This is a genomic window from Halopseudomonas laoshanensis (assembly GCF_008365385.1).
Taxonomy (GTDB): domain Bacteria; phylum Pseudomonadota; class Gammaproteobacteria; order Pseudomonadales; family Pseudomonadaceae; genus Halopseudomonas; species Halopseudomonas laoshanensis.
On the sequence record NZ_QOVF01000001.1, the window covers coordinates 687,231 to 743,462 of the forward strand.

A 56,232-nucleotide genomic window follows, 5' to 3' on the forward strand; every position below is an offset into this window, starting at 1 on the left:
GATGAGCGCCGTGGCAATCTGATCCAGCCGTTCGGCCAGGCGTTCGCTGCGTTCGGCAAAAGTGGTGGTATCCCAGCGGGCATCGGGGAAGGCCTGCTCCAGCTCGTTCAGCCAAACAGTCAGATCGCGGTCGGTTTGTACACGGTATTCATAGTCGACGCGGCTGCCAGGTTGTATCAGTTGAGCCGCTTGCAAGGCCTCTTCAGAAATCATGATCGGCAGGCCGCGCCAGTTGGCATTCAGGCTGCGATCCGGCTGCGCTTGTATAAGACCGCTGATGCGAAAGGTTGCGGCGCCGATTTGTACCTGATCGCCGACGGTTTGCCCCAGACGTTCCGCCAGCAGGGGATCAATGATCGCGCCCCAGAGCCCGTCCTGCTGGGCAGTGAGTTCGGCGCGCGGTAGATCTGGTGTCAGCTGCAGTTCGCCATACAGCGGGTAGGCGTCATCCGGAATCAGGATCTCGGCGCTGAAAAAGTTCTCGCCATTGGCATCACTGACCATGGTGTCGAGCTCACGCACCAGCGAGATAGTGCCGCTGGCGCGAATCCATTCAAGCGCCTCATCGGGTATTGGCTCGTTGGTGTCCAACTCAACATCGCCACCCAGCAGCGCGCGGGTATCTTCCAGCAGGCTCTGCTCGATTACCCGGTAAAGGCTGGCCGTGGCTGCGACCAGCGTGACGCCGAGGATCAGGCAGGCGAGAAACACTTTGAGTACGGAGATTCGTGAGCGCAGATCGGTGATGGCGAATCTCAGTAGCCACAGCGCTCTGGCAGACCAGGGTAGCCTGGCGGATGTGTCAGAGCGCATGCAGGCGTCCCGCATCCATTCGCACGCGGTGCTGGCAGCGCTCGGCGACGCGCTCGTCGTGGGTTACCAGCACCAGCGTGGACTTGCTTTCCTTGTGCAGGTCGAACAGCAGCGTGAGTATCTTCTCGCCGGTTTTATGGTCCAGGTTGCCGGTGGGTTCATCACCCAATAGCAGGCTTGGTTGATGTACCAGCGCCCGGGCAATCGCCACACGCTGCTGCTCGCCACCGGAAAGCTGAGTGGGGTAGTGCCGCAACCGATGACTTAGCCCGACGGCTTCCAGCATGGCAATCGAGCGCTCGCGTGCGTGCGCCTGCCCGGCGATTTCCAGTGGCAGGCTGACATTACCCAGCGCGCTGAGGCCGGGTAACAGATGGAAGGATTGGAAGATGATGCCTAGGTGTTCGCTGCGCCAGTCGGCTAGTGCATTGGAGTCCATATCACCCAGGCGCTGGCTGCCGACCAGTATCTCGCCCTGGTCCGGGCGTTCGAGGCCGGAGAGCAACAGCAGGAGTGAGGTCTTGCCGCTGCCGGAGGGGCCAGTGATTGCCAGTGTCTCGCCCGGTGGAATCGTCAGCGACGCGTTGTTGAGGACTGCGACGGTTCCTGATTCTGTGGGGTAGCTGAGGTGGATGTCGCTCATTTGCACGCTGGTGGACACAGGGCTTCCTTTGGCTAGGCGGGATCAACCGGCACTATGCCACGCCTGCAGCAGCCCCGGCGACGCGCAGACACCATTGGCAACACTCTCCTGTGGCTTGGCGAGACACAGGATCTCTAGCGAAGGTTGGCGATCATTTCGCTTCCGCTGGACCTTCAGCAGAGGGCGGTGCCCCGACGCTAGGTTCACCGACCGCCAGCTCCTTGGGAAAACGGCGGATCAGCAGCGTCAAGCCGAAGCCCACCGAAAGCACCAGAACGGTGAAGCTGAAAGCGACGGTAAAGCCGCCGGTGGTTTCGATCAGCCAGCCAGCGATGGCTGGGCCGAGGAATTGGCCGAAAGCAAAGAACAGTGTGGCAAAGCTGAATGCGATGGGGATATAGCGGGGTGCGACCTGATCCGTGGCGCTGGTCTGAATCATCGCAAACACGCCGTTGATCGAGGCGCCCATCACCAGGAAGTGGAAAAAGAAGTAGGGCAGGCTCTGCTCTATAAGCGGCAATGTCATGGCCATGATGACCAGAAAGATGCACGTCGCCAGGGCATTCCCGCGGCCCCAGAAGTCAGATATCCAGCCCCATAGCGGGCCGGCAGCGATGGACATTAACCCCATCATCGCCATGTAGCTCCCTGCCGTGGCCGCGCTGTGCCCGCTCTCCACCATGAAGCTGACCATGAACACCGTCTGAACGATGTAGCTCATGCCAATGATGCCGTAGGTCGTGGCTACGATCAGTACCCGGGGATTGCGGTAAATCAGCCATTTCTTATCCGCCGGCAGGTGCCCAGCCTCGCTGGCTGTCGCCTTGGGCGGATTACGCACGAAGAGCGCGATCATCACCGCCACAAATAGCGCCGCGCCGGCAAACACCCCCCAACTGACCCGCCAACCCTGCTCGCCGAACGCGGCGAATAAAAAGGGCACGAGTACGCCGGATACCAGAACGCCGAGACCCACTCCGCTGGTCATGCAACCGATCACCAGGCCACGCTTATCGGGAAACCAGGTGGCCAGCAAGGCGACCATGGGGGCAAACGCGAAGGCGGTACCAAAACCCAGCACGCCCATCAGGGTCATGATGAGCCAGAAGTTCGCAGCAAAAGCCAAGCCGACAAAGCCCGCCGCGACGGTGAGCATGCCGAACATGATCGAAGCCTTCGCGCCCCAGCGGGCAGCCGCCAGGCCACCGGCCAGGACGAAGCAGACATAACACAGGGCGGTAACGGTGCTGAGAATCCCCGCCTGCTGGTAGGACAGTCCCAGATCAGCACGCATCGCTGGCAGGATGACGCCGTAAGCAAGCCGGGCAAAGCCAATCACCACCAGGGACGTAAGGGTACCGCACAGCACGGTAATCACCATGTTCGGGCGCATCGCACTCTGGGACATCGGGGCTCTCTTATGCTCTGACTTGGTAGCCGCTAAGGTTACCAGTTATCCGAAAAGCGTGCCCCGCGCTTACACCATCTCCAGCGACTGTTTGCGCGTGGGCGGCGGATAGGCGGCATCAATCTGAGCCAGGTCGTCTCCGTCGAGCTTCAGCTTGTCAGCACCTGCGTTCTGTTTGAGGTGATCCAGATTGACTGCCTTGGGAATGGCGATCAAGCCGGGATGGCGCAGGACCCAGGCCAGCGCTACCTGCGCGGGCGTAGCGGAGTGTTTGTCGGCTATGCGTTGGAGCGTCGCGTCTTGTAGCAGGGCTCCGCCTTGGCCAATCGGGCAGTAGGCCATAAGCGCCATGCCGTGTTGCGCTTGCCAGGCCAGCAGGTCGTATTCGATGCCGCGAGATTCGGGGTTGTAGAGCACCTGATTGGTCGCGCAATCCGGATTATCGAGTTCCTGCAGATCGGCCACGTCAAAGTTCGACACGCCCCAGCGAAGGATCTTGCCCTGCTCGCACAAAAGCTCGAAGGCAGCGACTGTCTCGCTCAGCGGATATTGCCCGCGCCAGTGCAGCAGGTAGAGGTCAATGGTCTCAGTGCCCAGGCGTTGCAGGCTGCGCTCGCAGGCGGCCTTGACGCCCTTGGCGCTGGCGTTGTGCGGATAGACCTTGCTGACCAGATACACCTCATCCCGCCGGCCCTGAATCGCTTCGCCGACGATCTCCTCCGCACCGCCTTCGGCATACATCTCCGCCGTGTCGATCAAGGTCATGCCCAGATCCACGCCCTCACGCAACGCTCTAACCTCTGCCTGCCGGTGCCCGGCATCCTCGCCCATGCGCCAGGTGCCCTGGCCTATACGCGGTACGCTTACTCCGCCCAAATTGATAGTCTGCATGCTAAGGGGCTCCTGTTGAATGATAGCTGCGGGACAGGCTATCGGCTGCGGGCCTTGACCAGCTCTTTCTGCAAGGCGGTGACGTCCTTGCTTGCCTGGAATACCGACAACGCTGGCTCGGCTTTACCGGTGCGGCCGAGACGATCTATCTGCGCGTAGTACCAGTATTGCACGGCGAAGGTGGCCATGACCTTCAGCGCATTGATCTTGCCGAGGAACGCCAGCCACCCTGGGAACAAGGCCAGTTGTTGTTCGTAGCGCGGCAGCTCCTCAAGCCCCGCGAGTAATTGCGCCGGGGCATCCGTCATTACGCACATGGGGCGGCCCAGCCCGATCACATCAGCCGCGCCGCTGCTCAGTGCCTGCTGCATCGCCTGCTTCTGGCGGAAGCCGCCGGTGACCATCAGGGGCACCGATACCTTGTCACGCATGGCCAGGGCAAAGTCGACAAAATAGGCTTCGCGCTGTTGGGTGGATTGGGCTACTGCTTGCGGCTCTTCCGCTTCAAGGCCCTGGACGCCAAGCAGCTTGGGTTGCTCGTAGGTGCCCCCGGAGATCTCGATCAGATCAACCCCGGCCTGTTCCAGCCACTCGACTACCTGCAGGCTGTCGGCGAAATCGAATCCGCCTTTCTGGAAGTCGGCGCTGTTCAGCTTTACTGAAACCGGAAACTCGCGGCCGACAGCCGTGCGTATTGCTGCGACGGTATCCATCAATAGCCGCGCGCGATTCTCCAGGGAACCACCGTACTCATCGCTGCGCTGGTTGCTGCGCGGGCTGAGGAACTGTGACAGCAGATAGCCGTGGGCGGCGTGCACCTGTACGCCGGTAAAGCCAGCGGCCTGGACCGCTACAGCGCATTGGGCGAAGCGCCGTACGATCTCGACGATCTCGTCCTTCTCCAGCGCGACCGGCTCGCCGAACTGGCCGCCGGGCAGGCCCAGCTTCAGCGGCGAGGGCGCCTTGGGATGCGGGTTGATCATCTTCATGGTCTGCCGGCCAGCATGGCTGATCTGCGCCCAGAAATGATTGCCGTTGCGCGTGGCAACTTTCGCCCAACTACTCAAGGCGGCATGCATGGCAGCGTCCGGCTGACCGTCAATGACGACGTTGCCGGGGCGTTCGAGGTGGTCTCGGTCGATCTGGATATTCCCCGAGAGCAACATGCCCGCACCGCCATCGCTCCAAAGCCCATAGAGCCGCTCCAGTTCAGGGGTGGGTAACCCTGCGGGCGTGGCCAGACCTTCGGTCATTGCTGCTTTGGCCAAGCGATTCGGGATGATGGCGCCGCAGGGCAGGGTAATTGGGTCGGACAGGGATAAGGTCATGGTGATTTCTTTTTTTGTTTTTAGGGTAAGTAGGAGTGTATCCGGTTTTTTGCGGAGTGTTTTGGGGACCTTTAAGTTAGCAATCGTTTGGGGCCTGACACATCTTGTGAATCAAATTTCCATTTCCGTTGTCACACGCCCACGGCACGTCACTGCCTCCATACTTGTTAAAAAAGGAGATTTCGTTAAGGCCATGATCGACTGGATTGAAGCAAACCAGGCGGTACTAAGTGTATGCGTCAGCCTCGCCACTCTGCTTGTCTGGGTGATATACGCCCAGTTGCTGTATTCCGGATTTAGGCGGCAACGCACGCCCCGGGTGATCATCAATCGCGGCAGGAAAAGAGACCTGGATGCGCTGTGCATCATCAGCAATATGAGTCAGGAAGCGATTTATGTGGAATACATTATTGCTACGCTGAAGACCTCGCTCGGCACTGTGACGATGGACGTCACGGATTTTGAGCGTGACCCTACCGAGGAGCGCGAGGACGAAGAGGGCGATCGCCAGACCGTAGCGGTAACGCCGGAGGACATTCGTGAGAATACCCGGCAAGGCCCGCTGCTCTCGGGCGAATTCATGCATATCGGGACCTTTAACGATCTGGTCCGGCGCATGGCCCGCCAAGCTGAAATCCCGATGCAGGGGCATCGCCCGGAGGGTGATATTCAACTGGAAAGTCTGACCATTGAGGTTGTCGCGCTATATGGTCCGGAGCCCAAGCCGGTGAGCGCCAGCCGGGACTTCAGCATTGATAGCAACAAGTCTGGCGGGACCTTGACTCCCACCTCCTGGCGCACCCGCCAGGGTATTTCATTTTTGCAGCGCCGCCGGCTGTGCAAGATGGTGGACAAAATGAATGAGACTAATTTTTTTATGACCTCAACCGTTCGCCTGGACAAGCGTTAGCCGCTCGCTTCCATCACAGGCCGGCATCAGGATTGACCAGTTGCTCAATAGCCGGGCTGATCGAGGCCTGTTTGGTGAGCTGATCAAACAGGCCTCCGGCCGCCTCGCCCTGGATCAGGCCCAGCAATACGCCTAATACCGACCCCCGGTGCACATTGTCTCCACCCACTTCAGCATTGACCTGCAAGGCCTGCAGCGGATCCTGCTGGTGCTTGCAGGCCAGATACAACACCGCGGGCCATGCGTCACTGATGTAACAGGCGGGGGACAGGACATTGCCGATCACCTCCCGCTCCGCGCGCCTGCCTTCCACCAGCTTGGTCAGGTCTCGACGTGAGATTCCACGGGCCGCGTTCAGCAACAACTCCTGCACTTGGGTATCGTCCTGGCGAAACAGCAAGCCATCAATCAACTGGACATAGGCATCGCATACCTCGGCCAGAAAAGCGTCCGGATGGGTCAATGCCAGGTGCTCACGGCACAGCTGACGGGTATCCGCCAACGAAGTGCCGCGCAATCGTTCGGCGATCACGAGTGGGGCGATGGTCACCAGCCCGCCTATCGATGGCGTATCGTGAGTAACTGCAGCGCACTGATCTGGCGGGGACCCTTTAGCGAGATTGGCGAAAAAGCCGCGGTGATAGGATTCTGCGTAGGTATCCGGGTGGGCCGAGTCGTCTGCCATCATCAGCTGAATATAGGCCCGCAGAAATCCATCGCGATCATAATGCCCGCCGGCGGCGTTCATCACCTCTATCAGCGTCAGGGCGCAATGGGCGTTGAGGGTGTTGTCCCCGGCGCGCATACCCTGATGGTAATGCACGTTTGGGCGGTCCCAGTACTGGGCTTTGCCCTTGAGAATCACGTCGCCGACTATACTGATCTGGTTCTGCCCTGAGGCTCCCTTGCGGCCGCCGCCGCTGGTTGAATGCAGGGACATTATCGAAGACGGGTGGAAGGTGGGCGGCGCTTCAAAAGTCTTGATCCCGTTCGGGAACGCCTCATCGATGTCACTGACGCGGTAGTACCAATGTACCGGCATGGCCAGTGCATCGCCGATAAACAGATTGTGCAGGGCGGCAGTCGCCCTGGAATTGATTACCGCGTCCATCATGCTTGCCCCTCGGTTGAATTATCCGAGCTTAACGCAGTGCCGGCGGGCTGCTGGCTCTCAGGTGTTTCAAAGAAATTCGATGGCTTTTTGCGCCCATGCATCATTCATTCGCGAGCGCTTTACATAAAGCCGGGATATGATTCGCGCCCCAGCTATCAGCACCAGACCATCATGCTCAGCAATGCTATTTATACTGACCTTTCGGGTTACTACGATTTGATGTGCGCGGATATCGATTACCGCGCCCAGAGCCACTGTATTCACCGGCTGCAGCAGCTACTCGGGAATGGAGGCAATCGGCATCTGGATCTGGCCTGCGGGACCGGTCCGCATGTGCGGCATCTGCTTGATGCAGGCTACCAGAGCAGTGGTCTGGACATTAATCAGCCAATGCTGGACCTGGCGCTGGTGCGCTGTCCTGAAGCAAGTTTTTCATTGCAGGATATGTGCGGTTTTAGCCTCAGTCAGCCGGTGGATCTGATTACCTGCTTCCTCTATTCCATTCATTACAGCGCAAATATCGAGCGGCTGCGCGCCTGCATTGCCAGTGTGCATGACGCCCTGGCAACAGGCGGTCTGTTCTGTTTTAACGCGGTCGACAAGAACAGAATCGACAACGGCGCCTGGGTTTCGCATAACGTCGGGAATGCCGAAGGCGACTTCAGCTTCAGCTCTGGCTGGCATTATTCGGGGGCTGGAGAGCAGCAGTCGCTGAAATTGCGCATCGAACGAACGGCCGCAGAGGGTCGAACGGCGTGGCTTGATGAACATGCCATGGTGGCGGTTAGCTTCAGCGAACTGGTCGAGCTTTTGCAGCCGTATTTCGAAGTGCAGCTACTCGAACATGATTATCAGACGATCGTTCCATGGGATCGGGCTTCCGGAAACGCGCTATTTGTCTGCGTAAAAATGTAGTCTTGCTGGTGCGCCTGGCCCGTTGCGAACAGCTAGTTGCATGCAATGCTACTCTGCTAATATCGCTGCACCTCATTACATAGGAAGCACTAACCTCCGTGGACCACATATCGTTCGTCAGTAGCCCTGCCGTTATCCCTGCGCAGGTAATGACATCATGATCGAACCCCTTCTTTTATTACTTCTTGGCATCCTCGTAATTCTGGCGATCATCGCTGCAAACGGCTATTTCGTTGCGCAGGAATTTGCCTATATGTCGGTCGACCGCGCTCGGCTGGCGGCACGGGCTGCCGAAGGCGATGTACCCGCTCAGCGCGCTTTCAAGGTCACGCAACGTACCAGCTTCATGCTTTCCGGCGCGCAGCTGGGCATTACCGTTACCGGTTTGCTCGTGGGTTTTGTTGCCGAGCCGCTGGTCGGGCAGTCGCTGGGTGTGCTGCTGGGTGGTGTGGGCGTGCCCGCCGGAGTTGGCGTCACCGTGGGCACGGTACTGGCTCTGGGGTCGGCGACGCTGATTCAGATGATCTTTGGCGAGCTTTTCCCCAAGAACCTCGCGATCGCCAATCCCGAGCCGCTGTCACGCGGGCTGGCCAGTTCGACTCTGATTTACCTTACGGTCTTCGGTTGGCTGATCGGCTTCTTTGATAAATCAGCCAATCTGTTTTTGCGCGCCCTGCGCATCGAACCTATTCATGATCTGGACGTAAGCGCCTCAGCCGAGGATCTGCCGCGCATCATCGCCGATTCGCGTGATAGCGGCGACCTGCCACTTGAGCTGTCGCTGATGCTGGACCGCATTCTGGATTTTCCCCAGCGTGATGTAGAACACGCGATGATTCCGAGAGCCCGGGTAGATTGGGTGCAACCGGAAACTACCCTGGCGGAATTGCGCGAAATGATGGCGCGAGATCACACGCGTTATCCGGTTATCAATGATGAGGACGACAACGTCGTGGGCGTGGTCCATCTGGTTGACGTACTGCCGCGCCTTGAGCAGGGCGGTGCTGATGAACTGGTGGCCAGCGTGATGCGGCCGGCGACTGTTGTGCCTACATTGATGTCGCTACCCGACGCACTCCAGCAGTTGATTGACACCAATAACGAGCTTGCCTGCGTGATCGATGAGTATGGCGGGTTCGCTGGCATACTGACGCTTGAAGATCTGGCTGAAGAGGTAGTGGGCGAAATTACCGACGAGCACGATACCCAGTCCAATACACCGGTTGTAGCCGGTGGCGAGGGCGTCTGGCTGATCAATGGCGATGTGCACCTGGACGAGGTTGAACGGGCCATCGGCTTTGAATTGCCGCGCGGCGATTTTGAAACCATGGCCGGTATGCTGATTGCCGAACTTGGCGCACTGCCGGTCGAGGGGCAATCTGTGCTGATTGATCTGCCGGTTGATCCGGCCGAACTGGCTTCGGATGAGCCGGTACGGCATCGGTTGGAGGTTGATGTGTTGCGCATCGAGCGGCACGTCCCCACCGAGTTGCGCGTGCGATTGGTCGAGATCACCGGTTCGGAGGAAGAACTGTGAACGACGTATTGATCGTCACTCTGGTGACCATAGCGCTGATTGCCCTGAGCGCGATTTTTGTCGTAATCGAATTCGCCTTGCTCGGTGCGCGACGTCAGCGACTTGAACAGCTCGCGGTTACCAGTCGCTCTGCCAGAGCGGCGCTACGCGGCATGAACGATCTGACGCTGATGCTTGCTGGCGCGCAACTGGGTATCACCGTTTGTACCTTTGCGCTTGGTGCGGTTACCAAGCCTGCGGTCGATGCCTGGCTCAGTCCGATGTTTGCCGTCCTGGGTCTGCCGGAATGGGCAGCAGATGGCGCGGCTTTTGCGCTTGCGCTGTTTGTTGTGACCTTTCTGCACCTGGTAGTCGGCGAGATGGCACCCAAGTCATGGGCTATTGCGCATCCGGAGACGTCCGCGTTGTCGATAGGCATTATCGCCCGCGCTTACATATGGCCGTTACGTCCACTTCTGAACTGGGTAAACAGCATTGCCAACCGGCTGGTGAAAGCCACGGGTGTGGAACCAGTGGAGAGCGCCGCCGTTGGCGGGCAGGATATTGCGACCATCCGGCAACTGGTAGAACACTCGGCCAATGTCGGTATGCTTGAGCCGCAGATGCAGCAGCAGATATCAGGCTTGATTGATCTGGGCACCCTGTCGATCGACGCGCTGACCTCGCAGGAGGTGAAACCGACCTATGTCTCTCGCCAGGCGACTGTCGCGGATGTCCGGGCGGCCGCGTTTGCATCCAAGCATATGCGTATCCTGATGCTTGGTCAGGATGGGGGAGCTCCTTCGGTTGTGCATGTGCGCGACACCTTGCTGTTGCCGGATACCCAGTTGGCCATCAATAGCGCACGGCCGGCCTTTATTCTCGCCGCGAGCACGCCGGTGTACGAAGCATTGGCGCGTATGCGCGAATCGAGTGCGCACCTGGCGGTGTTGATGGCGGGGGATGAAGTACGCGGCATTGTTTCGCTTGCCGACATTCTGCGCAGGGTGTTGCCGGCAGGGGTGCCGGCAAAGAAGGACTTTGGCAAAGCACAAATAGCTTGATGGGTATTTGCGCAAGCCGTTTAGATTGAAGTTCGCTGTAATGGTATCGGGGCGCGGTAGCGCCGCGCCCCGTCCGATTAGTCCCAGGTGAGCGCGCCGCCAGTCTGATACTCGATCACCCGCGTTTCAAAGAAATTCTTCTCCTTCTTCAAGTCCATGATCTCGCTCATCCACGGGAAGGGGTTGACCGTGCCTGGGTATTCTTCTTTCAGACCGATCTGCGTCAGGCGGCGGTTGGCGATGAACTTGAGGTAGTCCTCCATCATCGCAGCGTTCATGCCGAGTACACCGCGGGGCATGGTGTCGCGGGCGTATTCGATTTCCAGCTGAGTGCCTTGCAGGATCATCTGCGTGGCTTCATCTTTCATGCCGGCATCCCACAGGTGCGGGTTTTCGATCTTGATCTGGTTGATCACGTCGATGCCGAAGTTCAGGTGCATGGACTCGTCACGCAGGATGTACTGGAACTGCTCGGCGACGCCGGTCATCTTGTTGCGGCGGCCCATGGACAGGATCTGGGTGAAGCCGCAGTAGAAGAAAATGCCTTCCAGTACGCAGTAATAGGCGATCAGGTTGCGCAGCAGTTCCTTGTCGGTTTCGACGGTGCCGGTGTTGAAGGTCGGGTCAGAAATCGAGCGGGTGTACTTGAGGCCCCAAGCCGCTTTTTTCGCGACGCTGGGAATTTCGTGGTACATGTTGAAGATCTCGCCTTCATCCATGCCCAGCGACTCGATGCAGTACTGGTAGGCGTGGGTGTGGATTGCCTCTTCGAAGGCCTGGCGCAGGATGTACTGGCGGCATTCGGGGTTGGTGATCAGACGGTAGACGGCCAGCACCAGATTGTTGGCGACCAGCGAGTCGGCGGTCGAGAAGAAGCCGAGGTTGCGTTTGACGATGCGGCGCTCGTCATCGGTCAGGCCTTCGGGGTTTTTCCACAGGGCGATGTCGGCGGTCATGTTGACCTCCTGCGGCATCCAGTGATTGGCGCAGCCGTCCTGGTACTTCTGCCAGGCCCATTCGTATTTGAAGGGCACCAGTTGGTTAAGGTCTGCGCGGCAGTTGATCATCTGCTTGGCATCGACGTTGACCCGGGCGGCGGAGCCCTCGAGTTCGTCGAGGCCTTCCTGGATGTCCAGTTGGTCGAGTGCAGCCTTGGCGCGAGCGACGGCGTCGGAGTCGTCATTGCCGACGTGGCGGGCACTGTCGACCGCCGCGACGGCCTGTTGGTCAAGTTGTGTGTCGGCGTTACTGGCCTGTGTTGCGGCGGCATCCGACGCTGCCCGGTGGACCGGGGTGGCGGTTTCTGGTGTGTCTAGTTCGTCCCAGCTGAGCATGGTAGGCTCCCTTTGGTCGCAGCTTCAAGCGGCAGGCTTCAAGCTTCAAGTTGTTTGTGTAGCGGCTCGGGCGGTTGGTCTGGTTCGCCCGATGCGGCTATGATGTTCGTTGTCCTGCTCCGGTTTTGGCCGGTAGTCCGCTTGGATTCCCGCCTTCGCGGGAATGACGATCCTAGTAGTGCGTGCCTCTCGCTCCGCCATCCTCGCGAAAGCGGGGGTCCATTCGGGGGTGGCTTTTACGCAGTGCGTAGTACCGAGACCCCAAGGTCAAAATGGATTCCCGCGTTCGCGAGAATGACGATTCTGGTGGCGCGTGCCTCTCGCTCCGTCATTCCCGCGCAGGCGGGAATCCATGCGAAGTGGCCGTAAGCACTAGGCCTACAGCTCAACCCATCAGTTCAGATGGATCACCGTCTTCGCGCCGACGCCGTTGCGCCCCCCGGGCGAGCCCCGCACTACTTGTCGCTTGCAGCTTGAAACTTGCCACTACCCTACTGACACGCCTCACAATCCGGCTCATCAATCGCACAGGCCTTTGGCACCGGAGCCGGGCCGGCGGCGGTTAAGCCGGCGGGGGCGCCGCTGGAGACGGCGTTGAGTTTGCCGGTATCCACAGTGGATTTCTCGGTGCTGGTGGCGGCCAGGGCACGTAGGTAGTAGGTGGTTTTCAAGCCACGGTACCAGGCCATGCGATAGGTCACGTCCAGGGCTTTGCCGGAGGCGCCGGCGATGTACAGGTTGAGTGACTGCGCCTGGTCGATCCACTTCTGGCGGCGGCTGGCGGCTTCGACTATCCACTTGGTTTCCACTTCAAAGGCAGTGGCGTACAGGGATTTCAGATCGGCCGGGACGCGGTCGATTTGCTGTACCGAGCCGTCATAGAACTTCAGATCGTTGACCATGACTGGGTCCCACAGGCCGCGTGCCTTGAGGTCGCGGACCAGGTATGGGTTGATCACGGTGAACTCGCCGGAGAGGTTCGATTTGACGTAGAGGTTCTGGTAGGTCGGCTCGATCGACTGGGATACGCCGGTGATGTTGGCGATGGTTGCGGTCGGGGCGATGGCCATGATGTTGGAGTTGCGGATGCCTTTCTGCGCGCGCTGGCGCAGGGGTTCCCAATCCAGGGTCTGGCTGCGATCGACTTCAATGTATTTGGCGCCGCGCTGCTCGGTGAGAATGTCCAGCGAGTCCAGCGGTAGAATGCCCTGATTCCACAGCGAGCCTTCAAAAGTGGCGTAGCTGCCGCGCTCTTCGGCCAGATCGCAGGAGGCCTGGATGGCGTAATAGCTGACGGCTTCCATGGACTGATCGGCGAAGCTGACTGCGGCATCAGAACCGTAGGCGATGTGCTGCAGGTAGAGTGCATCCTGAAAGCCCATGATGCCCAGGCCCACCGGGCGGTGCTTGAGGTTGGAGTTTCTGGCTTGCGGCACCGAGTAGTAGTTGATGTCGATAACGTTATCCAGCATGCGTACGGCGGTCTTGATGGTGGCCGCGAGCTTGGCGGTGTCCAGCTTGCCGTCAACGATATGGTTGGGCAGGTTGACCGAGCCCAGATTGCACACGGCGATTTCATCGGCCGAGGTGTTCAGGGTGATCTCGGTACAGAGGTTGGAGCTATGCACCACGCCAACGTGCTGCTGCGGGCTGCGCAGGTTGCAGGCGTCTTTGAAGGTGATCCACGGGTGGCCGGTTTCGAACAGCATGCTGAGCATCTTGCGCCACAGGTCGCGGGCCTGGATGGTCTTGTGCAGCTTGAGCTTGCCGTACTCGATCAGTGCCTCGTAATACTCGTAACGCTCTTCAAAGGTCTTGCCGGTCAGGTCATGCAGGTCCGGCGTATCGGACGGGGAGAAGAGCGTCCATTTGCCGTCTTCGAACACGCGCTTCATGAACAGGTCCGGGATCCAGTTGGCGGTGTTCATATCGTGGGTGCGGCGACGGTCGTCGCCGGTGTTCTTGCGCAGCTCGAGAAACTCTTCGATATCCAGGTGCCAGGTTTCCAGATAGGCACAGACCGCGCCCTTGCGCTTGCCGCCTTGGTTTACCGCCACGGCGGTGTCGTTGACCACCTTGAGGAAGGGCACGACGCCCTGGGATTTGCCGTTGGTGCCTTTGATGTAGGAGCCCAGTGCACGCACGTTGGTCCAGTCGTTGCCTAGGCCGCCAGCGAATTTGGACAGCATGGCGTTGTCGTGGATCGCATGGTAAATGCCGGACAGCTCATCCGGCACGGTGGTCAGGTAGCAGCTGGAGAGTTGCGGACGCAGGGTGCCAGCGTTGAACAGGGTTGGCGTGGAGGCCATATAGTCGAAGCTGGAGAGCAGCTTGTAGAACTCGATGGCGCGGGCGTTGCGATCGGCCTCTTCAATCGCCAGACCCATGGCCACGCGCATAAAGAAAATCTGCGGCAGCTCGAAGCGTACGCCGTCTTTGTGGATGAAGTAACGGTCGTACAGAGTCTGCAGGCCCAGGTAGGAGAACTGCTGATCGCGAGTGTGATCCAGCGCGGCGCCCAGTGCCTGCAGATCGAACTCCTTCAAGCGTGAGTCCACCAGCTCCAGCTCGGCGCCCTTGTTGATATAAGCGGGCAGGGCCTTGGCGTACAGCTCGGCCATCTCATGATGGGTGGCACTGTCGGCCACGCCAAGAAAGCCCAGGGCTTCGGCGCGCAGGGTGTCCATCAACAGGCGCGCGGTCACGTGGCTGTAATTCGGCTCGCGCTCGACCAGGGTGCGTGCAGTCATCACCAAGGCGGTGTTGACGTCGTGCTGGGTAACGCCGTCGTAGAGGTTTTTCAGGGTTTCGCGTTCGATCAGTTTGGCATCCACTTCGGCTAGACCTTCGCAGGCCTCGTCGATAATGGTGTGCATGCGGCCCATGTCCAGCGGCACGCGGCTGCCGTCGGCCTGGGTAACGTTCAGCGTGGGATGCGCTTCCACTGGCTGACGCGCCTGACGTTGACGGGAGTGCTCTTCACGATAGAGCACGTAGCTGCGCGCCACTTTCTGTTCACCGGCGCGCATCAGCGCCAGTTCAACCTGGTCCTGAATCTCTTCGATATGCAGGGTGCCGCCAGAGGGCATGCGCCGTTTGAAGATATTGGTGATGGTTTCGGTGAGCTGGTTCACGGTCTGGTGAATGCGGCTTGAGGCAGCGGCCTGGCCACCCTCTACAGCCAAAAACGCCTTGGTGATGGCGACCTTGATCTTGTCATCGGTGTATCCAACCAGAGTGCCATTGCGCTTGATCACTCGAATCTGACCGGGGGCGGTCAGGTTCAGATCCTGCTCGTGCTGCTCACCTTGCGGCGCGCGAGATCCAATGGTCTCGGTGGGGTTGGGGGTGGGCTGCATGGGCAATCTCCTTGGCCGGGCCTGCGTACTATATATGGTGGTTCTGCGCTACAGGCTTGGCACTGTTGCGGAGACCGTTGCGATTAAAACAACATCTAGTGATTAAAATGCCGTGAGGCACAAGATAGTGTGTATCATGCTGTTGCGCAAGCCCGCGACTTAAACTTTCTGTGCTGGCGATCTACTGGCAGCAGTACAGAAGATGCCGCTCTAAACCGCTTATCTCAGGCTTCTTGGCGAGTTATCAACAGGCGGAGGTCGACGAAAAATAAACACAATATATTGTGTTATCAGGTTGGCCCCTCCCTAGCGGTAACCGTGGGTAGGTGTTTTGCTTTGCGGTTGCTACAATCGCCGATCTTACTCGCGGCAAATCGGGGTTGGTGTTGTGTCAAATGTGGAAGGTGGGCGAATACTGATTGTTGAGGATGACCTCAAACTCGCGGCCTTGATCGAGGCGTTTCTGATCTCCCAGGGCTTGGACGTTGAGCTATTGACGCACGGCAGCGGTGCGGTAGAGCACATTCTCGCCAGCAATCCCGATCTGGTGGTGTTGGACCTGATGCTGCCCGGCGAAGACGGGTTGTCTATCTGCAAACGGCTGCGTGCCGCCAGTTATGCGCGGCCGATCTTGATGCTGACCGCGCGCAGTGACGATGAGGATCATATTCAGGGGCTGGAACTGGGCGCGGATGATTACGTCAACAAACCGGTACGGCCACAGGTGCTGTTGGCACGCATTCGCGCGTTACTGCGCCGCAGTTCGGATATGGACTCGGCTAATGAACGCGAGACCACCCGGCTGACGTTCGGACCGCTGGTGGTCGACCATGCGCGTCGCGAGGCCTGGCTGCATGAAGAGTTGATTGATCTGACCGGTGCCGAGTTCGATCTGCTCTGGCTACTCTCCAGCAACGCCGGGCGGGTGCTCAGCCGTGAGGAGATTTTCAATTCATTGCGTGGCATCGAATACGACGGTCAGGATCGCTCGATTGATGTGCGCATTTCGCGGATCCGCCCGAAAATTGGTGACGACCCCGAGTTGCCTCGCATCATCAAGACCGTGCGCAGCAAAGGCTACCTGTTTGTCGCCGTGCAACCCTGAATGAACTCCATTTTCCTGCGCATTTATGGCGGCATGCTGCTGATTCTGATCACGGTGTCGCTATTGGCATTATTGAGTATTCGCCTGATTAACGATGTGCGCGCCGAGGATTACCGCGAGCGTATCGCCAGTGGCACTTTCCGGCTGATGGCCGACAACCTCGAACCCATGGACGACGCCGAGCGCTTGCGCGCGTTGGCGGCCTGGACCCGCCTGATTGGCGTGCCGCTGCAGCTGAACGAGCTGGATGATCTGGATCTGGATTCCAGCAGCTGGTCGCGACTGATCCGTGGGCAGGTGCTGGTCAAGCAGAACGGCGTGGAGGACGTGCGGGTCTATAGCCTGGTGGAGTTACAAAGCCAGATGGTGCTGACCACCACTATTGAGCGCATTACCGAACAGCTCGGCCGGGCCACGCTGTTTCTGATCGCCGATGAGCTGGTGCGAGCCCCCGAGGCGGATATGCCATCGCGCCTGCAGCAACTGCGCCGCGAAAAAGGTTTCGGTTACCCTTTGGTACTGACTCGTATGAACGAGGCGGATCTGGACGCCGACCAGCGTCGGCGACTGGAAGAACTGGATACCTTGATGACCTTGGGGCCGGACGGCGATTCGATCGTCTTGTATATGAAGGTGCCGGATACCGAATGGGTACTCAGTCTGGGGCCGCTGTACCAGATGAAGGAGTTTCCAGCGCCGATGTTGTTGATAGTCGGGGTGCTGGTTTTGACCCTGTCCGGTTTGCTGATTTATCTGCTGGTGCGGCAACTGGAACAGCGCTTGATGGTTCTTGAGGCCGCCGCCACCCAACTGACCCGCGGTAATCTGGATGTCCGTGTGGACGCGTTGGGACCGGACTCGGTGGGTCGCCTGGCCAAGGCGTTCAACGATATGGCCAGCCACTTGCAAAGGCTAATGGCGATTCAGCGCGAGATGATCGGCGCGGTTTCCCACGAGCTGCGTACACCGATCGCGCGTTTGCGCTTTGGCTTGGAAATGGTCGAAACCGCGGATAACGAGGCGGACCTCAATCGCTATATGCAAGGTATGGATGGCGATCTCAGCGAACTGGACAAACTGGTAGACGAGATTCTCACCTATGCACGCCTGGAGCAGGGCGCCCCGGCATTGAACATGGTCGGGGTGGACGTGCCGGCGATGGTCGCCCAGGTGGTCAGCGAGCTGGGGCCGTTACAACAGAACATCAATCTGCAAGCGCGCGATCTGTCGCTGGGCCGCGCTACCCGCATCGATGCCGAGCCACGCTACCTGCACCGCGCGATCACTAACCTGGTAAGTAATGCCCAGCGTCACGCCAGCAGCCAGGTCAGAATCAGCACACGTGTGGTCTATGGGCGTTGCGTGATCAACGTCGAGGATGACGGGCCGGGGATTGCCGAGGAATGGCGCGAGCGTATTTTCACACCGTTTCTAAGGCTGGATGACAGTCGCACACGCTCTTCTGGGGGGTACGGTCTGGGGTTGTCGATTGTGCGCAGGGTGATTTATTGGCATAACGGTCGCACCCGAGTCGGGCGTTCGGAAGCCTTGGGTGGTGCGGATTTCAGCCTGGACTGGCCGGTACAGCGCCGCTAGGGCGTCAGTACCGGCGGAACATAACAAGGGTTAACGGCTGTGGCCGTTGACCAGCAAACGGAAGGCCTGGCTGGCAGGGCCGGGTTCCGGGGTGCGGCCGCAGATCAGATCGCAGTAAATTGCACCTTCACCGATGCGAATAATGAAATAGGCGAGGCTTTCGGCGTCCATTTCCGGGTTGATTTTACCGGCCTTGATCTGCCCATCGAACAGCTCGCGCCAGGTCTCGATCAAGCGACTCTGCAAGCCGGAGATGTTTGAGGTAAGCAACTGCAAACCCCATTGCGGCTCTGCCAGCAGAAAATCATGCATCGGCTTGGCGTTGATCAGCGCGATGTTGATATCGGTGTAAATCTGCACCAGGTAATCGATCCCTTGCAGCTCGGGCGTCTCATTCGCGCGCTCTATCGCCTGGTCATAGATGAACTTGTACTGTGACCAGAGAATCTCGCCCATCAGCAGATCCTTGTTCCCCACCCAGCGCATGAGCGTGGCGCGGCCGATGTTGAGCTCCTCCGCCAGCAGCGACAGGTTCAGCCGGCGACCCTCGAGCCACCAGCGGCGCGCCATACGAAAAGCAGTGATGGGCGTGGCGCGTTCATCGGATTTGCGCTGCGACAGCGCCATGGATAGCGGGGTATTCTGACTGCTCATATTCACTGCCTGTGTGACTTTATGTATTGACTCTCTCGCGTCCTATAGTAGCAAGGACGATACCAAGATGAGAAGTGTCCCGATGATGAATCATTGCTTGAATCCTATTTTGATAGCATCCTTTAGTCGCATTTGTCATGAAGAAGGCGGTTTCAGCCGCCTAACCACGACCGACAAAGGGCATTTTTGTGGCCATGATGGTCATGAACTGAATATTGCTTTCCAGCGGTAGATTGGCCATCTGCACCACCGCCTGAGCAACGTGCTCTACATCCATCATTGCCTCTTGCGCTATTTCCCCATTTGCCTGCGGGACGCCATGCTTCATGCGTTCGGTCATCTCAGTGGCGGCATTGCCTATGTCGATCTGACCGCAGGCGATGTTGTAGCGCCGGCCGTCCAGCGAAGTGGATTTGGTCAGGCCAGTTATCGCGTGTTTGGTGGCGGTGTAAGGCGCTGAGTTTGGTCGTGGCGCGTGGGCGGAAATCGAACCGTTGTTGATGATGCGACCGCCCATGGGTTGCTGGCTTTTCATGATCTTGAAGGCTTGCTGGGTGCAGAGAAAGGCGCCGGTCAGGTTGGTTTCCACCGTGGCCTGCCAGTGCTCAAAGCTGATGTCTTCCAATGGTACGGGCGGTGCTCCGGTACCGGCGTTGTTAAACAGCAGATCAAGGCGACCGAAGCGCTCAAGCGTACGATCAAACAGGGCGGTCACCGACGCGGGTTGGCGCACATCGGTCACTACCATCAGACTGTGCTCGGCGAGGTTTGCGGCAGCCGCGACAGTGGCTTCGAGTGGTTCGGCACGGCGGCCGGCCAGCACCACGCGGTAACCAGCGCGCAGTAGCGCCAGCGCGGTGGCGCGGCCAATACCGCTGCCGGCGCCGGTGACCAGGGCGACGGGGGAGGTGGTTGTTGTCATGATTGGGCTCCAGGGCTAGGTTCAGCCCCGCAGCATAGCCGATTACAAAAAAGCCGGTCACCCGAAGGCAGCCGGCTGCATCACGTTAAGGGATACGCGGGCAATCAGTTGATGCCCTTGCGCTCGACTTCCCAATCGCGGTCGGTGCAGAGCTCGCAGTTGCTGCCGTAGAAAGTACTCTCGGCGTTGTTGTCATCCATCAGGTGATAGCGATACCAGGCAGTAGAAGGCCCGCGGAAATCGCCAGCGTCACCCACGGGTTCGAAGTGCCCAGCGCCGTCCAGATTGCCCCAGAAGACCGGCACGTTGGCGTTGTTGAACACCGGGCGGCCGTTCAATACCGGGCCAGCGAGGGTGTCGGAGCTGCCGGTCATCAGGAACATCGGGCCATTTTGCTGGCCCTGTGAAGAGCTGACATGACCCAGACCCAGCACATAAGGCTGGAATGGCGCAGTGGCGGTGATACGACTATCGCGGCCGGCCATGATCGAGCCACCACCGCCCTGCGAGTGGCCTGAAGATCCTACCCGGTTAACGTCCAGGCGGCCGGCATAGGTGCCGCTGCTGCGACCGTTCTGTTGTACCAGGTAATCCAGGCAGTCGATCATTTCCTCGCCTGAGCCCGCGTCGGAGGTGCGTGCGGCAGCGACGACGAAGCCATGGCTGGCCCAATGCTCAAGCAAGTCACCGTAGGTGCCAGGCGTCCCACCGGTGCCATTGCCCCAGAGGATGATCGGGTGACGCCGACCTTCTTCACCGAGAGTGCGCGGGCGGTAGATGGTGCAGCTAGGGCCTTCATTGCCATCAGTGGTGGCGAAGGGGCCGGAGCGGCTGAAGTCTGATACCGGTGGAAAGCTACCATCGCCTGGGTCGGTCGGTGGCGGCGGAGTGGGGTTGCTGGCCAGAACGGAGGTGGATACCAATAGAGCAGCCGCAAGGCCGGATAGGGCGAATTTGGATGTTTTCATAATAATCTCTTGAAGGGGAATATTGTTGTTGTATGCAACCGCTGAGCCTCTGGCCAACCACCGACGGTCAGACTCATTGCGATACAGACAATACGGTGTGAGATTGTGTGCGGCACTCGCCTATACGGGTGAAAAAACGATACAAAACTATAAAATGTATCGTTGCGCACAAAAAAAGACCGGCGCTGGGCCGGTCCTCCTTGCTGCTGACTAACGTTTAGTTGATGCCTTTACGCTCGACGTCCCAGCGGAAGTCGGTGCACAGCTCACAGTTGCCGCCGTAGAAGGTGCTCTCGGCGTTGCCGTCGTCCATCAGGTGGTAGCGGAACCAGGCGGTGGAAGGCCCGCGATAATCGCCACCGTCACCCACAGGTTCAAAGTGACTGGCGGTGGTGCGCTCCCCCCAGAAGACCGGCACGTTGGCGCGGCTGAATACAGGTGCTGCGTTCAAGGTCGGTGAGGCGATAGTGTCACGCCCACCAGTCATCAGGAACATCGGCCCGTTCTGCTGGCTCTGTGATGATGAGCGATGACCCAGGCCGATCGTGTAAGGCTGGAACGGCGCCGTGGCGGTGATACGGCTATCCCGACCGGCCATGATGGAACCTCCGCCACCCTGCGAATGCCCGGCGGAGCCCACATTGTTGACATCCAGAGTGCCGGCATAAGTACCGGTGCTACGACCGTTCTGTTGCACCAGGTAATCCAGGCAATCGATCATGTCCTCACCGCTACCGGCGTTGGAGGTCCGTGCTGCAGCGACCACGAAACCGTGGCTGGCCCAATGATCAAGCAGGCTGCTGTAGGTAGTGGGCGAGCTTCCGGTGCCGTTGCCCCAGATGATGATCGGATGACGCAGGCCGTTATCACCTAGGGTACGGGGACGGTAGATGCGGCAGCTCGGACCTTCGTTACCACTGGTGGTCGCGAAAGGACCGTCATCACTAAAGCTGGAAACCGGTGGGAAGGAGCCATCGCCGCCACCGCCGGGAGGCGGATCAGTCGGCGGGTTGTAAGCCATAACACTGGTAGACAGCAGCAAGCTGCTGGCGAAAGCGCTCAGTTTGAACTGGATAGAAGTCATTTGTTGATCTCTCTTGGTGTTGTTTTTGTGTCATTTGAGACCACTGAACATACCAACAGCAGGCTCAGTACGAGACAAACCTTAACGCCGAAGGGAAATCCCCACATTCGCCTATTTGGGTTAAATTTGAGACAGAATCGAAAGCAGGTTGTATTGCGCAGCTTCGCGCGAGCTAGTAGACAGTACTAAAACGGGGCCGGATGGCCCCGTTCTGGCTGCTAAGGAAGGATTACGGGGTAGAGTAGTTGGGTGATTGACCGAAGAAGGCGGGCAAGGTGCCTATCTCCAAGGGGCTCAATCCTGCATTGGTCAGTGCGGTGGTCCAGGCCGCATTGACCCCGGCCAGCGTCAGCTCCTCGGCGGACATGCGCACGTCGGCCTCCTCGTTGGTCGCGTCAAACACAATCACCTTGTTCTGGCCGACAGCGGACGTCCAGGCTGACCACTCGGGTTGCGCTTCACTGGCAGTGCCGTTGGGATCACCATCACGGGCGAAGTCGGCAAGATAGCTCATCATGGATTCCTGCAACGCGACGCGACCGGCCTCATTTTCATCGGTGAAGGGAAGCTCAAACAGGCCTTCACCCGCACCAAAGAAAAATGAAATATCCGCTGCATGCCCGGCGCCGTAAATAAAGTTGAATGGAGCAGGCCCGGACTGGGTGCCCCAGCGGAAATCGTAGGCGTAAGTGGCGGGCTGGTGCTGACTGATCAGGCGCGCCAGCTCATCCACATATTTCGCCCGCCAGGCGCGGCCGCCGTGGTAGCCGGTGATTTCGTACGTGTCTTTATCCTGTTGGGTAGGCAGCACCTCGTCCAGGGTCTGGCTGCCTTCAAAGGCGACATCCAGCAGATCGAGCCAGGTCTTGTCCGGTGGAGAGGGTATGTCGGGCAGGGCGCCTTTTACTGCGGCACCGTACAAGGGCATGAATGACTTCTGCTCGTACTCGTTGGCACCGAGGATCACCGGTACATTGTTGAAATTGCCGCTGGTAAAGCGCGGGATCCAGCCGCCGGTGGGAATCACCGTGCCGTCTTCGATCGCACCATAAGCGCTGAGCGAGCTGTAGTTGAAGACCGCCTGATAGAGGTCTCGACCTTCGGCTGCGCGCAGGTACTCATTCAGCGTACCGGCGGCTTCCATATCCTCTCGCATCTGGGTGGCCTGGCCCGCGCTGATTGGCGTGCCGGGGGTTTTCCGATCCTCTTGCAGGCGGATCAGCCACTCAATGTGACTGTTGGCTGAGGCGCGGGCAGTGGTGGGGCTGCGGGTATTCATCGAACCGCTTTGCGACATGGCGCGGTGGAACAGCCCGCCGCCCGCCTCTGGCGACACCATCAGGTTGAGTACGTTATGCGCGCCTGCGGATTCGCCGGTGATGGTCACGTTATCCGGGTCTCCGCCAAAGTCACTGATATTGGCCTTGACCCATTCCAGCGCGCGGATGGTGTCCAAAGTGCCAAAGTTGCCGGAGTCCGACAGTGTATCTGCACCTGCAGTCTGTACGTCCGGGTGGAAAAACCAACCCAGTGGGCCAAGGCGATACTGAACGACCACGACAACCACGTCGGATTGATTGGCCAGAGCGCGGCCATCGTACTGTTTGGCGGTACCGAAGTTGTTTGAGCCGCCGTGAATCCAGACGTAAACAGGTAAGGTTTCATCCGTAAAGTCGCTGCGGTTGGGGCGGTAAATATCAACGATCAGGCAATCCTCATCGCCGACCATATTGGAAGTGCGTTGCCACTGGGTGGTGGTTTCCGCCTGCACACATTCCGGAGCGCGCTCAGTAGCGTCCAGCGTACCGCTCCAGTTTTGCGGTGGCAGTGGTGCACGCCAGCGCAGGTCGCCAACCGGCGGCTGCGCATAGGGCAGGCCGTGCCAGATCAGAGTATCGTCTTCGGCAATCCCGGCGACGGTGCCGTTCGCCAGGGTTAACTGGGCGCGATTGTCAGAATCATCTGAATCACTTCCGCCACCACCACCCAGGCAGCCGGCAAGCATTAAGGATCCGGTCGCCAAAGCGACGGCGGTTATCAAAGATCGTTTGGAAGAGATACGGCGTGTGACTTTCTTGGGTGCGCAACAATGCATTGAGCTTCTCCTGAATCTTGTTTTTATTGAAGGACAACAGTAGAACAGTCGCAAAGTTGCACCGCACTAGCTCGCTGATTTACCCAAAAATGGATCCCCGCGTGCGCGAGGATGACGTTTACCGAGAAGTGCAGAGACTTTCCTTGAGCGAAGCGGCCCTGAGTTAAGCGGGAGCCAACATTCACGGACTACCGCTTACCGCGCTTTTTATTTACGCGCTCCGCTTCCCTGCCATCATCCCCTCGGATGGGCTTACCAGCAGCTCGTTTGGTGCATGCTCAATTCAAACTAGATGCGAATGATCGTTCATGTCGAGACATAAGTCAGGAATATATCTCTACTGGTCATCTGCTTATTTTGGCGCTGACGCCGTCCAAAGTGGCGAAAGACGTATCCTTGGCGGTGAGGAGAAAGTCCTGCAGGTAGGACATCTCTAGCATGTCCTCGCGCACCGCGGCATAGAGGGTGCCAAACAATCCTTCAGCGCCCAGCGGACGCGCGCTGACATAGCCGCGCTGCAAGTACTCGGCAATTGCCCAGTTGGGCAGGCAACAGACGCCGCGACCAGAGGCGACCAGTTGCATCATCATCACCGTCAGCTCGGCGTTGCGTACGGCTAGCGGCTCTATGCCTGCGGGATCGAGAAACTGCTTGAAGATGTCCAGACGCTCCCGATCCACCGGGTAGCTGATCAGCGTTTCCTCAGCCAGATCGGCCGGTTCTATATGGCTGCGGTTGACCAGTGGATGCTGGTTGCTGATCGCCAGTACCGCTTCGTAGGTAAACAACGGCACATAGCTGATGCCGTTGATTTCCTGCGGGTCAGACGTGACCACCAGGTCCAGCTCGCCACGGGCCAGTGCCGGCAGGGGCGCGAAGAAGAAACCAGAGGCAAAATCGACTTCCACCTCAGGCCAGGCGTTACGGAACTGGTCAATAGTTGGCATCAGCCACTGAAAGCAGCTGTGGCACTCAATGGCCATATGCAGGCGGCCGGCCTGGCCGCCGGCGAGACGTTGCAGATCGCGCTCGGCCTGGCGTACTTGCGGCAGCACGTTATCCGCAAGCCGCAGCAGGCGCAGCCCGGCGCTGGTAAAACGTACCGGTTTGCTCTTGCGCACAAATAGCGGCAGACCCAGACGCTCTTCCAGATCTTTCAATTGATGGGATAACGCTGATTGCGTCAGATGCAAACGTTCGGCGGCTTCCACCAGGCTTTCGGCTTCACGCAGAGTGGCAAGGGTGCGCAGGTGGCGGAGCTCGAGCATGGCTAAAATCCCAACATGAATGAAATCGAAGTTTAGCATTAAAATGATGAGTTTGATTCAGTAACAGCACAAGCAGACCATAACGCCACGACATCAATTAGTTTAAATATTGTGGAGAACGTTATGGCTTTGGCTCACTCGCTGGGATTTCCTCGCATCGGCCGCGACCGCGAATTGAAAAAGGCCCTTGAGGCCTATTGGGCGGGCAAGCTTGATCAGCCAGCCCTGCTGCAGGTGGGGCGCGAACTGCGCGCTCGCCATTGGCAGGTACAGGCAGACGCCGGGCTGGATCTATTGCCGGTCGGCGACTTCGCCTGGTACGACCAGGTGCTCACGCATAGTCTGACCGTCGGCGCTGTTCCGCCGCGTTTTGCCACGGATGCGGTGCCGACACTGGATACGTTGTTTCAGATGGCTCGCGGCGTCAGCCGGGGCGGCAAGCAAACCTTCGCCTGTGAGATGACCAAGTGGTTTGATACCAACTACCACTACCTGGTGCCCGAGTTCAGTCGCGATCAAGGCTTCAGCCTGCAATGGACGCAATTGTTCGATGAGGTAGCAGAAGCGCAAGCGCTGGGGCATGCGGTCAAACCAGTGGTGCTAGGCCCCCTCAGCTATCTTTGGCTGGGTAAGGTCAAGGGCGAGGGGTTCGACAAGCTGGAGCTGTTGGAAAGACTGCTCCCGGTGTATGTGCAGATCTTCAATCGCCTGGCGGAGCAGGGCGTAGAGTGGGTACAAATCGACGAGCCGGCGCTGGTGCTGGATCTGCCGGCCGACTGGAAAGCAGCTTTTGAAAGCGCCTATAACCTGCTTCAGCGCGCGCCGCTGAAAAAGCTCGTCGCCACATTTTTTGGCGGACTCGAGGACAACCTGGGCTTGGCCTGCAATCTGCCGGTGGAGGGGCTGCACGTGGATCTGGTGCGCGCCCCCGAGCAACTGCCGCTGATCCTGGATCGACTGCCAACCTATAAGGTGCTGTCGCTCGGCGTCGTCAATGGTCGCAATATCTGGCGCTGTGATCTGAGCGCGGCCCTGGCGCAGCTAAGTCAGGCCAAGGAGCGTTGGGGTGAGCGACTCTGGGTCGCGCCCAGTTGCTCTTTACTGCATAGCCCGGTAGACCTGCAACGGGAGGATCAACTGGATGATGAACTGCTCGGTTGGCTGGCATTTGCCACGCAGAAAGTCGATGAGGTCAGTCTGCTCGCCCGAACGCTGAATACCCCTGATGATGCGACGGTGCGCGAGGCTATTGCGGCGTCGGATGCGATTCAGGTGGCGCGTCGACAATCCAAACGCATCCACGACCCGGCAGTCGCCGCGCGCCTGACCGCGGTGAAAGCGCACGACGCCAAGCGTAATGCGGCCTATCCCGAGCGCGAGTGGCTGCAACAGCAGGCGCTCAAACTGCCTGCCTGGCCGACCACCACCATCGGCTCCTTCCCGCAGACAACAGAGATTCGCGCCAGCCGCCAGGCCTTCAAACAGGGTCGCCTGGCGGAGGCTGAATATATCGACGCCATGCGCGCCGAGATCGAGCTGGTAGTGCGCGAGCAGGAAGCACTGGGTCTGGATGTGCTGGTGCACGGTGAGGCCGAGCGCAATGACATGGTCGAGTATTTCGGCGAGCAACTGAGTGGTTATGCGTTCTCGCGCTTTGGCTGGGTGCAGAGCTACGGTTCACGCTGCGTCAAGCCGCCGATCATCTACGGCGACATCAGCCGCCCAGCACCGATGACGGTCGAATGGACGCGTTATGCGCAGAGTCTGACCAGCAAGCCGATGAAGGGCATGCTCACCGGCCCGGTGACCATGTTGATGTGGTCATTCTCGCGGGAGGACGTCAGCCGCGAGCTGAGCGCGCGGCAATTGGCGTTGACGATCCGCGATGAAGTGGTGGATCTGGAGGCGGCGGGCATCGGTATTATTCAGATCGACGAACCGGCCTTCCGTGAGGGTTTGCCCCTGCGTGCGGCGGCCCAACCGGCTTATCTGGAGTGGGCGGCGGCAGCCTTCCGTTTGAGCGCCAGTGGCGTGAAGGACACGACCCAGATCCACACGCATATGTGCTACAGCGAGTTCAATCATATTCTCGACTCGATTGCGGCAATGGATGCGGATGTGATCACTATCGAGACCTCGCGCTCGGATATGCAGTTGCTCGAAGCTTTTTCGGATTTCGCCTATCCGAACGCCATCGGGCCGGGAGTGTATGACATTCATTCGCCGCGCGTGCCGCAGGTGGCGGAGATGGTGCGCTTGCTGCGCAAGGCCGCCCGAGTAGTGCCGGCGAAACGTCTGTGGGTGAACCCGGATTGCGGTCTGAAGACCCGCGGCTGGCCGGAAACCCGTGCAGCACTGGCCGCCATGGTCGAGGCAACGCAGCTATTGCGCGCAGAGACAGCCGGTGCCCCGTCGCATTCTGCTTCTACCCGGAGGGCGCAGCCTGTAGAGTAGCGGCCGGTAAATCATGCTGGAGCTAGACCATGCAGGAATTGTTGTTGCACTGCCGTCCCGGATTTGAGGGCGAAGCGGCTGCTGAAATGCAGGAGCTGTCCGCCATCAAGGGCTTTGCCGGCTATGCCGTGACCAAGGAAGGTTCGGCGCTGGTGCGCTTTGTTTGCCCCGGGGAGGGCGACGCCGAACGGCTGATGCACAAGCTGGACTTTCGTCAGCTGATTTTTGTGCGCCAATGGGCGTTGGGCAACTGGCTGGAAGTGCCGGTGGAAGATCGCATTGCGCCGATCATCACCGCCTGCTCCAAAGGCCCGATCGCTTCCTGCATGTGGCTGGAAACCGCTGACACCAATGACGGCAAAGCCATGGCTGCGCTGACCAAGAAGCTCAGCAAGCCATTGGAATCAGCGCTGACCAAGACCCGCTTCGTGCGTCCGACAAAAACCGAGATGCCGCGCCTGCACCTGTGTTTTGAAAGCGGCACGCGGGTGTTTGTAGGTTGGTCGTGGGCACATAACGCCGCGCCTTGGCCTATGGGTATTCCGCGCCTCAAAGTGCCGCGCGATGCACCCAGCCGTTCGACCTTGAAACTGGAAGAAGCCTGGCACCATTTCATCCCGCGGGATGACTGGGATGCGCGCCTGGCACCGGGCATGACCGCCGTTGATCTGGGCGCTGCACCGGGCGGCTGGACCTGGCAGATGGTCAATCGGCATATGAAAGTCATAGCCATAGACAACGGCCCCATGGCGCAAAGCCTGATGGACAGCGGCCAGGTTGAGCATATTCAGGCCGACGGCTATCTCTACAAGCCGAATAAGACCGTGCACTGGATGGTCTGCGATATCGTCGACAAGCCGGCCCGCTCCAGCTCGCTGCTGGCGCGCTGGGTGGGTCGCGGCTGGTGCCGCGAAGCGATCGTCAACTTCAAACTGCCGATGAAGCGCCGCTATCAGGAGGTTATCCAGTGCATGGAACACGTGCAGGATGCGCTGGACGAGGCGGGCATCAAGGCCACTGTATCCTGCAAGCAGCTATACAGTGACCGGGAAGAAGTGACCTGTCATGTGCGGATCCTGCACGCCGGCAGCTTCAAGATTCAGACCCTTAGTTAAGGGCTGGGAACTGCCAGCGCGCTAGACGATAGTTACAGCGGCTCAAGCAGCGTCACGCGTTCTTCTTCCTGCAGCATCGGGGCGAAAGCACCAATGCTGTCGAAACGCGCTTGGGAGTTCTCCCAGCGTTCCCAGGAGTGGCGGTTCTGCCAGGTGACCATGACGATCCGGTGATTGGGTCTTTCCAGATCGCGAAAGGATTCCCCGGAGATAAAACCGGGTGACTGGATGGCCTGCTGGATGACCTTGCGAGCCGCTTCTTCGTAAGGTTGTTCAAGGCCTTCGGCAATAACGCGTTCGATCAGTACTTTGATCATCAATAAATCCTTACTTACCAGTGATGTATGGCGCCTTGATTGGCGCTTCTGTCATACAGTGTCGGCTCTGCTGGCGCGGCTGGCAAGTGCCTGTGCTTTTGCGGATAATGCGTCCTCGCCACTTCGATATGCCACCTCCAGGACAAATGCCCGTGACGGCCAACCAACCAGACAAACAACTTGATGCCCAGGGGCTGATGTGCCCGGAACCGGTGATGCTGCTGCACAATGCGGTGCGCGATATGCAGCCGGGCGAGTTGCTTGAGGTGCTGGCCACCGATCCCTCGACCGAACGTGATATTCCGCGTTTCTGCTCTTTTCTCGGGCATGAGCTGGTCGAGCGTAGCGAAGCCGAGGGGGTATATCGCTACCTGTTGCGTAAACAGGGCTAGGCGTCGGTATCCCTGTTGTTCCAGCCTGGCTGCCCCGGCCTGAGCTGGCATTGTCCCAAGACGTCTTGCCAGGCCGTGCTGTGCGCGGTCAGTTGGTGCTGGTAACGTTCCCAGAGCGAATCTTCTGCGCCCACCAGCGCGCGTAGGTAGTGCTCTGTCTCGGCCGGAATTGCTTGCACCTGGGCCAGTTCGCCAAGGCTTTGTTGCCAGGGTTGGCCAAGGCGCTGCACCTGTGCCAGGTAGGGTTGTATCTCACCGGCGTAGAAGGTCACAAATACATTGAGCAGAATCTGTGAACGCTGAGTAGGTTTGCCCAGCGGGCAGAGCTTTTGTGCCCGTTCGCTACCCAGCATGGCGGTGACCTGCTCCAGCATATGGGTCAGCCGCGCGAGGCTGTGGATCAACTCGCTGCCGCGTTGGCTGCGCTGCAAAGCCTGGAAATGGGATTGCAATTCGGTGCGTGGCGGAGGCAATACACTTGGCAAGGCCTGGCCGATGGCTGTCAATTGTTGCAGGGCGTCAAGCGCGGCCTGATCGGTCAACGCGGTACTGGAAACCGGCAAGGGACCAGCGGCAAAGCGCAGGTAGTATTCAAATTCGCTGCTGGCGTTCAGCGCGTTCCAGAACACCGCAGGTAACTCATCACGCTTGGTCGCGGCAATGTTTTGCAGATCCGCCAACAGCGCTTCACGTGAGGGATCATCGTGCAGAACCTCGACACACTCATCCAGGGCCTGAATTAGCTCACCATCCGCGGCCAGGCGATGGCTCCAGGGCATGACCTTGCCGAGGCTGCTGTTGCGCTGGCTGACGCTTTGCTGAAGGGTCTGGCAGCGGCGTGATTCGACCAGTAGCTCAAGCATGCCAATCCGCTGCTCTGCCACCGGCAGCAACCGATCACGGCGCGAGGGGAGGCGATACTGGCTCAGGCTTTGGCTATCGAACCGGGTCCACGACGCGTCGAGCACGCGACCGACGCGCTCGAGGTAGTTGTCCATCTGCTGGCTGGCTTCAGGCGCGCGTTCGCAGCCGGACAGGATCAGGCAACAGGTGATTGTGAGTAGCAGGCAACGCATCATGTCTCCCACAAGGCGGGGATGTTGAGTATGGCATGCCGATACGCGCCCGCTGAAAGCAGGCGTTACTGGATTTTTCCTGCGACGCCATAGGGCTGATTGCGTTTGCGTCCGGCCCCGACATAGGCCAGACGCACGCCGAGAAACAGCGCCGCCGCGGTTAAGCCAATAATCAAGCCTTGCCAGAAGCCGGCAGGGCCGCGTGCGGGTCCGAGCAAGTCGGTCAGGCCCAACACATAACCGCTGGGCAGGCCAATCAGCCAATAGGCAATCAGCGTTAGCAGCATGGGCAAGCGGGTATCCTGGTAACCGCGCAACGCGCCCGCGCAGGCAACCTGGATGGCATCGGAAAACTGATAGATGGCGGCGTAAACAAACAGCTGCGCCGCGAGACTGATGACGGCCTGATCATTGGTGTAGAGCAGCGGTATCCAGTCGGCAAAACCAAACATGATCGCGGCGGCAATGCAGGCGAACGCCAGCGCTACGCCCATACCCATCTTGGCCGCGAACAAGCCAGCACGGGCGCCGTTCAGACCCAGGTTATGACCAACGCGCACAGTGATAGCCAGCCCCAGGCTGAAAGGCACCATGAACGTCAGTGAGGAGAAATTCAGCGCCACCTGATGGCTGGCGACGACCACGGCTCCCAGTCCGCCGATCAACAGTGCGATCAGACAGAACATGCTGGTTTCGGCGAATAGTGCGATGCCGATCGGCAGACCCAGACCGAGCAGATGCCGTTGTTCCGGCCAGTTTGGCCAGTCGAACCGCTCGAACAGCCGGATGCTGTTGTACAGTGACGAGCGCTTGAGGTAAACCAGCATGCAGCCGAGCATGAACCACATGACCAGCGCGGTAGCGTAGCCGCAGCCGACGGCGCCCATGGCGGGGAAACCGAGCTTGCCATAGACCAATATGTAATTGGCCGGCACGTTCAACGCCAGGCCGAGAAAGCCGATCAGCATGGTTGGTTTGGTCTGCGATAGCCCGTCGCTCAGGCCGCGTAAAGCCTGGTACAACGCCACCGCGGGAAACCCCAGAGCAACGCCTTTGAGATAACCCATGGTGATCTCGGTCAGCTCGGGTTGCACGTCCATCCAGTGCAGAATCGGCTCGACCGAGAACAGGAAGCCGCAGCACAGCGTGCCAATGATCACGCCGAGCCAACCACCCTGGCGCACCAAAGCGCCACTGCGCTCGTTGTGCCCGCTGCCATTGTTGGCCGCCACCTTGGAGGTGACGATCATCAGTATGCCGGTCAGAAACAGGAAGGTAGGTACCCAGAAAGAATTACCTAACGCGACGGCGGCCAGATCCAGCGCGCTGACTCGACCGGCCATGGCGGTATCGACGAAGCCGAGTAGGGTGTGGGCCATCTGCGCGGCGATGATGGGCAGGGCAAGCCAGATCAGGGAGCGCAATTCTGTTACACTGCGGCGCCTGTAGGTGGCGGATTTTCTGCGGGTCATGATTTTTTGCGAATCATATGGGATCTGTCTGGAGAAAAGCGCCTCATCCTAACAACTTGCCCGACATTGTCTAGCCAACCTGCCATGACCCACGATTTTAAGGATCTGATTCGTCTGTTTGCCGATTGTTTCGCCGAGCAATACAACACCCGTCTGGTTGCTGGCGGCCAGGAACCGGAGTATTTACCGGCTACGCCCGAACACCCGCAGCACCGAATCATTTTCGCCCATGACTATTTTCGCAGCGCTTTGCACGAGGTGTCGCACTGGTGCGTGGCCGGTGCAGAGCGGCGGTTATTGCCGGATTTCGGCTATTGGTACGCGCCGGATGGTCGCGATGCCGAGCAGCAGAGGACTTTCGAGCAGGTAGAGGTCAAGCCGCAGGCGCTGGAGTGGTTGTTCTGCGCCGCGGCCGTGCATCCGTTTCGGGTCAGTCTGGATAATCTTAACGGTGAGGAGACTGATCCCGCACCATTTCAGCGCGCAGTCCGGCAGCAACTGCTTGGCTACCTGGAGAACGGCGTGCCGGAGCGACCCGCACGCTTTATCCAGGCGCTGGTTGATACCTACCGCGGTGGTCAGCCGCTGCAGCCCGCTGAATTTCTGCTCGACTGAGCCACGGTAAAAACCACCCGCAGCTGCGCTAGTTAACGGCTTGCAATTCCATGCGCATTTCAGGCTCCCCGCCGAGCAATAACTGAGTGAATTGTTGTTGACGATAATTGACGACCGGGCGCTCGGCGGGTAGCAAAAAATCCATAACGGCGTCCCGTGTCTGACTCCACGCGTGCTTGTTTTCCGCATCGAGAAAATGCCCGGCCTGGGCAATACGAGCGAACTCGCATTGATCAATCAGTTGCGAAAATTGGCGCGCATCGTCGGCGCTGGTGTATTCGTCCCACTCGCCATTGACGAACAACACCGGAACGTCGATGCATTCTGCATCCTGCAAGTAGCAGTGACTGTCCTGGCTTAGCACTTGACGCACATGAGAGGCCATCTGCAGGTACTCGTGATCATCCAGACTACAGATATGACGGAAATTGAAACGCTTGAAGAGTGACGGCAGGTGCTTGCCTATGGTGCCGTTGATCAGTTCCGCGACCCCCCGACGGTCGCACTGGCTTAGCCGTTCCAGGGCGGTTTGCAGGTACTCGCGCATGGCAGGATTAATTACTGGCGAGAAGCCCATGATCACTGCGCGCCTGATGCTGTGCGGGTTCTGCGCCAATGCCAGCATTGCCGATGCTCCACCCCAGGAGAAGGACAACAGGTGGTCTGCATTGAAATGATCGATCAAGTCGAGCAGCAGCCGCGTTTCCTGCTCCTTGGACATCGGTCTTTCGTGGCGATTGTGCGCTTTTGACAGGCCGGCATAGGGCTCGTCAAACATCACTACGTTAAAATCAGCTTGCAGATAACGCAGGGTCTGGGCAAAAGAGGCAGTTGTCGCCAAAGAGCCGTTAACCAGAATAATGGTGCCCCGCGGTGCCGGACTGGCATAGTAAGCGGTATGAACGGTGAATAACCCCTGGCTGTTGAACAGTGCGTTCTGTGCGTGCATATTCCCTGTCTCCCATTATTGGAGGTTTGGGCGAGCAGCAGTTAGCCGCCGCGCAAGTCAGGGCAGTAAGGCCAGTGGGCCGGAAACGTATAATCCCGAAGCCTGCTTGTGAGCAGGGCTTTTGTATCACCAGAGTGTTGTTATGGCGGGGCGGGTGTGAAGGATAATCAACTGCCAGCAATGGGTAATTGCTGTTGGTGCAGGTGACTCAGGCAGATCCTTCAATTGGCACAAGTGCCAGGCATTCTTAGAACAACTATGCGACTCTTTGGTCACATATCGACTCGTGACCCAAGTAAAGCAGCAGCCAGTACCTCAGGCAAGAGGTAATTCTTAAATCACTGACAAATGGTCGTGGAATTTTCAATGCATATTGTGGCTGATGACAATATTCCCTTGTTGAACGCGTTTTTTTCCGGGCACGGCCGCTTGAGTGTCTTTCCTGGAAGGCAGTTGAAAGCCGTCGACCTGATGGACGCAGACGTGCTGCTGGTGCGCTCGGTAACCTGGGTGGACGAGGCGCTGCTGTCTGGTACGCCTGTGCGCTTCGTCGGCACCTGCACCATAGGTACGGATCATCTGGATCTGGCCTGGCTCGCCAGTGCTGGTATACAGGTGGCCAGCGCACCGGGCTGCAATGCCCGTGGTGTGGTTGAATATGTACTCAGTTGCTTGCTGACGCTGGCGGAGCGCACAGGCCAGCGCTGGCAGGAGCGTGTGGTGGGTATAGTCGGGGTAGGGCAGGTAGGTAGCCGGCTGGCAGCGACCCTGGCTGCACTTGGTGTTAGCACCTTGCTTTGCGACCCGTTGCGCGCGGAGGCCGGAGAGCCGGGCTTCGTCGGCCTGGAGGAATTGCTGGCGCGGGCTGATGTAGTCAGTTGCCATGTGCCGCTGAGTGCTTCCGGGGCGCATGCCACCCGGCATTTGTTCGGCGAGCAGCGCTTGCAGAGCCTGCGCCAGGGCGCCTGGTTGATCAATAGCAGCCGTGGTCCGGTGATTGATGCCGGCGCTCTGGAGCACGTGCTGTCGCAGCGTAATGATCTGCAGGTGGCGCTGGATGTTTGGGAAGAGGAGCCGCTGGTCAGCAGCTCACTGGCGGCGCGCTGTGCCTTGGCTACCCCGCACGTGGCCGGTTACAGCCTGGATGGCAAATTGCGCGGTACCGAGCAGATTTACCAGGCTTTCTGTGATTATCTGGGTGAGCCATTCCAGCACCAGTTGGCCAACCTGGCACCGCTGACTGGCCAGGCCCGGCTGGAGCTTGCAGCTTCACCCCCGGCGGACTGGGCGCTACAAAAGGCGCTTCGCTGTGTATATGACGTGCGCGATGACGATGCAAGAATGCGGCAGATGCTGCAGCAGGCGCAGACGGCGCCGGACAGTGCTGCGGCTTGCCGCACCGGCTTTGATCGGTTGCGCAAGAACTACCCCTTACGCAGGGAGGCCCCGTTACTGAGCATCGGCCTGAGCAGCGCTGCCTCGGCCGATCTCAAAACATGGCTTCAGGCCGCGGGGTTCAGCCTGGACTGAAAGGCGCTCAGCTCAGGCTTGAGCGTTTTCGGAGCAGGACTCTTCCAGCGCGGCACAGGCCTGCTGGACCATATGTTCGGTAATGGCGATTTCCCGGCCGTGCTCATCGATTAACCAGCCACCGGTAAACTGGGCGGGATGACACATGATGTGAGCCGAGGCAAAAGGGGTCTGGCGCGCTTGTACATTCATGCTTTTCTCCGTTCGGTTATCAGGTAATCAGGGCCTTGCTTGTACTTTTCTGGTTTGATCGCAGAATAGGTCACGGGTATGACGGCCGTGTTACAACCGGCGCAATCTAATGAGGATCTATGTCGCAACTATTTCGCTTGGGTTTGATCATCAATCCGCTGGCTGGCCTGGGTGGCAGAGCTGCATTGAAAGGCTCGGATGGCGTGGCTGACCAGGCATTGGCAATGGGCGTTGAACCTTTGGCGCAGCAACGGGTGAAAGTCTCGCTGCAGGCGCTGCTGCCACTGCGTGATCAATTGCAGATATTCACCGCGCCGGGGCTGATGGGCGCGGCGTTACTCGAGGAGCTGGGCTTTGAGCATGAGGTAATAGGCGAGTTGAGCGGTGATCAGACCCGTGCTGAGGATACCGAACGCCTGGCCGGACAGATTCAGGCGCGTGGCGTGGATCTTTTGTTGTTTGCCGGTGGCGATGGTACTGCGCGAAATATCTGCAACAGCGCGCGCCCGGGGCAGTTGGTGCTGGGCATACCCGCCGGGGTAAAGATCCACTCCGGCGTTTACGCGGTGAATCCCCGCGCGGCGGGCGAGCTGGTGGCATTGCTGGTGACCGGTGAACTGGTACGGCTGGGTAGCGCCGACGTGCGTGATATAGACGAAGTGGCGTTCCGCGAGGGCCAGGTCCGCACCCGCCATTACGGTGAGCTGTCGATCCCCGAAGAGGGTCGTTTTGTGCAGCAGGTCAAACAGGGCGGGCGCGAACTGGAAACCCTGGTGCTGGATGATATTGCTGCTGGCTTGCAGGAGGAGGGCGACACAATTACCTGGATCATGGGGCCCGGCTCGACCAATCTGGGTCTGCTGGAAGCCATGGGCCTGGAAGGCACGCTATTGGGCGTGGATGTACTACGCGCGGGCGAGTTGATCGGCCGCGATGTGACTGAGGCGCAATTGTGGGAACTGCTGCAGGACGCCGAAGAGGCGCGCATTCTGGTCACTGCGATAGGCGGTCAAGGTCATATTCTGGGCCGCGGCAATCAGCAGATTTCACCGCGTATCGTGCGTGCGGTCGGGGTCGAGAACCTGCTCGTGGTAGCGACCAAAAGCAAGCTCAAGACCCTCGCCGGTAGGCCATTTCTGGTGGACAGCGGAGACCAGCAACTGGATGAAGAACTCACTGGTTTGCGCAGGGTGTTAAGTGGCTATCGGGAGGAGATGTTGTACCCCGCCAATTGGCAAGCTAGTTAGCGGGGAGCGGCAAGCCTCAAGCTGCAAGCTTCAAGCGACAAGCAAACCCAATAAAAAACCTGCGGAGCTTTTGGCTTCGCAGGTTTTGTTTTTAACTTGCAGCTTGAAACTTGCCGCTTGCCCATGCGTTTTACCGGAAGTTGCCGGCGCGCAGCGCTGCAATGCGCTGTTCCAGCGGCGGGTGAGTCATCAGCAGGCCGGCCAGGCCGTTTTTCAAGCTGCCGTTGATGCCGAAGGCGACCATCTCGCCAGGCATCTCCACAGGGATGCCCTGTTCCGCGCGTAGGTGTTCCAGCGCGGCAATCATGTTACCCGCCCCGGCAAGCTGCGCTGCGGCAGCGTCCGCGCGAAACTCGCGCTGACGCGAGAACCACATGACGATAAGGCTGGCGAGGATGCCCAAAATGATCTCGGCAAAAATCGTCGCAATGATGTAACCGAAGCCTATGCCGCCACTTTCATTCTTGAAAATCACGCGGTCGACGAAACTGCCGATGATCCGCGCAAAGAACATCACGAAGGTGTTCACCACGCCCTGAATCAGCGTCAGGGTGACCATGTCGCCATTGGCCACATGACCTATCTCGTGGGCCATCACGGCCTTCACTTCGTTGGGGCTGAAGCGCTGCAGCATGCCCTCGGATACGGCGACCAGCGAGGCGTTGCGATTCCAACCGGTGGCGAAAGCGTTGGGCGCGCGCGAGGGAAAGATGGCTACTTCGGGCATGCCGATATTGGCCTGCTTGGCCAGTTGCGCGACGGTATCGACCAGCCACTGCTCCTGCCGGTTCTGAGGTGTTTCAATGACTCGTGCGCCAGTACCGCGCTTGGCCATCCATTTGGACAGGAACAGAGATACAAAAGCGCCGCCGAAGCCAAACAGGGCGCAGAAGATCAGCATCCCGGTAAGGTTTATACCGCCTGCACCGTCAGTAGTACCAATACCCAGCAAGCTGAGAGTCACGCTGGCTACCAACAGGATGGCGAAGTTGGTCGCCAGAAAAAGAACAATGCGCATCATTTAGTGAAGCTCCAGTAATGAAAAATCTGCCGGTTGCTGTGCCTGCTTCCCACAGGCACAGCAACCGGGTCTTGTGTGTGGATATATTGGGTGTTTCCGTGCGGCTTTCAATCGCCAGTCTATTTCAAATCGTGTACTGCGGCGGCGCCAATAAGCGCTGTCTAGACAGGAGCCTGGAAGCAGTGCTGAACGACATTGGCCAACTGGATTGACGATGCGCTGGCCCGTGCGTCACGTAGCTGCTGAGCCAGGGTCGCGCGTTGTCGGGCAATGGTCGGTGGCAGAGTGTCGTCGTGTAATGCTTTGATCGGCGTGGCCAGGCGGACAAAGGCGCGCTCGGTCAAACAGCACTGATCAATCGCTTCCTGACGGATCACGTCGGTGTAGCGCAGAAAACCTTCTTCAGCCAGCCATAGCATCGCGCTGAAACAGGCTTGGTGCCGAGGCGCCGGTACGCCAAACGCATCCGGCTCCAGTTCTCCAACCAGATCACTGACAAATAAGGTGGTCGGGCGCGGAAAGCTGTTGAATAGCCCGAGCAGGATGCCAGCGACATCCTGATAAAAATCCTCGATATGCAGATCGGCCATGCCGCGACTCCTTGGCGCCTGCTGACTACTGACGATAGGTCTTGAGAAAATTGGCGATCCGGCCGATCGCCATTTCCAGATCGTCCTTGCGCGGTAGCGAGACGATGCGGAAGTGATCCGGCCACGGCCAGTTAAAGGCGGTGCCCTGAACTACCAGAATCTTCTCCTGCAACAACAGGTCGAGCACCATCTTCTCGTCGTTGTGGATCGGATAAACCTTGGGGTCCAGCTTCGGAAACAGATAGAGCGCGCCCTTGGGTTTGGTGCAACTGACGCCGGGAATATCGTTGAGCATTTCCCAGGCCGCATCACGCTGCTCCAGCAGTCGACCGCCGGGCAGGATCAAGTCGTTGATGCTTTGGTAACCGCCCAGCGCAGTCTGAATCGCATGCTGGGATGGCACGTTGGCGCACAGGCGCATCGAGGCGAGAATATCGATGCCTTCAATGTAGCTCTGGGCATTGTGCTTGGGGCCGCTGATGATCATCCAGCCGGAACGAAAGCCCGCCACCCGGTAGGATTTCGACAGACCATTGAAGGTCAGGCACAACACGTCAGGTGCCAGCGCCGCGACCGAATCGTGCTCGGTACCGTCATACAGAATCTTGTCGTAGATCTCGTCAGCAAACAGGATCAGGTTGTGCTCACGGGCGACCTGAACCAACTGCTCGAGCATATCCCGCGAGTAAACCGCCCCGGTCGGGTTGTTCGGGTTGATGATGACCATCGCCCGGGTGTTGGGGGTGATCTTGCTGCGGATATCCTCGATATCCGGATACCAGTCGGCCTGCTCGTCGCACAGGTAATGCACCGGCTTGCCGCCGGACAAGCTCACGGCAGCGGTCCACAATGGGTAGTCAGGTGCCGGAATCAGCACCTCGTCACCGTTGTTCAGCAGACCTTGCATGGACATGACGATCAGCTCGGATACGCCGTTACCGAGGTAGATGTCTTCGATGGTCACGCCGGCAATGTTCTTGGTCTGCGTGTAATGCATGACCGCCTTGCGCGCTGAAAACAGCCCCTTGGAATCGCTGTAGCCCTGCGCAGTGGACAGGTTGAGAATAACGTCCTGGAGGATTTCTTCCGGCGCTTCAAAACCGAAGGGCGCAGGATTGCCGATATTCAGTTTGAGAATACGGTGGCCTTCTTCCTCAAGGCGTTTGGCGTGGCGCAGAACCGGTCCGCGGATGTCGTAACAGACATTGGCCAATTTATTCGACTTGCTAACCTGCATGGTACTTTCCCTGGGGGCTGTCAGAGTGAGGGTAAAACCAGCATCATACGTTGTGCGGCCCTGACTGGGAAAGTCCGACAACACCATCCGAGGAGTGAATCATGAAGAAAGTCATAAAGACCGAGGACGCCTGGCGCGAACAGCTGGATGATGCCCAGTTCCAGGTATGCCGGATGCGCGGGACGGAACGCCCGTTTACTGGCGAGTACTACACCAACACGTTACCGGGGGTTTATCACTGCGTGGCCTGCGATACGCCACTGTTCGATACGGAAACCCAATTCGACGCCGGTTGTGGTTGGCCCAGTTATTATGCGCCGATTGCCGAAGAGCTGATCAACGAGGTAGAAGACCGCAGCCACGGCATGCAACGCACTGAAGTGACCTGCGCATGCTGCGATTCGCATCTGGGTCATGTATTCCCAGATGGTCCGCCGCCTACTGGCTTGCGCTACTGCATCAACTCCGTTTGCCTGCGCCTGGAGCCACGCTCATGAGCGACTCAGTCCTGACTATCCCGTGTACCACCATCGACCATCAGCAAACTCGCCTGGCTGATTTGAACGGCAAGGCCTATCTGATCGTCAACACCGCGAGCAAGTGCGGATTCACGCCGCAGTATAAGGGCTTGGAGGATTTGTCGCGGTCCTACGCCGAGCGCGGTTTGCGGGTGGTTGGCTTTCCCTGCAACCAGTTTGGCGCCCAGGAACCTGGCAGCGACGGCGACATTGCCGAGTTCTGTGAGCTTAACTACGGGGTGAGTTTTCCGATGTTCAGCAAGGTGGATGTGAACGGCGACGATGCCCACCCGCTGTTCGTGCGGCTGAAGGAAGAAGCGCCGGGGCTGCTCGGCAGTAAGGGCATCAAGTGGAACTTCACCAAGTTTCTGGTAGATGCCAAGGGGCGTGTGGTCAAGCGCTACGCGCCCACCACCAGCCCGGCTGATCTGAGTGGCGATATCGAAGCTTTGCTGGGTTAACCAGGCGTTAACCAGGTGCTAAGCAGTGCTTGCAGATCTTCGCGTTTGAACGGCTTGGCCAGGTAGTCGTTCATGCCCGCCGCCTCGCAACGCTGCCGGTCTTCCTGCAGCGCGTTGGCAGTGAGGGCGATGATCGGAATATCGCGCCAGCGGGGATCGGCGCGCATCCGCCGGCTGGTTTCATAGCCGTCCATGACCGGCATGTTGCAGTCCATCAGCACCAGGTCGTAGTCACTGGTTTCCAGCCGCGCGAGAGCAGCTTCACCCTGCTCGGCCACGTCGACCTCATAACCTAGACGCGTAAGCATGCCCTTGGCGACCATTTGATTGACGATATTGTCTTCCACCAGCAGCAGACGTTGGCCGGTGGCTGCGGGCTCTGCCCGCGCCTGCTCGGTTTGCTGGCTCTGGCCGCCAAGGCAGTGATCTATTGCCCTGGCCAGGCGCGCCCGGGCGGGCGGGCTGGGTACCTGGTGGGCAATGCCCAGGCTGGAAGCATGCTCCGCGCTCAATAACTGCGTGTAAGGGCAGACCAGCAAGCGCGGGACGGCTGCCTGGTGCTGCTCGAGCTGGCGCGCCAGAACGGCGCTATCCAGTAGCCATAGATCGGCGTCAGGCAGATCGGCAGTGGGCAGTTGCTCTGCGTCGTAATCCAGCAACTGACAGCTCAGGCGCCAGTGCCGGAGCATTTCATAAAGGATTCGGCCCTGTAACCGGCCTTGCTGGTTCCAGATCACCACTTTGCAGGGTTGCGGGTATTCAAAAGTCGCGGCCTGCTGGTGCGTGATGGCCGGCAGGGTAACGCTGAAGGTGCTGCCCTGGCCGGGAGTGGACTCGACCGAGAGTTCGCCGTGCATGGCGTCGGTGAGGCTCTTGCACAGCGCCAGCCCCAGCCCGGTGCCGCCAAAACGCCGGGAAATCTGCGCATCGGCCTGAGTAAAGGGCGAAAAAATACTCTCCAGGGCCTCTTCGGCGATGCCAATGCCGCTATCGCGCACGCTGATGCGCACCTGCTGTCCGCCGTTGAGCAGCGGTTCCAGTTCGACCTGGATGGCAACATAGCCGTGCTCGGTAAATTTCAATGCGTTGGACAACAGGTTACTGACAATCTGCCGAACGCGGGTCGGATCGCCAACCAGCAAGCCAGGCAGCAGGGGATCAATCCGACAGGTCAGTTCCACGTCCTGTTTGCCGGCATTCTGCGATAGCAGGTTGGCGGTATCCTCCAGCAACGCGCCGAGATCAAAGGGAATGGCCTCCAATTGCAGCTTGCCGGCCTCGAATTTCGACAGGTCGAGGATGTCATTCAGCAGGGTGACCAGTACCTTGCCGGAATCATAGGCGATGGTCAGTTGCTGGCGCTGCTCGTTGTTCAGCGGGCTGTCCAGCGTCAGGCCGATCATGCCGAGCAAACCGTTGATCGGGGTGCGTATCTCATGGCTCATACTGGCCAGGAACGTAGAGCGGGCGCGGGCCATGCCCAGGGCTTCTTCGCGGGAGGTTTCCAGATCCTGATTCGAACGACGCAACTGCGCGTTGGTTTCCTGAAGCTCGGTGGTACGCGCCTCGACGATGATTTCCAGCTCTTCCAGATACTGCCGCAGGCGTTCTTCGGCGCGCAGCTTCTGGCGCATGTTGACGTCGATGCTTTGCAGCTGGCGGTTGATCACTTCGACCAGCGCGCCAATCTCATCGCGCTCGTGATGGTCGGGGCAGGGCAGGCGGCTGCGGTCGTCGCCACCGGTGTTCATATCCAGCAGATCGTCGATCAGCCGCACCAGCGGTTTGGTCAGCATGGCGTAGAACAGCACCATCAGCACCAGCGACAGTACCAGGCTGAGAATGAACCCAGAGAGCATTGTCAGCCCGGCGCGGCGAAGGAAGTTGGCGCCCTGATGGAAGGTGTCTACCTCGATCACCAGGTGGCCCAGCAGCTCGTTGGGCGCGTGACTGACGAACAGCGGTTGGGAATAGGTGCGGCGGCGGTCGAACAGCGCATCGCTGACCGGCCGGTAGGGGCTGCTGGCCATCGGACGGCTGACGCTGGCCAGCGCGATGGCGTTGTTGTCGATAATCTCGGCGCGTACGACCGGTGGCGCGCGTAGCAGGCCGTTAACCAGCTCCAGGGCAAGCTCGGCGTCTATGTTGTAGGCAATACGTGAGGCCGGGCCGAGGCTGACATTGATCTGCGCCTGTACCTCATCGTCGATGGCGGCATTCTGTGCGCGGTAGTCGACCATTACCTGGATCAATCCGAGCAGGGTCCCCAGCATAAAGGCGGCCAATACTCCGAGACGGGTCTGCTTGAAGGAAAGACGATCAGTAAAGCGAATATTCATGCGTGTCCATCTGCCATAATCTGTCCGTGAGCTTAGCTCAACTCTGCCCGATGGGGAGTCGCAGTTGTTGCCTTGCTGCCAAGCTGACTGGACGGACATGGTGCTCGGCCATGGCCGTCAGTTTAGTCGCGTGGCATTCTTTGAGTATTTGGAGAACAGTATGTCAGAAATCTCGGCGCAGCAATTCATGCAGCGCGTGCTCTCGGTTATTGACCGTTTCGAACGCGCTGGGCCGCATGTGCCGGCCGCTATCGATTGGCAGCAGGTCCATGCCGCCCGCTGGATGGCTGAAGGCGCTGGTGGCTGGCTGCGGCCTTTGGTAATGGGCAGCGAAGCGCATCTGCGCGATGTGATTGGTGTTGATCGGCAGAAAAGTCTGTTGCAGGCCAATACCCGGCAGTTTGTACAAGGCATGCCGGCCAACAATGCGTTGCTCTGGGGCGCTCGAGGCACGGGCAAGTCTTCGCTGGTGCGCGCGTTGCTGGCGGAATATGCCGATCAGGGACTGCGTCTGATCGAGATCGACAAGACGGATTTGCTGCATCTGCCTGCATTGGTCGAGCAGATACGCGATCTGCCCTGGCGCTTTCTGCTGTTCTGCGACGATCTGGCATTCGAGGCGGATGACAGCGCCTATAAAACACTGAAAACCGTGCTCGATGGCAGCGTGGAAACCGCACCGGATAACCTGCTGCTATATGCAACTTCGAACCGCAGGCACTTGCTGCCGGAGCAGCGCAGCGATAATCAGGCGGCGAAAATGGTCGATGGCGAGTTGCACCCGGGTGAGGCGATAGAAGAAAAGATTGCCCTCTCTGATCGCTTCGGCCTGTGGGTCTCTTTCTATCCCTTTAGTCAGGAACACTATCTGGCAGTAGTGCAGCACTGGCTGACGGAAGTCGCTGCGCAGTATCAGTTGGAATGGGCCTGGGACGATGAGCTGCAGCTGGAAGCGCTACGCTGGGCGCTGTCGCGGGGCAACCGCAACGGCCGCTGCGCCAGCCAGTTTGCCCGTGCCTGGGTGGGCCGGCGCCTGCTGGAACAGAATCAGGCTGGCGCGTGACGCCGGTCAGCGTATTTGGCGATCAACTGATGCTCGGCGGGCAATAAACTGCTGACGCTGCTGCGCCCGGTAACTCGGCTGAGTAATGAAGCGAGTCCGGGCCAGCGCTCTTCATCGATCAAAGCGCCGACGTGGGCCAGGTTGATCAGTTGGCTGACGACTGCAATGTCGGCAATGCTGAAAACCTCGCCAAGAAAATAGCGTTGCTCCCCCAGTTCCTTTTCCAGGTAGTCAAACAACGGCGGCAACTGGGTTTGCAACGCCCGCTCGACCGCCTGTTCGTCGGTTTGACCGCCCTTGAGTGGCTCCAGAAAGCGTTGGCTAAACACCGTGAAGGTAGCAAAGGCGGCCAATTCGTAATCGGCGTATTTCTCCAGCCAGCGTACCCGAGCTGCTTCTGCAGGGTTATGTCCGTACAGGGTGGCGCCAGGATAGGTCTCGTGCAGGTACTGGGCGATCACCGCTGAGTCAGCTAAGGCAAGGTCGCCATCCTGTATTGCTGGAATGCGGCCCAAGGGGCTGATCGCGTAATACCAGTCCGGTTGCTGCATGGGTGGCACTGCCACATGCTCGTGGGCAATACCCTGCTCACCGAGTTGGATGCGAATCTTGCGGACAAAAGGCGAGAGTATTGCGCCGTACAGGGTCAGGGCCATGCGGGAATCCGTAAGTGACAGGAGAGCAGGTGAGATAGGCTGTTGATCAAAGATCAGTCGTCGTAAACCGCTTTTTTCTTCCAGGAGTCGTCGCTCTGCTCAAGCTCCTGCAGACCTGCGCTCAACTCATTGTTCTCATCAGGGTTGGCCTGCTCGGCGCGGACAGTGGCTATTTCAGCCATCTTCATCAATTGCTTGTAGCGCTCCAGCTCCTGGGCATGGGCCGGGCTGTTGAGATTGTTCAGATAGGTGACGGCACGCTCGTATTGCAGTTTGGCAACGCGGGGCTTTTTATCGCGCATGGCCTGTTCAGCGACGACGTTAAACATGTCCAGCGCAATTGCAATCAATTGCTGGCGAATTTGATTCGACCATTGGGCCAGAGTGGCTTTGTCGAGCAGGCCTTCCAGGTGCGCCTGAGTAAGAAGCTGACGCACGTTCTCCAATTGCGAGCGTACTTCCTTGGCTGTTACCGGGTTGTCGATTTTCAACGGGGCGTTATCAACCGGTATATCGGTTTGCGCCAGCAGATTCCGGGTAGCGTCCAGTTGCTGTTGGGCCCGTTGGTTCTTGCGATCCACGCGCAGCAGCTTTGTTAGTAAATGGGCTTCATAACTAAGCAGCAGCTTCTTCAGCTCCGGGCTCATGAACTGGCCCGGCAGCTGGCTGCTGGTGTTCTGACACACCTTGAGTCTGGCATTCAGCTCGGCAGTTAGCCGTGCGCGCTCAAGCTTGGCCCGCTCTAGACTGTGGTTTATATAACCTATGCTTAGCAGGATCAGAACGCCGCCTGCGACCAGGATGCCGATGAGTAGAGGGGACACGGGATATCTCTCTTTTTTGCCGGGAGCTTTTCCTGAACTTTATGCCACAATCAGGGAGGTTAAGGAAGGTTTGATCGCAAACCTCTGTTACCAATTGGCGGATGCTTGATCGAGCGATTGGTGCTATGTCAGCGCGGTCTGGTGGAAATACCTGAAAAAAGATCGACTTGGGGCTTGACGCTACTCCGGTGCATGCATAAAATGCGCGCCACTTGCAGCGAACAAGGCAACAGCCAAGCAGCAGCAAGTAGTCGGGTTAACGCTCGGCACTGTGAAGTCCGGAACTGTGTCCCCTTCGTCTAGTGGCCTAGGACACCGCCCTTTCACGGCGGTAACAGGGGTTCGAGTCCCCTAGGGGACGCCACTTCGGCGTCAAATTTGCGGGAATAGCTCAGTTGGTAGAGCACGACCTTGCCAAGGTCGGGGTCGCGAGTTCGAGTCTCGTTTCCCGCTCCATATGTAACAAAGAAACCGCCCTGTGGCGGTTTTTTTGTGCCTGTCACAAAGCTAACTTCTCCGCGGCGGGGCCGCCACGGAGGTTTGGCTTCAGGGGCTCTGAATCAACTGCCGAGCCTGTTCCCAATTAAATTCCTCGCCGCGTGCTTCAGCGGCGGCACGGTGCTCGTCGATCAACTGGTACTGGGCAATTTCTTCGTCCGGCATGAAGTGCAGGCAATCGCCGCCAAAATACCAGAGCAGGTCCCGCGGGATCATGTGCGCGATCTGCGGGTAGCGGCTGATGATCTGACACATGATGTCCTGGCCGGCGTGCAGGCTGTCGTGGTCGCCGGCTTCCAGTTGGGTGATCAGTTCGTCAAAGCGTTCGAGGAACAGCAGGTTGCTCTCTTCCGGCACCTGCTCCATCAGCACGGACTGTGCGCGCAGGGTGTCAAACAGACTTTTCAGCAGCGCCATGTGGTAGCGGTGGTAGGGCAGTTCTGGATTCATGGGATAGCTCCTGTTGCGAGGTGCGGCAGTCTAGCAAAAAAAAGGCCGGCGATGCGCCGGCCCGTTACTGCTATTGCCAAGGTTACGCAGGCGTAGTCGAGGCTTTGGGTTTCTTCGCCGGTTTGGCTGCCTTCGGCGACATCTCTTCCTTGGAGAAATCGTCTACGGCAATCACGGCGGCGCGCGCCAGCCGTGCCGAGCGAATCTGCTCGGCCTCTTCAGGGCTGATAACGCCAGCTTCGGCCGCCACTTCAAGCATGTCGGCCTCGCTGTCGTGTTCCAGCTCACCGGAATGAATGGCTTTGCCCAGACGCAGTTCCAACGGATCGGCGAGGATGACCTTCTCCAGCGTACTGTTGAGCAGGCCGGTGACATCTTCTGGGTCATTGCTGCGGTAGCAGCCATCCAGCAGCCGATCACGCGCTGCACCGGGTGTCATCAGGCGGCGAGCGATCTCTGCACCAATCAGGTCGCTGGGCGGCGACAGGTGACGGCCGAGCGGGAAGATGATGGGACGCAGCAGAATGCCCACCGCGCGGTTGGGGAAGTTCAGCAGCACTTCGTGCATGGCCTGTTCGATTTGCGCGAGCAAATCTTCAACGCCCCACTGAACAAAAGGCAGGTCCTCTTCGGGGCAGCCCTGGTCCTGATAGTGCTTCAACGTGGCGCTAGCCATATACAGGTTGCTGAGTACATCGCCCAGGCGTGCCGAAATCCGCTCGCGGCGCTTGAGTTCGCCACCGAGCATCAACATGGTGACATCGGTCAGAGTGGCGAAGGCGGCGGCCAGGCGCGACAGCTGCCCGTAATAGGCGCTGGTTTCGGCGTTGCCCGGATTCTTCACAAAGCGACCATTGGTCAGACCCAGCAGCAGGCTGCCCGAGGCGTTGCCGAGCGCAAAGCCGATGTGCTCGAACAACAACTGATCGAAGCGCTCAAGTGCGGAGTTTTCATCCGGGTCCTGGGTGGCCTGCATTTCCTGCAACACATAAGGGTGGCAACGAATTGCGCCCTGGCCGAAGATCATCATGCTGCGGGTAAGGATGTTCGCCCCTTCCACCGTGATGGAAATCGGAATCGACTGATAGCCGCGGCCGAGATAGTTCTTCGGCCCCATGCAAATACCCTTGCCGCCATGAACATCCATTGCATCATTGATGCAGGTGCGCATGCGTTCGGTCAGATGATACTTGACCACGCCGGAGAGCACCGAGGGCTTTTCACCCAGGTCCACGGCGCCTGCGGTCATGGTGCGGGCGGCGTTCATTACATAGGTGTTGCCACCGATGCGGGCCAAAGCTTCCTGAATGCCCTCAAATTCGCCAATCGGCAGATTGAACTGCTTGCGAATGCGTGCGTAGGCGCCAGTGGTCATGCTGGCCATTTTCGCCGCGCCGGTGCTGCCAGCGGGCAGGGAGATGGAGCGGCCGACCGACAGGCAGTTCATCAGCATTATCCAGCCTTGGCCGATCATGTCCTGGCCGCCGATCAGGTAGTCCATCGGAATGAACACGTCCTTGCCGGAGTTGGGGCCGTTCATAAAGGCGGCGTTCAGCGGGAAATGTCTGCGGCCAATCTCGACCCCTTCAGTTTCGGTAGGAATCAAGGCCAGGGTAATGCCGCGCTCTTCCTCATCGCCGAGCAGATGGTCCGGATCAAATACCTTGAAGGCCAGCCCCAGGATAGTCGCGACAGGGCCCAGAGTGATGTAACGTTTCTCCCAGGTGACCTTGAGGCCAATGACTTCCTGTCCCTGCCACTGGCCCTTGCAGACGATGCCTTTGTCCGGCATGGCGCCAGCGTCGGAACCGGCTTCGGGAGACGTCAGGGCAAAACAGGGAATGTCCGTGCCGTTGGCAAGGCGCGGCAGGTAATGATTTTTCTGCTCTTCGGTGCCGTAATGCATCAGCAGTTCAGCCGGCCCCAGGGAGTTGGGCACCATGACGGTCGAGCCGAGGTCACCACTGCGGCTGGCCAGTTTCATCGCAATTTGCGAGTGCGCATAGGCAGAGAAGCCTTTGCCGCCGTATTCCTTGGGAATGATAAGACCGAAAAAGCCGTTACTGCGGATGTAGCTCCAGCTTTCTTCTGACAGGTCCTGCAGCTCAGTGGTCAGCTCCCATTCGTCGGTCATGCGGCAGAGTTCTTCCACCGGCCCGTCCATAAAGGCACGCTCTTCCTCGGTCAGCGTGGGCTTGGGAAAGCTGTGTAACCGATTCCAGTCGGGACGGCCACTGAACAGCTCGCCATCCCACCAAACGGTGCCAGCGTCCAGCGCTTCCTGTTCGGTGTCGGAAATGGGCGGGAGTACTTTCTTGAACCAGGAGAACATCGGCTTGCTGATGCTGTTCCGGCGTACATCAGGCAAATTCAGGGGTATGGCAACGCAGAGGAAGACTGCCCAGAGCAGCAGGTCGATAAACCAATGCACTGGCGCCAGCAGGGTCATTGCCAGCAGATAAGCGCCTATAGCGAGGCAGGCATTGAGTAGCCCCACGCGCAGATAAGCCAATATTGCGATGCCTAGCACCAGGCCGATTAGCCAGAGTAGGGTGATCATTCAGCACTCCTTTTTCCATTGATCCAATTCACAGCACAGTTCCTAGCATAGACCCTTGAGCACTCGAGGGTAACCGCAGGATGTAACAGAATGGACAATCAGGAGGTGAAATTAGTGCCCGGCGAGGCGGTAGAACGGCGGCTCCGGGAGGAGCCGCCGGGAACAGTGACTAGCCCGGATCTACCAGGTTACCGGTGTCGGAGGAGATTGTTTTACCAGCCAGGTAATAGTGATAAGCCGCCCACAGATTGACGAACGCAGCGCCGAGCAGCGCGTAGCGCAGGCTGTCGTTATCAAACCACTGACGCATCACGTCGCTGGCGATACCGATCAGTTGCGGCCCGAAACCCAGGCCAACCAGATTGAGCACGAAGAGCATGATGGCCGAGGCCAATGCACGGCTGCGTAGCGGCGTAAGGCTCTGGATCATCGCAAAACTGGGCCCAAGATAGAACGCGCCCAGGAAGGCAGCCGGCATATACACCACCAGTGCCCAGAAGGTGCTGTCGATCATGTAGAAAGAAACGATAAAGGGGATTGCCAGCACTTTGGCCAGACCAACGATCCAGGCGTTCCAGGCTTGGTCCTTGGCTGCCAGACGGTCGGCGAGTATGCCGCCGATATAGGCACCCAGACCGCCGACAATACCCATTACCGGGCCCAGGAACAGACCTACCTGGCCGGGCGTCAGCCCATGGCTGCGAATCAGGAAGGCGGGGCCCCAGACAATGCTGCCGTAGCCCACCAGCGCCGTCAGGGTCACGCCGATAACCACGTGCCGTGTTGTGCGTACACGCCAGAGCACGGCGAAGCCGGCTTTAACGTTGACCTTTTGCAATGCAGATGGCTTGGCGCCGCCGTCGGCAAAGCCACGTGGCGGCTCGATCATGGTGAAACGCACCAGCAAGGCGATGGCCAGACCAGGCAAGCCCACTACGAAGAAGGCTGCGCGCCAGCCCCACCACTCAGCGACGAAGCCGCCGATCATGAAGCCGAGCATGATGCCGAAATAGACGCCGAGTGCGTAGATGGACATGGCACTGGAACGCTGTTCCTTCGGATACAGGTCAGACAACATGGAGTGCGAAGGCGGACTTGAACCGGCTTCACCAATACCCACACCGACCCGGGCCGCCGCCAACTGCCAGAAGTTCTGTGCCAGACCGCAGACCGCCGTCATGAGACTCCAGATACCGATGGACCAGGCAATGATGTTACGGCGGTTGGAGCGGTCAGCCCACACTGCGATCGGGATGCCCAGGGTCGCGTAAAATAGTGCAAAGGCGATGCCGGACAGAAAGCCGAGTTGAGTATCCGAGAGCAGCAGATCGGCCTTCAACGGCTCGATCAGGATGCCGACGATGTTGCGGTCGACATGGCTCGATGTATAGGCGAGAACCAACAGGAAAAGGGCATATCGGCGATAGCGGGGAGTGATACGCGCAGCGTAGTCTTCCATATCCACGGGTGAGTCTGGCTTCGAGGCCATGGGCGTCTCCGAAAAGGTCATACTGAGTTGTTTTTGTGTGCCGGAAGCATAGGGCTGCAGGCGGCTGGCACACAACTGACCGGGGGGTCACATTTGTAGCAGATTTGTAGTCGGGAGCAGATTCAGCTGCCGTCGGGTGAGGGTTGATATCGGACAAGGTGACCCCATATAAAGGGACTCATTTCTATTCGCTGGAAGGCATGCATGACAGCAGCTATCAGTATTCGCGGGCTTGAGAAAACTTACGGCAATGGTTTTCAGGCGCTCAAAGGTATCAACCTCGAGGTACAGCAGGGGGACTTTTTTGCGTTGCTGGGCCCCAACGGCGCCGGCAAGTCCACCACCATCGGCATTCTCTCATCACTGGTGAACAAATCCGCCGGATCGGTTAGCGTGTTTGGGCATGATCTGGATACCGATCTGCTGGCCGCCAAGCGCTGTATCGGGGTGGTGCCGCAGGAGTTCAATTTCAGCCAGTTCGAAAAGACCATGGATATTCTGGTCAATCAGGCCGGCTATTACGGCATCGCCCTTGCCGATGCCAAGGTGCGGGCCGAGCGGTATCTGAAGCGGCTGGGCTTGTGGGACAAGCGCAATGAACCATCGCGCATGCTCTCCGGCGGGATGAAACGCCGCTTGATGATCGCCCGCGCGCTGATTCATGAGCCCAAGTTGCTGATTCTCGATGAGCCCACCGCTGGCGTCGATATCGAGATTCGCCGCTCGATGTGGCAGTTCCTGCAGGAAATCAATGCGCAGGGCATCACCATCGTGCTGACCACGCATTATCTGGAGGAAGCCGAGCAACTGTGCAAGAACATCGCGATCATTGATCAGGGCCAGATCATCCATAACACCAGCATGCGCAAGTTGCTCATGGAGCTGCACACTGAAACTTTCCTGCTCGATTGTGCAGGGAGTTTTGATCAGGCGCCGAGCTTGTCTGGCTACGCCTGCAATCTGGTGGATCCGCATACGCTGGCGGTGCAGGTGGATAAGCACCAGGGGCTCAACGCCTTGTTTGCCTTACTCAGCGAGCAGGGTGTGCAAGTGCAGAGTATGCGCAACCGGAGTAACCGGCTGGAAGAGCTGTTTCTGATGTTGGTCGATGAAAACGCTGAAAAAGGGGCTGCCTGATCATGACTTACTGGCGTAGTAGCTGGATTGCATTCACGACCATCGTGCTCAAGGAGATACGCCGATTTACCCGTATCTGGCCCCAGACCTTGTTGCCACCAGGCATCACCATGGCCTTGTATTTCGTCATCTTCGGGAATCTGATTGGCAGCCGTATCGGCGAGATGGACGGGTATGCCTATATCGATTACATCGTGCCTGGACTGATCATGATGTCGGTCATCACCAACAGCTATTCCAATGTGGTGTCGAGCTTCTTCAGCACCAAGTTCCAGCGCTCCATCGAGGAGCTGATGGTCGCGCCGGTGTCGCCGCATGTGATCCTGCTCGGCTATACCTTTGGTGGGGTGGCGCGCGGTTTGGCGGTCGGGCTGATCGTCACGCTGATGTCGTTGTTCTTTACCCGGCTGCAAGTGCAGCATCTGGGGCTGACGATAGTAGTGGTGTTTCTTACCTCGCTGGTCTTTGCGCTGGGCGGTTTTATCAACGCGGTGTTTGCCAAGACCTTTGATGATATTTCGATCATCCCGACCTTTGTACTGACGCCATTGACCTACCTGGGCGGGGTGTTCTATTCGATCAGCATGTTGCCGGAGTTCTGGCAAAAGGTGTCGCTGATCAATCCGATCCTGCACATGGTCAACGCGTTTCGCTATGGCATTCTCGGCGTCTCGGATATTCCGATCGGTGTCGCGTTGGTGTTGATGGTGGTGTTTGTCGGGTTGCTTTACAGCGTCAGCTATTGGCTGCTGCTGCGCGGCATTGGCATGCGCCAGTAGCTAATAGCTACTGGTCGGCACGGGTGCTGCGGAGTATGCTTGATCGCTTGCTTGAATGGAGATCAATCAATGGACCAGCACCCTGCTGAACAGTCGCCGCTGGGCAAGAGCAGTGCCTATGTCAGCGTCTATACCCCCTCACTGCTTTTCCCCATGGCTCGCGAGCCGAAATGGCTGGAGCTGGAGCTGGATCCCGAGCATTTGCCGTTTCATGGCGCGGATATCTGGAACTGTTACGAGCTGTCCTGGCTGAGCCCGTCGGGCAAGCCGGAAGTGGCCGCTGCGGAGTTCATATTCCCGATCAAGGCCAAGCGCATCGTCGAGTCCAAATCCTTCAAGTTGTACCTGAACTCGTTCAACCAGACCGTGTTCCGCGACCGCGCCGAGGTGCTGCATACCCTGGAGTCCGATCTCAGCGTAGCCGCACAGGGACCGGTTATGGTGCGGCTGTTCGGTATGAATCAGCTCTACCATGTGGGTATGAGTCAATTGCCGGGTGAATGCATCGACGACCTGCCAGTTGCGGTCAGCCAGTACACATACGATCCAACGCTGCTGGAGCTTGCCGAGGCGGGTGGCCTGGCCCGTGAATCACTGCATAGCCATCTGCTCAAGTCCAATTGCCCGGTCACCGGCCAGCCGGACTGGGGCAGTATCATGCTCAGCTATTCCGGCAAGCGCCTGGACCATGCTTCGGTATTGAGGTATCTGGTGTCGTTCCGGCAGCATTCGGACTTTCATGAGCAGTGCGTTGAACGGATTTTCTGTGACGTATTGGCGTTGCTGGGGAGGGGGGCGGAGTTGACGGTCTATGCCCGCTACGTACGTCGCGGCGGGCTGGATATCAATCCATATCGATCTACCAGCGCCAGCTTCCCGGACAATCTACGCCTGGCCAGGCAGTAAAGCGTCGCGGCGCTGGACGCTGTCAGATACCCATATCTGACAGCGCCTTGCCGACACTCTGCAGCGTCGCTGCAACGGTTGGGTGTCGGGCGGAGAATTGCTCAATCATCAGGTTTACGCCATCTACCAGCGTTGGATCCTCTTCGGGTGCCTCATTGGCTTCAACCGCGCGCAAGCGCGCTTCGATATTGTCGGCCAGTGCTTGCAGTGACGCGCGCTCTTCTTCCGACATCGGGCCATCGGTCTCGTTGAGCGTATGTTGCAAGCTCTCCAGCTGAATCTGCAATTGACGTGCGGGCATGGGCACTTCCTCCTTTGAATTATCTGTTTTCACTATACCACCAAGGGGGCAAAACCCATGGCTACTCTGACTTTATCAGGCACGGGAATGGGTCGCTGGCTGGCAACATCAATCCACACCATTTTGACCTCGCCGTGGCCCACCAGTGCCGCGTCGCCCTGGACATACATCTGATGCTTCAACGTCAGGCTGGTGCGGCCGACCTCGCCAGCGTGGAGTTCGACCACCACGGTGGATGGATGATCCACCGGTTTGAGAAAATGGTGCGTGCAGGATAGCAACACCAGTCCTTGGCCCACCTGACGACGTTGCGCGCCGATGCCGTCAAGCCATTCGATACGCGCTTCCTCCAGATATTGATAATAACGGGTGTTATTGACGTGCTGGTTGGTGTCCATGTCGCCCCAGCGAACCGGGATGTTTGAAACATAAAGTGGTGGTTTGACTGCTGCGCTCATATTTGAAAATCACTGATCAATGGTGGTTTATGCATTACACTTGCCGGTCTAATGGGAATGGTTATGCTTCCCGACGCCTATAGATAGTTGTTTATGGAGAATACAGATGTCGCGGATACCCGTTAGAAAGCAGGCTTTTTTGGTCGCGGTATTGTCCGGCTTGTTGCTGACGCCAGCAATGGTTAATGCTCAGGATACTTATGCGGATGAAAGCGCCAATGCCGACCCATGGGAGCCGGTCAATCGCGTGATCTTTCGCTTTAATGACACGCTGGATACCTACACGCTAAAACCGATCGCCAAAACCTACGACCGTTTTATGCCGCAGCCGCTTGATGACGGCATCAGCAACGTGTTTGGTAATCTGGGCGAGCCGAGAAACCTGGTCAACAACACCCTGCAGGGCAAGTTCCGCGACGCCGGCGTGGATATGGCGCGCTTCCTGCTGAATACTACCGTGGGCGTGGTAGGCGTGTTTGATGTGGCCACACGCATGGGCTTGCAGCGTAACGACGAAGACTTTGGCCAGACACTGGGTGCCTGGGGCGTCTCAAGCGGACCTTACGTAGTACTGCCGCTGCTGGGGCCGAGTACAGTACGTGACGGCGGAGCACGCGTGCCGGAAGCGTTGGCCAATTACAGCTATACCGGTCAGATCGATCACGTGCCTACCCGTAATACCGCACTGGGCACTGATCTGGTCGACACGCGTGCATCACTTCTGGCTCAGGAAAAGATGATCAGAGGCGATCGTTACAACTTTATCCGCAACGCTTTTCTGCAAAACCGCGAGTTCAAGGTTCAGGATGGTGATGTAGAAGATACCTTCTAAGCTGGAAGTGCATAACGCTGGTCCTGCCAGCGTTATGCACTTGGCGCCTCTGGCTCAATCGAGGCTGTCGAATTGAATACCCACGGCATAGCGTCCTTGTTCATCAGTAACGCAGCGGGTGACCTGGCCGCTGGCTTGCAGCCCTTTGAGATGTTCGGTGGGTGAGGGGATGCTCAGCTGAACCTTGGTACCCTCGGGCAGTGCCTTGTCCAACACCACTTGTACGCCCTGGCTGGATAGATCCTGACACTCCACGGAGAGCTGTTCGCCGTTGGCGGTCAGCGTGGCCGCAGTCTGTACCTTCATACGGATGAAATCGCGCTTTTCGTTATATTGCTGATCATGAAATGACATGCTCGAATCTCCGTTAGGCCTGCGTCATGGCAGGTTTATGCTACCTGCTCATCCTAATTCCCCGCGCTGGCGCGCACAAGCTTTCCGCCTGGCTTCGCAGATGGTTGCCTGAACCTGCGGATGGGAGTAGTGTTTGCCCCTTGAAAACGTCAGGTTACCTGACATCGGCTCACACACCCTGTGGCCTGCAGCCTGCTCAGCTGCCGGGCAATGACGTAGGGACTCTATGCAGCTTACTGGCACGACTTTGCTGGTTATTGACGATGATGACGTCGTCCGGCAAGACATCGCGATGCGTTTGCAGACCGGCGGATTTGATGTGCTCCAAGCCAATCAGGCTGGACAAGGGTTGGAGCTTTTCGCCCGGAATGCGCCTGACCTGGTGCTATTCAATCTGCAGATGTCAGATCAAAGCGGACTTGCCCTTATCCGTCAGATCGCTGAAAGCTCTCCCGATACGCCGTTGGTGGTCATCGCTGCTGCGGGTGACATGAGCGCCGTGGTAGAGGCTCTGCATGCCGGTGCCAGCGATTACCTGCTTAAACCTCTGTCCGATCTGGCAGTGCTCGAACATGTGGTCAAGCGCTCGCTGGAACAAGCGCGGCTGCGAGTCGAGAACCAGCGCATTCGCGAACGTCTTGAAACAGCGAACCGCGAGTTGCAGAACCACCTGCAGGAGCTGAAGGACGATCAGGCTGCTGGCCATCAGGTGCAGCTAAATATGCTGCCCCAATCACCCTGGCAGAGTGGTGAGTACGAATTCCAGCACCGAATTATTCCTTCGTTGTATCTGTCTGGCGATTTCGTAGATTATTTCCGCGTGTCTGAGACCCAACTGGCTTTCTATCTGGCCGATGTGTCCGGGCATGGCGCTTCTTCAGCGTTCGCCACCGTGCTGCTCAAGTTCATGACGACGCGCCTGCTCTATGAGCAGCGGCGGCAGGATGGCAACGGGCCAATCGCATTCAAGCCATCTGACGTGCTCGGGCATATCAACAGAAGCCTGATCAGTTGCAAGCTCGGCAAGCACGTGACCATGCTCGGCGGCATCATTGATGAGGCGCAGCAGACGCTGACCTACAGTATCGGCGGCCATCTGCCGTTACCTGTTCTGTACAGTGATGGCCACGCGCGTTATCTGGAAGGCAAGGGCCGACCGGTCGGGTTGTTTGAGGACGCAGTCTATCAAGACAACGTGATTGAGCTTCCTCAGCGCTTCTCGCTCACTTTATGCTCTGATGGCGTGCTTGATTGCCTCAGCGGGACTACTCTGAGAGAGAAAGAACAGCAGCTGCCGCGCCTGATCGAAGAGGCCGGCGGAAGGTTGAAAGCCCTGATGGGCAAGCTCAATCTGCAACCCGGCAAAGTCATGCCGGATGATATTTCACTGATGATGTTAAGCAGGAACCCAGG

Annotated in this window: 51 protein-coding genes and 2 tRNA genes (2 of these 53 running past the window's edge); 22 read left to right on the forward strand and 31 right to left on the reverse strand. The window is 58.7% G+C overall.

What is annotated here, in order from left to right; genetic code table 11:
• From DT594_RS03205 to DT594_RS03225, 5 genes are all read right to left on the reverse strand, one after another.
• A protein-coding gene (locus tag DT594_RS03205) for an ABC transporter permease (protein ID WP_149331342.1) crosses the window boundary here: on the reverse strand, nucleotides 1–813 show its 5' end (the start). The gene continues 1,773 nt to the left of window position 1, outside the view; the window shows 813 of its 2,586 coding nt (coding positions 1–813); it begins with the start codon at nucleotides 811–813; its stop codon lies off the left edge, out of view.
• Nucleotides 803–1,456, reverse strand: a complete 654-nt coding sequence (locus tag DT594_RS03210; protein ID WP_149331930.1) for an ABC transporter ATP-binding protein — start codon at nucleotides 1,454–1,456, stop codon at nucleotides 803–805. The genes DT594_RS03205 and DT594_RS03210 overlap by 11 nt, the downstream gene beginning before the upstream one ends.
• A gap of 151 nt (nucleotides 1,457–1,607) precedes the next feature.
• Nucleotides 1,608–2,864: an MFS transporter gene (locus tag DT594_RS03215; protein WP_149331343.1), complete on the reverse strand. Its 1,257-nt coding sequence runs from the start codon at nucleotides 2,862–2,864 to the stop codon at nucleotides 1,608–1,610.
• A 69-nt stretch (nucleotides 2,865–2,933) separates the two neighbouring features.
• The gene (locus DT594_RS03220; protein WP_149331344.1) at nucleotides 2,934–3,755 is read right to left on the reverse strand and encodes an aldo/keto reductase; all 822 of its coding nucleotides are present in this window, start codon (nucleotides 3,753–3,755) and stop codon (nucleotides 2,934–2,936) included.
• Between the two features lie 38 nt (nucleotides 3,756–3,793).
• Nucleotides 3,794–5,083 (reverse strand): NADH:flavin oxidoreductase/NADH oxidase family protein, encoded by a 1,290-nt coding sequence (locus DT594_RS03225; protein WP_149331345.1) that lies wholly within the window; start codon nucleotides 5,081–5,083, stop codon nucleotides 3,794–3,796.
• A 193-nt stretch (nucleotides 5,084–5,276) separates the two neighbouring features.
• Between DT594_RS03225 and DT594_RS03230 the strand changes: the two genes are divergently transcribed.
• Complete coding sequence (locus DT594_RS03230) at nucleotides 5,277–5,993, forward strand: hypothetical protein (protein ID WP_149331346.1); 717 nt, start codon at nucleotides 5,277–5,279, stop codon at nucleotides 5,991–5,993.
• A 13-nt stretch (nucleotides 5,994–6,006) separates the two neighbouring features.
• Here the strand turns inward: DT594_RS03230 and DT594_RS03235 are convergent, their stop codons facing one another.
• Nucleotides 6,007–7,107 carry an ADP-ribosylglycohydrolase family protein gene (locus tag DT594_RS03235; RefSeq protein ID WP_218574467.1) on the reverse strand — a complete coding sequence of 367 codons (1,101 nt, stop codon included), beginning with the start codon at nucleotides 7,105–7,107 and terminating at the stop codon, nucleotides 6,007–6,009.
• A 171-nt stretch (nucleotides 7,108–7,278) separates the two neighbouring features.
• Here DT594_RS03235 and DT594_RS03240 point away from each other — a divergent pair, with 171 nt between their 5' ends.
• The 3 genes from DT594_RS03240 to DT594_RS03250 all read left to right on the forward strand — a co-directional run bounded on the left by DT594_RS03240 (nucleotide 7,279) and on the right by DT594_RS03250 (nucleotide 10,602).
• The gene (locus DT594_RS03240; RefSeq protein ID WP_149331347.1) at nucleotides 7,279–8,022 is read left to right on the forward strand and encodes a class I SAM-dependent DNA methyltransferase; all 744 of its coding nucleotides are present in this window, start codon (nucleotides 7,279–7,281) and stop codon (nucleotides 8,020–8,022) included.
• A gap of 157 nt (nucleotides 8,023–8,179) precedes the next feature.
• Nucleotides 8,180–9,559, forward strand: coding sequence for a hemolysin family protein (locus tag DT594_RS03245; protein ID WP_149331348.1), 1,380 nt, complete (start codon nucleotides 8,180–8,182; stop codon nucleotides 9,557–9,559).
• On the forward strand, nucleotides 9,556–10,602 hold the full coding sequence (locus tag DT594_RS03250) for a CNNM domain-containing protein (RefSeq protein ID WP_149331349.1): 1,047 nt from the start codon (nucleotides 9,556–9,558) through the stop codon (nucleotides 10,600–10,602). The genes DT594_RS03245 and DT594_RS03250 overlap by 4 nt, the downstream gene beginning before the upstream one ends.
• Before the next feature lie 77 nt (nucleotides 10,603–10,679).
• On the opposite strand, the gene DT594_RS03255 is transcribed toward DT594_RS03250, so the two are convergent.
• Nucleotides 10,680–11,936, reverse strand: a complete 1,257-nt coding sequence (locus tag DT594_RS03255) for a ribonucleotide-diphosphate reductase subunit beta (protein WP_149331350.1) — start codon at nucleotides 11,934–11,936, stop codon at nucleotides 10,680–10,682.
• A 491-nt stretch (nucleotides 11,937–12,427) separates the two neighbouring features.
• Nucleotides 12,428–15,295, reverse strand: coding sequence for a ribonucleoside-diphosphate reductase subunit alpha (locus tag DT594_RS03260; RefSeq protein ID WP_149331351.1), 2,868 nt, complete (start codon nucleotides 15,293–15,295; stop codon nucleotides 12,428–12,430).
• A 388-nt stretch (nucleotides 15,296–15,683) separates the two neighbouring features.
• Between DT594_RS03260 and DT594_RS03265 the strand changes: the two genes are divergently transcribed.
• On the forward strand, nucleotides 15,684–16,400 hold the full coding sequence (locus DT594_RS03265) for a response regulator (RefSeq protein WP_149331352.1): 717 nt from the start codon (nucleotides 15,684–15,686) through the stop codon (nucleotides 16,398–16,400).
• Nucleotides 16,401–17,996, forward strand: coding sequence for an ATP-binding protein (locus tag DT594_RS03270; protein WP_149331353.1), 1,596 nt, complete (start codon nucleotides 16,401–16,403; stop codon nucleotides 17,994–17,996).
• A 30-nt stretch (nucleotides 17,997–18,026) separates the two neighbouring features.
• On the opposite strand, the gene DT594_RS03275 is transcribed toward DT594_RS03270, so the two are convergent.
• The 6 genes from DT594_RS03275 to DT594_RS03300 all read right to left on the reverse strand — a co-directional run bounded on the left by DT594_RS03275 (nucleotide 18,027) and on the right by DT594_RS03300 (nucleotide 24,987).
• Complete coding sequence (locus tag DT594_RS03275; RefSeq protein ID WP_096347219.1) at nucleotides 18,027–18,650, reverse strand: QsdR family transcriptional regulator; 624 nt, start codon at nucleotides 18,648–18,650, stop codon at nucleotides 18,027–18,029.
• A gap of 160 nt (nucleotides 18,651–18,810) precedes the next feature.
• On the reverse strand, nucleotides 18,811–19,572 hold the full coding sequence (locus tag DT594_RS03280) for an SDR family oxidoreductase (RefSeq protein WP_149331354.1): 762 nt from the start codon (nucleotides 19,570–19,572) through the stop codon (nucleotides 18,811–18,813).
• A 104-nt stretch (nucleotides 19,573–19,676) separates the two neighbouring features.
• Nucleotides 19,677–20,540, reverse strand: a complete 864-nt coding sequence (locus tag DT594_RS03285) for a poly(ethylene terephthalate) hydrolase family protein (RefSeq protein WP_149331355.1) — start codon at nucleotides 20,538–20,540, stop codon at nucleotides 19,677–19,679.
• Between the two features lie 217 nt (nucleotides 20,541–20,757).
• Nucleotides 20,758–21,624, reverse strand: a complete 867-nt coding sequence (locus DT594_RS03290) for an alpha/beta hydrolase family protein (RefSeq protein WP_425460503.1) — start codon at nucleotides 21,622–21,624, stop codon at nucleotides 20,758–20,760.
• 229 nt (nucleotides 21,625–21,853) lie between these two features.
• Nucleotides 21,854–23,629 (reverse strand): carboxylesterase family protein, encoded by a 1,776-nt coding sequence (locus DT594_RS03295; RefSeq protein WP_178091392.1) that lies wholly within the window; start codon nucleotides 23,627–23,629, stop codon nucleotides 21,854–21,856.
• A 434-nt stretch (nucleotides 23,630–24,063) separates the two neighbouring features.
• Entirely contained in the window at nucleotides 24,064–24,987 is a 924-nt protein-coding gene (locus DT594_RS03300; RefSeq protein WP_149331357.1) for a LysR family transcriptional regulator, read from the reverse strand.
• A 123-nt stretch (nucleotides 24,988–25,110) separates the two neighbouring features.
• Between DT594_RS03300 and metE the strand changes: the two genes are divergently transcribed.
• Both metE and rlmM read left to right on the forward strand, forming a co-directional pair.
• Nucleotides 25,111–27,441 carry a 5-methyltetrahydropteroyltriglutamate--homocysteine S-methyltransferase gene (gene metE / locus DT594_RS03305; protein WP_149331358.1) on the forward strand — a complete coding sequence of 777 codons (2,331 nt, stop codon included), beginning with the start codon at nucleotides 25,111–25,113 and terminating at the stop codon, nucleotides 27,439–27,441.
• A gap of 29 nt (nucleotides 27,442–27,470) precedes the next feature.
• Entirely contained in the window at nucleotides 27,471–28,556 is a 1,086-nt protein-coding gene (rlmM, locus tag DT594_RS03310; protein WP_149331359.1) for a 23S rRNA (cytidine(2498)-2'-O)-methyltransferase RlmM, read from the forward strand.
• A gap of 32 nt (nucleotides 28,557–28,588) precedes the next feature.
• On the opposite strand, the gene DT594_RS03315 is transcribed toward rlmM, so the two are convergent.
• On the reverse strand, nucleotides 28,589–28,873 hold the full coding sequence (locus DT594_RS03315) for an antibiotic biosynthesis monooxygenase family protein (RefSeq protein WP_149331360.1): 285 nt from the start codon (nucleotides 28,871–28,873) through the stop codon (nucleotides 28,589–28,591).
• A 152-nt stretch (nucleotides 28,874–29,025) separates the two neighbouring features.
• On the opposite strand from DT594_RS03315, the gene tusA reads away from it, so the two are divergent.
• Complete coding sequence (gene tusA, locus DT594_RS03320; RefSeq protein WP_425460504.1) at nucleotides 29,026–29,265, forward strand: sulfurtransferase TusA; 240 nt, start codon at nucleotides 29,026–29,028, stop codon at nucleotides 29,263–29,265.
• Here the strand turns inward: tusA and DT594_RS03325 are convergent.
• The gene (locus DT594_RS03325) at nucleotides 29,262–30,344 is read right to left on the reverse strand and encodes a DUF3080 family protein (protein WP_149331362.1); all 1,083 of its coding nucleotides are present in this window, start codon (nucleotides 30,342–30,344) and stop codon (nucleotides 29,262–29,264) included. The two genes, tusA and DT594_RS03325, sit on opposite strands and share 4 nt — an antisense overlap.
• Before the next feature lie 62 nt (nucleotides 30,345–30,406).
• Complete coding sequence (locus tag DT594_RS03330; RefSeq protein ID WP_149331363.1) at nucleotides 30,407–31,813, reverse strand: MATE family efflux transporter; 1,407 nt, start codon at nucleotides 31,811–31,813, stop codon at nucleotides 30,407–30,409.
• Between the two features lie 84 nt (nucleotides 31,814–31,897).
• On the opposite strand from DT594_RS03330, the gene DT594_RS03335 reads away from it, so the two are divergent.
• Entirely contained in the window at nucleotides 31,898–32,428 is a 531-nt protein-coding gene (locus DT594_RS03335) for an elongation factor P hydroxylase (protein WP_149331364.1), read from the forward strand.
• A gap of 28 nt (nucleotides 32,429–32,456) precedes the next feature.
• Here DT594_RS03335 and DT594_RS03340 read toward each other — a convergent pair whose 3' ends face one another.
• Nucleotides 32,457–33,377: an alpha/beta fold hydrolase gene (locus DT594_RS03340; protein ID WP_149331365.1), complete on the reverse strand. Its 921-nt coding sequence runs from the start codon at nucleotides 33,375–33,377 to the stop codon at nucleotides 32,457–32,459.
• Nucleotides 33,378–33,743: 366 nt separating this feature from the next.
• Here DT594_RS03340 and pdxB point away from each other — a divergent pair, with 366 nt between their 5' ends.
• Nucleotides 33,744–34,907, forward strand: a complete 1,164-nt coding sequence (pdxB, locus tag DT594_RS03345) for a 4-phosphoerythronate dehydrogenase PdxB (protein WP_149331366.1) — start codon at nucleotides 33,744–33,746, stop codon at nucleotides 34,905–34,907.
• A gap of 12 nt (nucleotides 34,908–34,919) precedes the next feature.
• Here the strand turns inward: pdxB and DT594_RS03350 are convergent, their stop codons facing one another.
• A complete protein-coding gene (locus DT594_RS03350) occupies nucleotides 34,920–35,099 on the reverse strand; it encodes a PA1571 family protein (RefSeq protein ID WP_149331367.1) in 180 nt (59 codons plus the stop codon).
• A 119-nt stretch (nucleotides 35,100–35,218) separates the two neighbouring features.
• Here DT594_RS03350 and DT594_RS03355 point away from each other — a divergent pair, with 119 nt between their 5' ends.
• Nucleotides 35,219–36,346, forward strand: coding sequence for an ATP-NAD kinase family protein (locus DT594_RS03355; RefSeq protein ID WP_149331368.1), 1,128 nt, complete (start codon nucleotides 35,219–35,221; stop codon nucleotides 36,344–36,346).
• Between the two features lie 130 nt (nucleotides 36,347–36,476).
• Here DT594_RS03355 and htpX read toward each other — a convergent pair whose 3' ends face one another.
• The 3 genes from htpX to DT594_RS03370 all read right to left on the reverse strand — a co-directional run bounded on the left by htpX (nucleotide 36,477) and on the right by DT594_RS03370 (nucleotide 39,194).
• Complete coding sequence (htpX, locus tag DT594_RS03360) at nucleotides 36,477–37,367, reverse strand: protease HtpX (RefSeq protein WP_149331369.1); 891 nt, start codon at nucleotides 37,365–37,367, stop codon at nucleotides 36,477–36,479.
• A gap of 161 nt (nucleotides 37,368–37,528) precedes the next feature.
• Nucleotides 37,529–37,957 carry a hypothetical protein gene (locus DT594_RS03365; RefSeq protein WP_149331370.1) on the reverse strand — a complete coding sequence of 143 codons (429 nt, stop codon included), beginning with the start codon at nucleotides 37,955–37,957 and terminating at the stop codon, nucleotides 37,529–37,531.
• 25 nt (nucleotides 37,958–37,982) lie between these two features.
• Nucleotides 37,983–39,194, reverse strand: coding sequence for a pyridoxal phosphate-dependent aminotransferase (locus DT594_RS03370; protein ID WP_096347233.1), 1,212 nt, complete (start codon nucleotides 39,192–39,194; stop codon nucleotides 37,983–37,985).
• 101 nt (nucleotides 39,195–39,295) lie between these two features.
• On the opposite strand from DT594_RS03370, the gene msrB reads away from it, so the two are divergent.
• Together msrB and DT594_RS03380 are read left to right on the forward strand one after the other, a co-directional pair.
• A complete protein-coding gene (gene msrB, locus DT594_RS03375; RefSeq protein ID WP_149331371.1) occupies nucleotides 39,296–39,691 on the forward strand; it encodes a peptide-methionine (R)-S-oxide reductase MsrB in 396 nt (131 codons plus the stop codon).
• Entirely contained in the window at nucleotides 39,688–40,173 is a 486-nt protein-coding gene (locus DT594_RS03380; protein ID WP_149331372.1) for a glutathione peroxidase, read from the forward strand. The genes msrB and DT594_RS03380 overlap by 4 nt, the downstream gene beginning before the upstream one ends.
• Here the strand turns inward: DT594_RS03380 and DT594_RS03385 are convergent.
• Nucleotides 40,170–42,512, reverse strand: a complete 2,343-nt coding sequence (locus DT594_RS03385; protein WP_149331373.1) for an ATP-binding protein — start codon at nucleotides 42,510–42,512, stop codon at nucleotides 40,170–40,172. The genes DT594_RS03380 and DT594_RS03385 overlap by 4 nt on opposite strands.
• 160 nt (nucleotides 42,513–42,672) lie before the next feature.
• Between DT594_RS03385 and DT594_RS03390 the strand changes: the two genes are divergently transcribed.
• Nucleotides 42,673–43,575 (forward strand): ATP-binding protein, encoded by a 903-nt coding sequence (locus DT594_RS03390; RefSeq protein ID WP_425460505.1) that lies wholly within the window; start codon nucleotides 42,673–42,675, stop codon nucleotides 43,573–43,575.
• Here the strand turns inward: DT594_RS03390 and DT594_RS03395 are convergent.
• Both DT594_RS03395 and DT594_RS03400 read right to left on the reverse strand, forming a co-directional pair.
• Entirely contained in the window at nucleotides 43,560–44,231 is a 672-nt protein-coding gene (locus DT594_RS03395; protein WP_149331374.1) for a glutathione S-transferase family protein, read from the reverse strand. The genes DT594_RS03390 and DT594_RS03395 overlap by 16 nt on opposite strands.
• Nucleotides 44,232–44,284: 53 nt before the next feature.
• A complete protein-coding gene (locus tag DT594_RS03400; protein ID WP_149331375.1) occupies nucleotides 44,285–45,055 on the reverse strand; it encodes a hypothetical protein in 771 nt (256 codons plus the stop codon).
• A 288-nt stretch (nucleotides 45,056–45,343) separates the two neighbouring features.
• On the opposite strand from DT594_RS03400, the gene DT594_RS03405 reads away from it, so the two are divergent.
• Together DT594_RS03405 and DT594_RS03410 are read left to right on the forward strand one after the other, a co-directional pair.
• Nucleotides 45,344–45,419, forward strand: a tRNA-Glu gene (locus DT594_RS03405).
• Between the two features lie 16 nt (nucleotides 45,420–45,435).
• Nucleotides 45,436–45,511 (forward strand) — tRNA-Gly (locus DT594_RS03410).
• A gap of 90 nt (nucleotides 45,512–45,601) precedes the next feature.
• Here DT594_RS03410 and DT594_RS03415 read toward each other — a convergent pair.
• The 3 genes from DT594_RS03415 to DT594_RS03425 all read right to left on the reverse strand — a co-directional run bounded on the left by DT594_RS03415 (nucleotide 45,602) and on the right by DT594_RS03425 (nucleotide 50,052).
• Nucleotides 45,602–46,003 (reverse strand): PA2817 family protein, encoded by a 402-nt coding sequence (locus DT594_RS03415; RefSeq protein ID WP_149331376.1) that lies wholly within the window; start codon nucleotides 46,001–46,003, stop codon nucleotides 45,602–45,604.
• A gap of 82 nt (nucleotides 46,004–46,085) precedes the next feature.
• Complete coding sequence (locus tag DT594_RS03420) at nucleotides 46,086–48,563, reverse strand: acyl-CoA dehydrogenase (protein ID WP_394242949.1); 2,478 nt, start codon at nucleotides 48,561–48,563, stop codon at nucleotides 46,086–46,088.
• 169 nt (nucleotides 48,564–48,732) lie between these two features.
• Nucleotides 48,733–50,052, reverse strand: coding sequence for a spinster family MFS transporter (locus tag DT594_RS03425; protein WP_218574468.1), 1,320 nt, complete (start codon nucleotides 50,050–50,052; stop codon nucleotides 48,733–48,735).
• 204 nt (nucleotides 50,053–50,256) lie between these two features.
• Between DT594_RS03425 and DT594_RS03430 the strand changes: the two genes are divergently transcribed.
• The 3 genes from DT594_RS03430 to queF all read left to right on the forward strand — a co-directional run bounded on the left by DT594_RS03430 (nucleotide 50,257) and on the right by queF (nucleotide 52,874).
• On the forward strand, nucleotides 50,257–51,189 hold the full coding sequence (locus DT594_RS03430) for an ABC transporter ATP-binding protein (protein ID WP_149331377.1): 933 nt from the start codon (nucleotides 50,257–50,259) through the stop codon (nucleotides 51,187–51,189).
• 2 nt (nucleotides 51,190–51,191) lie between these two features.
• Entirely contained in the window at nucleotides 51,192–51,968 is a 777-nt protein-coding gene (locus DT594_RS03435) for an ABC transporter permease (RefSeq protein WP_096347241.1), read from the forward strand.
• Between the two features lie 69 nt (nucleotides 51,969–52,037).
• Nucleotides 52,038–52,874 carry an NADPH-dependent 7-cyano-7-deazaguanine reductase QueF gene (gene queF, locus DT594_RS03440; protein WP_149331378.1) on the forward strand — a complete coding sequence of 279 codons (837 nt, stop codon included), beginning with the start codon at nucleotides 52,038–52,040 and terminating at the stop codon, nucleotides 52,872–52,874.
• Between the two features lie 22 nt (nucleotides 52,875–52,896).
• Here queF and DT594_RS03445 read toward each other — a convergent pair whose 3' ends face one another.
• Both DT594_RS03445 and DT594_RS03450 read right to left on the reverse strand, forming a co-directional pair.
• Nucleotides 52,897–53,175, reverse strand: coding sequence for a DUF4404 family protein (locus DT594_RS03445; protein WP_149331379.1), 279 nt, complete (start codon nucleotides 53,173–53,175; stop codon nucleotides 52,897–52,899).
• 32 nt (nucleotides 53,176–53,207) lie between these two features.
• Complete coding sequence (locus DT594_RS03450; RefSeq protein ID WP_149331380.1) at nucleotides 53,208–53,633, reverse strand: acyl-CoA thioesterase; 426 nt, start codon at nucleotides 53,631–53,633, stop codon at nucleotides 53,208–53,210.
• Between the two features lie 106 nt (nucleotides 53,634–53,739).
• Between DT594_RS03450 and DT594_RS03455 the strand changes: the two genes are divergently transcribed.
• Nucleotides 53,740–54,465: an MlaA family lipoprotein gene (locus DT594_RS03455; RefSeq protein WP_425460506.1), complete on the forward strand. Its 726-nt coding sequence runs from the start codon at nucleotides 53,740–53,742 to the stop codon at nucleotides 54,463–54,465.
• A 54-nt stretch (nucleotides 54,466–54,519) separates the two neighbouring features.
• On the opposite strand, the gene DT594_RS03460 is transcribed toward DT594_RS03455, so the two are convergent.
• Nucleotides 54,520–54,819, reverse strand: a complete 300-nt coding sequence (locus DT594_RS03460) for a PilZ domain-containing protein (RefSeq protein WP_149331381.1) — start codon at nucleotides 54,817–54,819, stop codon at nucleotides 54,520–54,522.
• 226 nt (nucleotides 54,820–55,045) lie between these two features.
• Here DT594_RS03460 and DT594_RS03465 point away from each other — a divergent pair, with 226 nt between their 5' ends.
• On the forward strand, nucleotides 55,046–56,232 hold the 5' portion of the coding sequence (locus DT594_RS03465; RefSeq protein ID WP_149331382.1) for a PP2C family protein-serine/threonine phosphatase. It continues 4 nt past the right edge of the window; 1,187 of the gene's 1,191 nt are visible here — the first part of the coding sequence; its start codon is at nucleotides 55,046–55,048; its stop codon lies beyond the right edge, outside the window.

Excerpts from the sequence above, each read along its gene's own strand:
- DT594_RS03210 (WP_149331930.1), bottom strand. The coding sequence starts at position 1,456 with ATGAGCGACATCCACCTCAGCTACCCCACAGAATCAGGAACCGTCGCA.
- DT594_RS03215 (WP_149331343.1), bottom strand. The coding sequence starts at position 2,864 with ATGTCCCAGAGTGCGATGCGCCCGAACATGGTGATTACCGTGCTGTGC.
- DT594_RS03220 (WP_149331344.1), bottom strand. The coding sequence starts at position 3,755 with ATGCAGACTATCAATTTGGGCGGAGTAAGCGTACCGCGTATAGGCCAG.
- DT594_RS03225 (WP_149331345.1), bottom strand. The coding sequence starts at position 5,083 with ATGACCTTATCCCTGTCCGACCCAATTACCCTGCCCTGCGGCGCCATC.
- DT594_RS03230 (WP_149331346.1), top strand. The coding sequence starts at position 5,277 with ATGATCGACTGGATTGAAGCAAACCAGGCGGTACTAAGTGTATGCGTC.
- DT594_RS03235 (WP_218574467.1), bottom strand. The coding sequence starts at position 7,107 with ATGATGGACGCGGTAATCAATTCCAGGGCGACTGCCGCCCTGCACAAT.
- DT594_RS03240 (WP_149331347.1), top strand. The coding sequence starts at position 7,279 with ATGCTCAGCAATGCTATTTATACTGACCTTTCGGGTTACTACGATTTG.
- DT594_RS03245 (WP_149331348.1), top strand. The coding sequence starts at position 8,180 with ATGATCGAACCCCTTCTTTTATTACTTCTTGGCATCCTCGTAATTCTG.
- DT594_RS03255 (WP_149331350.1), bottom strand. The coding sequence starts at position 11,936 with ATGCTCAGCTGGGACGAACTAGACACACCAGAAACCGCCACCCCGGTC.
- DT594_RS03260 (WP_149331351.1), bottom strand. The coding sequence starts at position 15,295 with ATGCAGCCCACCCCCAACCCCACCGAGACCATTGGATCTCGCGCGCCG.
- DT594_RS03270 (WP_149331353.1), top strand. The coding sequence starts at position 16,401 with ATGAACTCCATTTTCCTGCGCATTTATGGCGGCATGCTGCTGATTCTG.
- DT594_RS03275 (WP_096347219.1), bottom strand. The coding sequence starts at position 18,650 with ATGAGCAGTCAGAATACCCCGCTATCCATGGCGCTGTCGCAGCGCAAA.
- DT594_RS03280 (WP_149331354.1), bottom strand. The coding sequence starts at position 19,572 with ATGACAACAACCACCTCCCCCGTCGCCCTGGTCACCGGCGCCGGCAGC.
- DT594_RS03285 (WP_149331355.1), bottom strand. The coding sequence starts at position 20,540 with ATGAAAACATCCAAATTCGCCCTATCCGGCCTTGCGGCTGCTCTATTG.
- DT594_RS03290 (WP_425460503.1), bottom strand. The coding sequence starts at position 21,624 with ATGACTTCTATCCAGTTCAAACTGAGCGCTTTCGCCAGCAGCTTGCTG.
- DT594_RS03295 (WP_178091392.1), bottom strand. The coding sequence starts at position 23,629 with ATGCTTGCCGGCTGCCTGGGTGGTGGTGGCGGAAGTGATTCAGATGAT.
- DT594_RS03300 (WP_149331357.1), bottom strand. The coding sequence starts at position 24,987 with ATGCTCGAGCTCCGCCACCTGCGCACCCTTGCCACTCTGCGTGAAGCC.
- metE (WP_149331358.1), top strand. The coding sequence starts at position 25,111 with ATGGCTTTGGCTCACTCGCTGGGATTTCCTCGCATCGGCCGCGACCGC.
- rlmM (WP_149331359.1), top strand. The coding sequence starts at position 27,471 with ATGCAGGAATTGTTGTTGCACTGCCGTCCCGGATTTGAGGGCGAAGCG.
- DT594_RS03315 (WP_149331360.1), bottom strand. The coding sequence starts at position 28,873 with ATGATCAAAGTACTGATCGAACGCGTTATTGCCGAAGGCCTTGAACAA.
- DT594_RS03325 (WP_149331362.1), bottom strand. The coding sequence starts at position 30,344 with ATGATGCGTTGCCTGCTACTCACAATCACCTGTTGCCTGATCCTGTCC.
- DT594_RS03330 (WP_149331363.1), bottom strand. The coding sequence starts at position 31,813 with ATGACCCGCAGAAAATCCGCCACCTACAGGCGCCGCAGTGTAACAGAA.
- DT594_RS03335 (WP_149331364.1), top strand. The coding sequence starts at position 31,898 with ATGACCCACGATTTTAAGGATCTGATTCGTCTGTTTGCCGATTGTTTC.
- DT594_RS03340 (WP_149331365.1), bottom strand. The coding sequence starts at position 33,377 with ATGCACGCACAGAACGCACTGTTCAACAGCCAGGGGTTATTCACCGTT.
- pdxB (WP_149331366.1), top strand. The coding sequence starts at position 33,744 with ATGCATATTGTGGCTGATGACAATATTCCCTTGTTGAACGCGTTTTTT.
- DT594_RS03350 (WP_149331367.1), bottom strand. The coding sequence starts at position 35,099 with ATGAATGTACAAGCGCGCCAGACCCCTTTTGCCTCGGCTCACATCATG.
- DT594_RS03355 (WP_149331368.1), top strand. The coding sequence starts at position 35,219 with ATGTCGCAACTATTTCGCTTGGGTTTGATCATCAATCCGCTGGCTGGC.
- htpX (WP_149331369.1), bottom strand. The coding sequence starts at position 37,367 with ATGATGCGCATTGTTCTTTTTCTGGCGACCAACTTCGCCATCCTGTTG.
- DT594_RS03365 (WP_149331370.1), bottom strand. The coding sequence starts at position 37,957 with ATGGCCGATCTGCATATCGAGGATTTTTATCAGGATGTCGCTGGCATC.
- DT594_RS03370 (WP_096347233.1), bottom strand. The coding sequence starts at position 39,194 with ATGCAGGTTAGCAAGTCGAATAAATTGGCCAATGTCTGTTACGACATC.
- msrB (WP_149331371.1), top strand. The coding sequence starts at position 39,296 with ATGAAGAAAGTCATAAAGACCGAGGACGCCTGGCGCGAACAGCTGGAT.
- DT594_RS03380 (WP_149331372.1), top strand. The coding sequence starts at position 39,688 with ATGAGCGACTCAGTCCTGACTATCCCGTGTACCACCATCGACCATCAG.
- DT594_RS03385 (WP_149331373.1), bottom strand. The coding sequence starts at position 42,512 with ATGAATATTCGCTTTACTGATCGTCTTTCCTTCAAGCAGACCCGTCTC.
- DT594_RS03390 (WP_425460505.1), top strand. The coding sequence starts at position 42,673 with ATGTCAGAAATCTCGGCGCAGCAATTCATGCAGCGCGTGCTCTCGGTT.
- DT594_RS03395 (WP_149331374.1), bottom strand. The coding sequence starts at position 44,231 with ATGGCCCTGACCCTGTACGGCGCAATACTCTCGCCTTTTGTCCGCAAG.
- DT594_RS03415 (WP_149331376.1), bottom strand. The coding sequence starts at position 46,003 with ATGAATCCAGAACTGCCCTACCACCGCTACCACATGGCGCTGCTGAAA.
- DT594_RS03420 (WP_394242949.1), bottom strand. The coding sequence starts at position 48,563 with ATGATCACCCTACTCTGGCTAATCGGCCTGGTGCTAGGCATCGCAATA.
- DT594_RS03425 (WP_218574468.1), bottom strand. The coding sequence starts at position 50,052 with ATGGCCTCGAAGCCAGACTCACCCGTGGATATGGAAGACTACGCTGCG.
- DT594_RS03430 (WP_149331377.1), top strand. The coding sequence starts at position 50,257 with ATGACAGCAGCTATCAGTATTCGCGGGCTTGAGAAAACTTACGGCAAT.
- DT594_RS03435 (WP_096347241.1), top strand. The coding sequence starts at position 51,192 with ATGACTTACTGGCGTAGTAGCTGGATTGCATTCACGACCATCGTGCTC.
- queF (WP_149331378.1), top strand. The coding sequence starts at position 52,038 with ATGGACCAGCACCCTGCTGAACAGTCGCCGCTGGGCAAGAGCAGTGCC.
- DT594_RS03445 (WP_149331379.1), bottom strand. The coding sequence starts at position 53,175 with ATGCCCGCACGTCAATTGCAGATTCAGCTGGAGAGCTTGCAACATACG.
- DT594_RS03450 (WP_149331380.1), bottom strand. The coding sequence starts at position 53,633 with ATGAGCGCAGCAGTCAAACCACCACTTTATGTTTCAAACATCCCGGTT.
- DT594_RS03455 (WP_425460506.1), top strand. The coding sequence starts at position 53,740 with ATGTCGCGGATACCCGTTAGAAAGCAGGCTTTTTTGGTCGCGGTATTG.
- DT594_RS03460 (WP_149331381.1), bottom strand. The coding sequence starts at position 54,819 with ATGTCATTTCATGATCAGCAATATAACGAAAAGCGCGATTTCATCCGT.